The 57671-nt window shown below is 61.7% G+C and carries 48 protein-coding genes; 8 read left to right on the top strand and 40 right to left on the bottom strand.

Features of this window, described 5'->3' with window-relative positions:
• From BMX94_RS08085 to secG, 5 genes are all read right to left on the bottom strand, one after another.
• A partial coding sequence (locus BMX94_RS08085) for a transposase (RefSeq protein ID WP_143052298.1) occupies positions 1 to 231 on the bottom strand: 231 nt, incomplete at its 3' end.
• Between the two features lie 210 nt (positions 232 to 441).
• Positions 442 to 1515 (bottom strand): M42 family metallopeptidase, encoded by a 1074-nt coding sequence (locus BMX94_RS08090; protein WP_072354991.1) that lies wholly within the window; start codon positions 1513 to 1515, stop codon positions 442 to 444.
• Between the two features lie 47 nt (positions 1516 to 1562).
• Positions 1563 to 2384 carry a creatininase family protein gene (locus tag BMX94_RS08095; protein WP_072354992.1) on the bottom strand — a complete coding sequence of 274 codons (822 nt, stop codon included), beginning with the start codon at positions 2382 to 2384 and terminating at the stop codon, positions 1563 to 1565.
• A gap of 73 nt (positions 2385 to 2457) precedes the next feature.
• The gene (locus tag BMX94_RS08100; protein ID WP_091005454.1) at positions 2458 to 3273 is read right to left on the bottom strand and encodes a creatininase family protein; all 816 of its coding nucleotides are present in this window, start codon (positions 3271 to 3273) and stop codon (positions 2458 to 2460) included.
• A 174-nt stretch (positions 3274 to 3447) separates the two neighbouring features.
• Positions 3448 to 3708 carry a preprotein translocase subunit SecG gene (gene secG / locus BMX94_RS08105; protein WP_072354995.1) on the bottom strand — a complete coding sequence of 87 codons (261 nt, stop codon included), beginning with the start codon at positions 3706 to 3708 and terminating at the stop codon, positions 3448 to 3450.
• A gap of 197 nt (positions 3709 to 3905) precedes the next feature.
• Here secG and BMX94_RS08110 point away from each other — a divergent pair, with 197 nt between their 5' ends.
• Positions 3906 to 5306 carry an aminopeptidase gene (locus BMX94_RS08110; RefSeq protein ID WP_072354996.1) on the top strand — a complete coding sequence of 467 codons (1401 nt, stop codon included), beginning with the start codon at positions 3906 to 3908 and terminating at the stop codon, positions 5304 to 5306.
• A 295-nt stretch (positions 5307 to 5601) separates the two neighbouring features.
• A complete protein-coding gene (locus BMX94_RS08115; protein ID WP_072354997.1) occupies positions 5602 to 7266 on the top strand; it encodes an ABC transporter substrate-binding protein in 1665 nt (554 codons plus the stop codon).
• A 313-nt stretch (positions 7267 to 7579) separates the two neighbouring features.
• On the opposite strand, the gene BMX94_RS08120 is transcribed toward BMX94_RS08115, so the two are convergent.
• The 8 genes from BMX94_RS08120 to BMX94_RS08155 all read right to left on the bottom strand — a co-directional run bounded on the left by BMX94_RS08120 (position 7580) and on the right by BMX94_RS08155 (position 16354).
• Positions 7580 to 8359 carry a creatininase family protein gene (locus BMX94_RS08120; protein ID WP_177171383.1) on the bottom strand — a complete coding sequence of 260 codons (780 nt, stop codon included), beginning with the start codon at positions 8357 to 8359 and terminating at the stop codon, positions 7580 to 7582.
• Positions 8360 to 8467: 108 nt separating this feature from the next.
• Entirely contained in the window at positions 8468 to 9235 is a 768-nt protein-coding gene (gene tpiA, locus BMX94_RS08125) for a triose-phosphate isomerase (RefSeq protein ID WP_072354999.1), read from the bottom strand.
• Positions 9228 to 10427 (bottom strand): phosphoglycerate kinase, encoded by a 1200-nt coding sequence (locus tag BMX94_RS08130; RefSeq protein WP_072355000.1) that lies wholly within the window; start codon positions 10425 to 10427, stop codon positions 9228 to 9230. The genes tpiA and BMX94_RS08130 overlap by 8 nt, the downstream gene beginning before the upstream one ends.
• A 100-nt stretch (positions 10428 to 10527) precedes the next feature.
• Entirely contained in the window at positions 10528 to 11553 is a 1026-nt protein-coding gene (gap, locus tag BMX94_RS08135; protein ID WP_072355001.1) for a type I glyceraldehyde-3-phosphate dehydrogenase, read from the bottom strand.
• A 197-nt stretch (positions 11554 to 11750) separates the two neighbouring features.
• Positions 11751 to 12719 carry a DNA-binding protein WhiA gene (gene whiA / locus BMX94_RS08140; protein WP_091005458.1) on the bottom strand — a complete coding sequence of 323 codons (969 nt, stop codon included), beginning with the start codon at positions 12717 to 12719 and terminating at the stop codon, positions 11751 to 11753.
• A complete protein-coding gene (rapZ, locus tag BMX94_RS08145) occupies positions 12720 to 13679 on the bottom strand; it encodes an RNase adapter RapZ (RefSeq protein ID WP_091005460.1) in 960 nt (319 codons plus the stop codon). It abuts the gene before it with no gap.
• Between the two features lie 824 nt (positions 13680 to 14503).
• Positions 14504 to 15598 (bottom strand): Gfo/Idh/MocA family protein, encoded by a 1095-nt coding sequence (locus BMX94_RS08150; RefSeq protein WP_091005462.1) that lies wholly within the window; start codon positions 15596 to 15598, stop codon positions 14504 to 14506.
• Positions 15599 to 15664: 66 nt separating this feature from the next.
• Entirely contained in the window at positions 15665 to 16354 is a 690-nt protein-coding gene (locus BMX94_RS08155) for an N-acetylmannosamine-6-phosphate 2-epimerase (protein WP_091005464.1), read from the bottom strand.
• A gap of 428 nt (positions 16355 to 16782) precedes the next feature.
• Here BMX94_RS08155 and BMX94_RS08160 point away from each other — a divergent pair, with 428 nt between their 5' ends.
• The 3 genes from BMX94_RS08160 (at position 16783) to BMX94_RS08170 (ending at position 20431) form a co-directional block, all read left to right on the top strand.
• Positions 16783 to 18447: a LuxR C-terminal-related transcriptional regulator gene (locus BMX94_RS08160; protein WP_177171384.1), complete on the top strand. Its 1665-nt coding sequence runs from the start codon at positions 16783 to 16785 to the stop codon at positions 18445 to 18447.
• Positions 18448 to 18650: 203 nt separating this feature from the next.
• A complete protein-coding gene (locus BMX94_RS08165) occupies positions 18651 to 19268 on the top strand; it encodes a YiiX/YebB-like N1pC/P60 family cysteine hydrolase (protein WP_091005468.1) in 618 nt (205 codons plus the stop codon).
• Positions 19269 to 19336: 68 nt separating this feature from the next.
• Complete coding sequence (locus BMX94_RS08170; protein WP_091005470.1) at positions 19337 to 20431, top strand: hypothetical protein; 1095 nt, start codon at positions 19337 to 19339, stop codon at positions 20429 to 20431.
• Here BMX94_RS08170 and uvrC read toward each other — a convergent pair.
• From uvrC to BMX94_RS08250, 16 genes are all read right to left on the bottom strand, one after another.
• Positions 20428 to 22407, bottom strand: coding sequence for an excinuclease ABC subunit UvrC (gene uvrC / locus BMX94_RS08175; protein WP_091005472.1), 1980 nt, complete (start codon positions 22405 to 22407; stop codon positions 20428 to 20430). The two genes, BMX94_RS08170 and uvrC, sit on opposite strands and share 4 nt — an antisense overlap.
• Positions 22408 to 22441: 34 nt before the next feature.
• A complete protein-coding gene (locus BMX94_RS08180; protein ID WP_091005475.1) occupies positions 22442 to 23704 on the bottom strand; it encodes a carboxylate--amine ligase in 1263 nt (420 codons plus the stop codon).
• Positions 23705 to 23727: 23 nt separating this feature from the next.
• Entirely contained in the window at positions 23728 to 24051 is a 324-nt protein-coding gene (gene hisE, locus BMX94_RS08185) for a phosphoribosyl-ATP diphosphatase (RefSeq protein ID WP_091005477.1), read from the bottom strand.
• 88 nt (positions 24052 to 24139) lie between these two features.
• Positions 24140 to 24523: a phosphoribosyl-AMP cyclohydrolase gene (gene hisI, locus BMX94_RS08190; protein ID WP_091005479.1), complete on the bottom strand. Its 384-nt coding sequence runs from the start codon at positions 24521 to 24523 to the stop codon at positions 24140 to 24142.
• A 40-nt stretch (positions 24524 to 24563) separates the two neighbouring features.
• Complete coding sequence (hisF, locus tag BMX94_RS08195; protein WP_091005481.1) at positions 24564 to 25331, bottom strand: imidazole glycerol phosphate synthase subunit HisF; 768 nt, start codon at positions 25329 to 25331, stop codon at positions 24564 to 24566.
• A gap of 329 nt (positions 25332 to 25660) precedes the next feature.
• On the bottom strand, positions 25661 to 26395 hold the full coding sequence (locus BMX94_RS08200; protein WP_091005484.1) for a 1-(5-phosphoribosyl)-5-[(5-phosphoribosylamino)methylideneamino]imidazole-4-carboxamide isomerase: 735 nt from the start codon (positions 26393 to 26395) through the stop codon (positions 25661 to 25663).
• Entirely contained in the window at positions 26392 to 27105 is a 714-nt protein-coding gene (locus tag BMX94_RS08205; protein WP_091005486.1) for an imidazole glycerol phosphate synthase subunit HisH, read from the bottom strand. Before BMX94_RS08205 ends, BMX94_RS08200 begins: the two co-directional genes overlap by 4 nt.
• Positions 27105 to 27692, bottom strand: coding sequence for an imidazoleglycerol-phosphate dehydratase HisB (gene hisB, locus BMX94_RS08210; RefSeq protein ID WP_091005570.1), 588 nt, complete (start codon positions 27690 to 27692; stop codon positions 27105 to 27107). The genes BMX94_RS08205 and hisB overlap by 1 nt, the downstream gene beginning before the upstream one ends.
• Positions 27693 to 27694: 2 nt before the next feature.
• Positions 27695 to 28786, bottom strand: coding sequence for a histidinol-phosphate transaminase (gene hisC, locus BMX94_RS08215; protein WP_286160060.1), 1092 nt, complete (start codon positions 28784 to 28786; stop codon positions 27695 to 27697).
• Between the two features lie 5 nt (positions 28787 to 28791).
• On the bottom strand, positions 28792 to 30192 hold the full coding sequence (gene hisD / locus BMX94_RS08220; protein ID WP_177171385.1) for a histidinol dehydrogenase: 1401 nt from the start codon (positions 30190 to 30192) through the stop codon (positions 28792 to 28794).
• Between the two features lie 2 nt (positions 30193 to 30194).
• Complete coding sequence (hisG, locus tag BMX94_RS08225) at positions 30195 to 31865, bottom strand: ATP phosphoribosyltransferase (protein WP_177171386.1); 1671 nt, start codon at positions 31863 to 31865, stop codon at positions 30195 to 30197.
• 264 nt (positions 31866 to 32129) lie between these two features.
• Positions 32130 to 33878 carry a murein biosynthesis integral membrane protein MurJ gene (gene murJ / locus BMX94_RS08230; RefSeq protein WP_286160061.1) on the bottom strand — a complete coding sequence of 583 codons (1749 nt, stop codon included), beginning with the start codon at positions 33876 to 33878 and terminating at the stop codon, positions 32130 to 32132.
• On the bottom strand, positions 33875 to 34378 hold the full coding sequence (ybaK, locus tag BMX94_RS08235; protein ID WP_091005488.1) for a Cys-tRNA(Pro) deacylase: 504 nt from the start codon (positions 34376 to 34378) through the stop codon (positions 33875 to 33877). Before ybaK ends, murJ begins: the two co-directional genes overlap by 4 nt.
• Before the next feature lie 3 nt (positions 34379 to 34381).
• The gene (uvrA, locus tag BMX94_RS08240; protein WP_091005490.1) at positions 34382 to 37258 is read right to left on the bottom strand and encodes an excinuclease ABC subunit UvrA; all 2877 of its coding nucleotides are present in this window, start codon (positions 37256 to 37258) and stop codon (positions 34382 to 34384) included.
• A gap of 875 nt (positions 37259 to 38133) precedes the next feature.
• On the bottom strand, positions 38134 to 38664 hold the full coding sequence (locus BMX94_RS08245) for a PTS cellobiose transporter subunit IIC (protein ID WP_091005492.1): 531 nt from the start codon (positions 38662 to 38664) through the stop codon (positions 38134 to 38136).
• 95 nt (positions 38665 to 38759) lie between these two features.
• A complete protein-coding gene (locus BMX94_RS08250) occupies positions 38760 to 41252 on the bottom strand; it encodes a glycoside hydrolase family 3 C-terminal domain-containing protein (protein WP_091005579.1) in 2493 nt (830 codons plus the stop codon).
• 361 nt (positions 41253 to 41613) lie between these two features.
• On the opposite strand from BMX94_RS08250, the gene BMX94_RS08255 reads away from it, so the two are divergent.
• From BMX94_RS08255 to BMX94_RS08265, 3 genes are read left to right on the top strand one after another with little or no spacing between them, the layout of a single operon-like run.
• The gene (locus BMX94_RS08255; RefSeq protein WP_091005494.1) at positions 41614 to 42324 is read left to right on the top strand and encodes a LytR/AlgR family response regulator transcription factor; all 711 of its coding nucleotides are present in this window, start codon (positions 41614 to 41616) and stop codon (positions 42322 to 42324) included.
• Positions 42324 to 43649, top strand: coding sequence for an ATP-binding protein (locus tag BMX94_RS08260; protein WP_091005495.1), 1326 nt, complete (start codon positions 42324 to 42326; stop codon positions 43647 to 43649). The genes BMX94_RS08255 and BMX94_RS08260 overlap by 1 nt, the downstream gene beginning before the upstream one ends.
• The gene (locus BMX94_RS08265) at positions 43646 to 44995 is read left to right on the top strand and encodes an ATP-binding protein (RefSeq protein ID WP_091005497.1); all 1350 of its coding nucleotides are present in this window, start codon (positions 43646 to 43648) and stop codon (positions 44993 to 44995) included. Before BMX94_RS08260 ends, BMX94_RS08265 begins: the two co-directional genes overlap by 4 nt.
• A gap of 320 nt (positions 44996 to 45315) precedes the next feature.
• On the opposite strand, the gene BMX94_RS08270 is transcribed toward BMX94_RS08265, so the two are convergent.
• From BMX94_RS08270 to BMX94_RS08320, 11 genes are all read right to left on the bottom strand, one after another.
• Positions 45316 to 46413 (bottom strand): extracellular solute-binding protein, encoded by a 1098-nt coding sequence (locus tag BMX94_RS08270; protein ID WP_177171387.1) that lies wholly within the window; start codon positions 46411 to 46413, stop codon positions 45316 to 45318.
• Between the two features lie 129 nt (positions 46414 to 46542).
• The gene (locus BMX94_RS08275; RefSeq protein WP_091005500.1) at positions 46543 to 47640 is read right to left on the bottom strand and encodes an ABC transporter ATP-binding protein; all 1098 of its coding nucleotides are present in this window, start codon (positions 47638 to 47640) and stop codon (positions 46543 to 46545) included.
• A 12-nt stretch (positions 47641 to 47652) separates the two neighbouring features.
• The gene (locus tag BMX94_RS08280; protein WP_091005502.1) at positions 47653 to 48447 is read right to left on the bottom strand and encodes an ABC transporter permease; all 795 of its coding nucleotides are present in this window, start codon (positions 48445 to 48447) and stop codon (positions 47653 to 47655) included.
• A complete protein-coding gene (locus BMX94_RS08285) occupies positions 48440 to 49276 on the bottom strand; it encodes an ABC transporter permease (protein ID WP_091005504.1) in 837 nt (278 codons plus the stop codon). Before BMX94_RS08285 ends, BMX94_RS08280 begins: the two co-directional genes overlap by 8 nt.
• Positions 49273 to 51027, bottom strand: coding sequence for an adenine deaminase (locus BMX94_RS08290; RefSeq protein WP_091005506.1), 1755 nt, complete (start codon positions 51025 to 51027; stop codon positions 49273 to 49275). Before BMX94_RS08290 ends, BMX94_RS08285 begins: the two co-directional genes overlap by 4 nt.
• Positions 51028 to 51040: 13 nt before the next feature.
• On the bottom strand, positions 51041 to 52204 hold the full coding sequence (locus BMX94_RS08295) for a M20 metallopeptidase family protein (protein ID WP_218138477.1): 1164 nt from the start codon (positions 52202 to 52204) through the stop codon (positions 51041 to 51043).
• A 272-nt stretch (positions 52205 to 52476) separates the two neighbouring features.
• Positions 52477 to 53850 carry an amidohydrolase family protein gene (locus BMX94_RS08300; protein ID WP_091005581.1) on the bottom strand — a complete coding sequence of 458 codons (1374 nt, stop codon included), beginning with the start codon at positions 53848 to 53850 and terminating at the stop codon, positions 52477 to 52479.
• A gap of 9 nt (positions 53851 to 53859) precedes the next feature.
• Entirely contained in the window at positions 53860 to 55632 is a 1773-nt protein-coding gene (locus tag BMX94_RS08305) for an adenine deaminase (RefSeq protein ID WP_091005510.1), read from the bottom strand.
• 431 nt (positions 55633 to 56063) lie between these two features.
• The gene (locus BMX94_RS08310) at positions 56064 to 56474 is read right to left on the bottom strand and encodes an HI0074 family nucleotidyltransferase substrate-binding subunit (RefSeq protein WP_091005512.1); all 411 of its coding nucleotides are present in this window, start codon (positions 56472 to 56474) and stop codon (positions 56064 to 56066) included.
• Positions 56452 to 56739, bottom strand: a complete 288-nt coding sequence (locus tag BMX94_RS08315) for a nucleotidyltransferase family protein (RefSeq protein ID WP_177171388.1) — start codon at positions 56737 to 56739, stop codon at positions 56452 to 56454. The genes BMX94_RS08310 and BMX94_RS08315 overlap by 23 nt, the downstream gene beginning before the upstream one ends.
• A gap of 184 nt (positions 56740 to 56923) precedes the next feature.
• Entirely contained in the window at positions 56924 to 57574 is a 651-nt protein-coding gene (locus tag BMX94_RS08320) for a cupin domain-containing protein (protein ID WP_091005516.1), read from the bottom strand.
• Between the last annotated feature and the right edge of the window lie 97 nt (positions 57575 to 57671).

Raw genomic sequence — 57671 nt, forward strand, 5'->3', positions numbered from 1 at the left:
GGGGCGCGCCCTCCGGTAGGCGGGGCTCCCCTCGCCGTGGGCGCAGTGCATGCGGGAGGCCCGGTCGGGCATCTCGCGGGCGGCGAGCTCGCCCGCCTCCTCCATGCGCAGCCACCGTCTCAGGTTCCACTCGTTGGGGAACAGCGCGAGCCTGCGGCAGGCCTCCGCCACGCTCATCCCGCTCTGGTGGAACTCCCAGAGTATCCCCTCGCGCTCCTCTTTGGTATACATCCCGGGCTCCCTCCCGGACCGAGAAGGTCCGATCGTTCGTCCGGGGTCCCTGATGTTGTGAAACAGGGTAGCGGGCTATTGTTTCTAAACAGTGTTCATTAAGGTCGAATAGTCCACATGTAACGTTAAGAACGTAAATAGAAAAGTTTATGAAATGACAATGTAATTACCCGTTAACGCAACTCCAAATTGCCAGGGGTCCCGCTCTGCTTAAAAGGAGCGAACGGCATCCGGAGTAATCCGCTCGGCCACGGCAACCGCAACCTCCGCCGTCATCTTTACGTCATAGAGCGTGCACAGCGCGGTTCCCGAGTGGACGTAGCGACTGGGAACGCCAGCGACCACGCAGGGGATGTCAAGCATGTGGGTGGGGCCGCCGTCGGTGCCGCCGCCCTCCCGCACGCTCGTTTGGCAGACGAGTCCCGCCTCCGCCGCACATTTGAGTACAAAGCGCTGGTAGCGAGGGTTCGTAATCATGCAGCAGTCAAAGTAGCGAAACATGGGGCCATGGCGAAAGGCAGTCTGGACGTCATCGGGGATGGTAAACGTGTCATCTGCCGGGCAGCCCTCAAACATGAAGGCGACCATGGGATCGAAGTGCAGCGCCGCTGCCAGCACGCCGCGCTCCCCCACCTCCTCCATCGAGCTCACCGAGGCAACAACGTCAAAGGGTAGATCCGTGCGGCTAGAAAGCTCGCGCAGGGCGAGGAGCTCTGCGGTGACTCCTGCGCGGCAGTCGAATGCCTTCCCCAACGCAACGCCAGTCTTCTCGTTGTACTCGAACTTGGTGGCCGGGACAAAAGGCTCGCCCATACCCATATGGAAGACGTTTATCGCCTCCTCCTTGGAGGTGGCGCCAACGTCCAGGATGAGCTGCAGCTCTCCGGAGGCGCGCTCGGCAGCGCTCATGAAGTGGGGCGGCTTCACGCCAATCACGCCATGGACCCACTCGCCAAGCGTGTTTCTCACCAGCACGTCCTGGCCGGTGAGCACGTTGGGAGAGAAGCGTCCTAGTTCAACGAAGGTCATCGTGCCGTTGGAGCGGATGGACTTGACCATGCCTCCAACCTCGTCGCCGTGGGCATCGAGCATGAGCACGGGCTTCTCGCCTGTAAAGTTCTTGGGGGTGACGAGTGCGTCGTGGACGCTGTTGGTCTCGACCTTTGCCCACCCTTGGCAGAAGTCGCGCACGACCTCTATGGTCTCGTCCTCGAAGCCCGAGGGGGACTTTGCGTTAGAGAGCCTGCCGAGAAGGTCCACGACCTCGCTATCGTTGAAATCCATTGCCACTTGCCTCTCTCCTGGGAGCCAATATCGCGTACGTGCTGACGTTACTTGCCGCCATTGCCGCCGTATGCCTTGGTAGTGCGGACGGGCATGGGCGCGGGAAGCGGCGCGCGCTTGAGGGCGCCGATGAAGTCGACGAGGTAGCTGGCCACGCCGTCCATCATCTGGCCTCCCCACTCCGGGTTGGCGTCCGCTGGGTCGTCGGGGCCAATCCAGCCGTTGCCGGCGTAGCGGCAGGCGTCACGCGGAATGGCAACGTGAGCGCCCTTGAACTCAACGTTGTCCCAGCCAGACGTGGGAAGCTCGTCGGAGATGTCGTTAGCAAGCGCCATGGGGCCAAGCTCGGAGGAATCCACAAGCGAGGGGTCGACGGCCATCACCGCAGCCGTCTCCTCTGCCCCGCCATGGCCACCGCCCCACGCAGGGTTGAGCTCGCCTGCCATGAGCCACCAATCCGCCCTTGCCGCGAGGCACCCTCGCCTATTGAGCTCCTCGCACACGCTTGAGATGGGCTTGATGTTGGGGCCGTGGCCGTTGATGAAGAGGAACCTTCTTGCTCCATAGTCGTAGAGCTGCATGCTGAGCGTCCGGACAAGCGAACGGAGAAGGTCATAGCCTATCGAGAGCGTTCCCGGAAACCCCAGGAGGTCATCCGCGTTGCCAAAGGGAATCGTGGGCGCAATGAGCACGTCCTCGCCAAGGGCAGCATCAATCTTTTCCAGCAGCAGATTGGGTGCAAGGGTGTCTGTTCCCAGCGGGTTGTGCCTCCCGTGCTCCTCCGTGCTTCCTATGGCCATGACGACGAGGTCGTTTCCCTGCTCAAAGTAGTCTTTCACGGCAGGCCAGGTACTCAGCTCGATGCGCATTTCTCCTCCTTGTTGTCCGCCCGTCCCTCGGCAGGCGGGAACGCCTGGTACAGATGCAGCTATGCAGTGTGCGCTACTGGTCGAGGTGCTCCGTTGCCCGAGAGAAGTCGATTGGCTCGGGCAGCTTCTCTGCCTCGAGGGCGTGCGTGAACTCCTGAAGCCACGCAGCCGTACCCTCGAGCATCTCCTTGCCAAGCTCCGCGCTTGCCCCGCGTGGATGGTCGTCGTGGCCTTCGGCAACCCAACCGGAGCTTGCAAAGCGGGCAAGCCTGCGCGGGAACTCCACCTCCGCACCGCCAAAGCTCACGCTGTTCCATCCCGTCGAGGGCATGTCGGCCCCAATGTCGGGGAGCAGGTTCTCGTCTGTCACCTGCGACATGTCAACGGAGGCCGGGTCTATGGCGAGATTGGCGCTGGTCTCCATGGCGCCACCATGCCCGCCGCCCCATGCGGGATCAAGCTGCGGGGCAACCCTCCACCAGTTGACCACCGCCGCAAGGCAGCCGGCATCGTTCAGGTCCATCGATGCCATCGAGAGCGACTTAACATTGCCGCCATGACCATTGAGAAAGACGAAGCGGCGTGCGCCATAGGCTCTGAGCTGCCGCGTGATACTCGAAAGGACGTCGTAGAGCCCCTGGACGCCAAGGCTCACCGTGCCAGGGTACCCAACAAGGTCATCCGTTGCGCCATAGGGAAGGGTTGGAGCCACAAGAAATGTTCCGTCGCGCTGTTCCAGCAGCTCAAGGATCTTGTCTGGCGCCATGGTATCGGTGCCCAGCGGATTGTGCCTGCCGTGGCACTCCGTCGAGCCAACTCCAATAATCACCAGGTCGTGCTCCTTGAAGTAGTCACGAACCTGCGTCCAGGTGCTTCTCTCCATGTACATGTGGCATCCTCCTTGTGACAAGCCTTTATGTCACCAGCATAGGCTTGCAAGCGTTTAAGGATGCCAACTCGATGGTTTAATGTCCCACCTGTTAACCAAAGAATGTGGTGCGGATAAAAAAGGACGGGGGGCACACGCCACTCCGTCCCGCATGAAACCGTTTTCCGAGAAGGTCTAGCCAGCCAGGCCGATGGTCCCCGTGGGGAAGGTCACCGCCATCACGATGACGCACACAACGAAGATGACGGAGGTGATGACTGTGAGCCTGTCGAGGTTCTTCTCCCAGATGCCCGAACCGGCGGAGGCGTTGTAGAGCGAGGAGGCAATCATGTCAGAGACGCCCGTGCCCTTGCCCGAGTGCATAAGGACGAGAGCCACGGTGAGCAGGCCGGAGATGAACAGCAGGACAAGGAGGATGACGTTGAGGACGTTCACGGATTCTGGCTCCTTCGAGAGCGGATGGGCTGTACGCAATGCTATTCAGCATAGCATATGGTGATACGAGCGTTTTATCGTTTTTCTCATTTCACAACTCAGATGACATCCGGCGAGCGGCGCGATGAACGGCGCGAGTTCCATGGGTGATACAGTCTTCTCCGGAGCTTACCCGAGGACTTTGGAAGGGAGCAGGAATGGAGAGACCAAACGCCTGGAAGGGCTATGGCGAGAAGGACCTGGCGCAGCTCACTGAATTCTGCGAGGGGTACAGGAAGTTCATCTCTGAGAATAAGACGGAGCGAGAGTGCTGCTCAACCGCCATCGAGCTTGCGGAGGCACATGGGTATCGCCCGCTTGAGGAGGCTGTCAAGGCAGGCGAGAAGCTATCGGCCGGCGACAAGGTCTACGCGTCGGTTCGCGGCAAGAGCCTCATGCTCATCGAGCTGGGCACGGAGCCCCTCGAGCAGGGCGTCAACATCCTTGGTGCCCACATCGACTCGCCCCGCCTGGACGTCAAGCAGAACCCGCTCGAGGAGAGAAACGACATCGCCACGCTTGACACGCACTACTACGGCGGCGTGAAGACCTACCAGTGGGCAACCCTGCCTCTGGCAATCCATGGCGTTGTTGCCAAGAAGGATGGGAGTGTCATCAAGGTCGTGATTGGCGAGGACCCATCGGACCCCGTCTTCTGCGTCTCCGACCTTCTCCCCCACCTTGCCCGTGAGCAGATGCAGAAGAAGGCGTCCGAGCTCATTGAGGGCGAGCTTCTCGACGTGATTGTGGGCAACCGCCCCAGGGCAGCTAGCGACGGCGCCGAGAAGGACCAAGACAAAGAAGCGGTTAAGGCAACCGTCCTTGATATTCTCGCCGAGAAGTACGACATCACCGAGGAGGACCTACTCTCCGCCGAGCTTGAGATTGTGCCCGCTGGCCAGGCGCGCGACATGGGCCTGGACCGTTCGATGATCCTGGGCTACGGCCAGGACGACCGCTCCTGCGCCTATCCCTCGCTTCTTGCCCAGCTTGCGTGCGAGGCGCCCAAGCGCACCGCCGTCACCATCCTTGTTGACAAGGAGGAGATTGGCAGCCGCGGTGCTACCTCGATGAGCAGCCGCTTCTTTGAGGATGTCATGGCCGAGCTTATCGAGGCAGCCGGACAGGGTACTCCCCTGGCGCTGCGCCGTTGCCTCGAGCGCTCTCGCATGCTCTCGAGTGACGTCTCCGCGGCCTTCGACCCCAACTACTCCTCGGTCTTCGAGGCAAAGAACTCGTGCTTCCTTGGGCGCGGTCTCACCTTCAACAAGTACACGGGAGGCAGCGGCAAGTCTGGCTCCAACGATGCCGACGCCGAGTACGTTGCCCTCATCCGTCGCGTGATGGATGACGCAAACGTCCGCTTCCAGACCGCCGAGCTCGGCCGCGTTGACGCCGGTGGCGGTGGCACCATCGCCTACATCCTTGCCACCTATGGCATGAACGTCATTGACTCCGGCATTGGCGTGCTCTCGATGCACTCCCCCTGGGAGGTCACCAGCAAGGCGGACATCTGGGAGGCCTACAAGGGCTATTGCGCCTTCCTCGCGCTGGAATAGCGGACAGAACGGGCGGAGCTTCTCGCCATTGGAGACGGTGCCTCTTGATGGGTGCGGGCAGTCATGCTCGCACCCATTCTTGTGGGGTCCACGAGCGAGGTGCGGCCATGCGGCTTTCGAGTTGCAGTCGGCGAGCGGTAGGAAAATCAGGCCAAAAGTATCAATACTGCAAACATTTGCTTCAGGCGTGTTTCAGCCCTCAGCCACTTTCCTCCAACAGGACGAACATCTTTCTCGAAAAGCAGACGCTGCGGTCATGCGGCGTCTGCATGGGGACAGACGGCGGGAGGAAAAGATGGGTCATTCGATGGATCGTCGCACCTTCATCAAGGGTGGAGCTGCCGCGATGGCTGCCGCAGGACTCGGCGCCTGCGGACAACGCTCGTCCAGCAGCGGAGAGTCATCCAGTGGGGAGGCACCATCCGGAGGAACCATCAACTACGCAATCACGAACCCCACGTCGATCGACCCCTTCGACATTGAGGAGTTCAACGGCACGGCTGTTGCCTCGCAGCTCTTTGACCAGCTCACGGTCTACGACTATGACACAGAGGAGTTGAAGCCCAGCGTCGCCGAGTCCTGGGAGTCGTCTGACGACGCCGCGACGTGGACCTTCCACATCAAGCAGGGCCTCAAGTTCCACGATGGCACCGACGTCACGGCCAAGTCGTTCCAGTACGCCTGGAACCGCATCTGCAACCCCAAGACCACCACTGCGCCGTCTGTGGTCTCGTACCACCTTGCCATGGTGAAGGGCTATGACGACGTGGTCAACGGTAACGCCGAAGAGCTTGAGGGGCTTTCCTGCCCCGACGACTACACCCTCAAGGTCGAGCTCACCGGCCCTTACGCAGACTTCCCTTTTGTGGTGTGCTGCACGCCCCTCTCGCCCATCCCGGACTGCGCGAAGGACAACTACGACACCTACTCCAAGGCGCCGGTTGGCAACGGCCCCTTCCAGATGGATGGCACCTGGAACGATGGCCAGTACATCAACATGAAGCGCTACGAGGACTATGCCGGTGACAACCCCGCCAAGGTCGACGCCGTACACTTCAACATCTACAAAGACACCGACACGGCGTTCCGCGAGTTTGAGGCAGGCAACCTCGACCTCTGCGACATTCCAGCGGGGCGCGTCAAGGAGACGGTCGAGAAGTACGGGCAGTCGGACGACGGCTACACCGGCACCCCCAACAAGCAGACGATGGTTGGCGAGGTTCTGTACACGGAATACCTTGCGTACAACGTGAACGACCCCATCCTCTCTGACAAGAGGGTGCGCCAGGCAATGTCTCTTGCCATCAACCGCCAGAACCTCTGCGACACCCTCTACGAGGGATTTGCGCAGCCCGCAGGCGACATTGTCCCGCCGGGAATCAAGGGCAACGACGAGACCACGTGGCAGTACTGCGCCTATGACGTGGACAAGGCGGGCAAGCTCCTCGACGAGGCAGGCTATCCCGCCGGCTCAGATGGTATGCGCGGCATCGACCTCACCATCATGGTTTCCTCGTCCAACAAGACAAACGAGTTCGAGGTCCTGCAGGGCGACTGGAAGGCCGTGGGCATCAACGTGACCATCGACCAGAAGGAATACGCGTCGATGCTCGACGACTACGTTGCCGGCACCTTCCAGCTTGGATCTCGTGGCTGGACCGCAGACTATCCCATCATGGACAACTTCCTGCAGCCGCTCATGTACACCGGCGTGGGCGACAACGTCTCCCACTACTCCAGCGCCGAGTTCGACGCCAAGCTGGACGAGGCGCGAAAGACCGTGGACGAGGACAAGCGCGTCGAGCTCATGCACGAGGCGGACGCCATTGCGGCCGAGGACATGCCCATCATCCCCATGCTCCACAAGACCCTGAACAAGGTGACCTCGAACAAGTTCACCGGCATCAAGGTCGATGCCGCACGCCTGCCCGAGCTAAGGGACGCAACGCCCGCGCAGTAGTTGCATTTGTCATCATGTAGTAGTCCTGGGCCCACCGGTTGATGCCGATGGGCCCAGATCATTTTCTACGAGAAGACCGCGGACACATGCGCTGCCATATCTCACGTTCCGGCGCCAAAACGGCGCCGGAAGAACTCTTTTGTACGCGATAGTTGCGGCAACGACCCTTCCGGCGCTAAAAGGGCGCCGGAGGGCGTATCTCGTACTGGATTCCGTACGAAACAACCGCTCGGGCGTCATTTTCTCTCCGGAAGGCGCATTTCTGCAGAGAAGGTCTCCGTGCAATCGTGGAGAGAAGCCTCGACGTTCTCGCCTAGCGCTCTATCTGGCCCGGCAGCGGAGACTGAGCGAAGGCGTCGAGGAACTTCACGGCCCAATCCGCAAAGGAGGTGAGCATCTGCTCTCCCCACTCCGCAGACGCCTGCTTGGGATCGTCTTTCCCTATCCATCCGTTCGAGGCATACCTGCGAGCGCGACGGATGAGCGAAGGGTGAACCCCTTCAAACTCGACGACATCGAATCCCTTTGTCTTGATATCGCTACCGCCGTCATCCACAAGGTCCATGGAACCAAGCGCAGAGACATCAACCGATCCTTGGTCTATCCAGAGGTTTGCAGAGGTCTCCTGCGCTCCGCCGTGGCCACCGCCCCACGCGGAATCAAGCTCACCCGCAAGCTTCCACCAGTTGAGGAGGGCAACCTGGCAGCCACGATCGTTGAGGCCGTAGCCGGTCAACGTGAGTGCGCGGGTATTGCCCCCATGTCCGTTCACAAAGCAGTAGTGCCGCGCGCCGTAATGGTAGAGCTGGTCGCAGATTCGGGCACTCACCTGGTGGAGGAGGTCATCGCCAAGCGAGAGCGTGCCAGGATAGTCGATGAAGTGATCGGCCGAGCCAAAGCGAAGTGTTGGGCCAAAGAGAATGCCAGGCCGACGCTCCTCCATGAGCTCAAGTATCCTCTGGGGGGCCATCCAGTCGGTTCCAAGTGGGTTGTGTCGTCCGTGGCTCTCCGTACTGCCAAACCCAAGGACTACCAGGTCATTGCCAGCAAAGTAGGCCTCGACCGCAGGCCATGTCGACTTCTCGAGAAGCAACTTCCGCCACCTTTCTGAGGCAGTGCTTATTCTGCCCCAAATTGCACAAAGGCCCCGGCGCGAATACCGCACCGGGGCCGAATGAGACAAAGGGACTGTCCCTTTGTCTTATGCCATGGCGCTCCTCACCATGGCAGCAAAGCTGTCGGCCTTGAGCGAGGCACCGCCGACGAGCGCGCCGTCGACGTCCTCCTTCTCGAGGAAGCCGCCCACGTTCTCGGGCTTGGCGGAGCCGCCATAGAGGATGCGTATGCCGTCGGCCGTCTCCTGGCCAAAGATCTCGGCGAGGGTCTTGCGGATGGCGCCGCAGACCTCCTCGGCGTCATCGGCCGTGGCGGTCTTGCCGGTGCCGATGGCCCAGATGGGCTCGTAGGCAACGACGTACTTGGAGGGGTCGTCGATCGTGAGGCCCTCAGTGTCCTTCTTGATCTGCTCGACCACGAACTCCACGTGCTTGCCGGCCTCGCGGACCTCGAGGGACTCGCCGCAGCAGGAGATGGGCACGATGCCATGGGCCATCAGGGCCTTGGCCTTCTTGTTGATGTCCTCGTCGGTCTCGCCAAAGTAGCCACGACGCTCGGAGTGGCCAATGATGCAGTAGGTGGCACCAACGGCGGTGATCATGTCGGGAGCGGTCTCGCCGGTGTAGGCGCCCTTCTCCTCCCAGTAGACGTTCTGGACGCCCACGGCGATGGGGGCGTTTGCCTGCTGGATGACCTCGGCGACGCCCTTGACGTCAATGGCGGGCGGGCAGACGACGACGTCCACCGAGCCGGTGCCGTCCTTGAGCTCGTCGACCAAACCCTGTGCGAGGACAACGCCCTCGTCGTAGGTCTTGTTCATCTTCCAGTTACCAGCGATCATCCTGTTACGCATCGAGAAGCGCCTCCACTCCAGGAAGGGCCTTGCCCTCGACGAGCTCCATCGAGGCGCCGCCGCCCGTGGAGATCCAGCTCATCTTGGGAGCCAGGCCAAACTTGTTGATTGCGGCCACGGAGTCGCCACCACCGATGATGGAGGTGCCGCCGTTGGCCTTGACCTCAGCCACGGCCTCGGCAACGGCCTTGGTGCCGTCAGCGAACTCGTCCTTCTCGAAGACGCCCATGGGGCCGTTCCAGAAGACGGTCTTGGCGCCCTTGATGGCATCTGCGTAGAGCTCGCGGGTCTTGGTGCCAATGTCCATGCCCATGCGGTCGTCGGGGATCTTGTCGGAGTCGACGACCTCCTTGACGGTGGGGTTGTCGAAGTCGTCGGTGACAACGTTGTCGACCGGAAGAAGCAGCTTGACGCCCTTGTCCTCGGCCTTCTTGAGGAGCTTCTTGGCCTCGTCGACGTAGTCGGGCTCCTGGAGGGAAGTGCCCACCGTATAGCCCTTAGCAAGGAAGAAGGTGTAGGCCATGCCGCCGCCCACGATGAGGGTGTCGGCGGAGTCGATCAGACGATCGAGCACGGTAATCTTGGAGGAAACCTTGGAGCCACCCACGATGGCGACGAACGGACGCTCGGGCTCGGCGAAGATCGACGTGAGGGTGTCGACCTCCTTCTCGAGCAGGAAGCCGGCGACAGCGGGGATGTAGGCAGCGGGGCCAACAACGGAGCCCTGCGCACGGTGCGCGGTGCCGAAGGCGTCGAGCACGAAGATGTCGCCGTAGGAAGCGAGCTTCTTGGCGATCTCGGGGTCGTTCTTCTTCTCGCGCTTGTCGAAGCGGACGTTCTCGAGCACCAGGATGTCACCAGGCTTGACCTCGGCAACGGCAGCAGCGGCCTTCTCGCCGTAGGTGTCGTCAACGAACTTCACGTCATAGCCGGTAAGCTCGGCGAGCTTCTCGGCGGCAGGCTTGAGCGAGAGCTCGGGCTCGGGACCGTCGCCCTTGGGGCGGCCGAGGTGGCTCATGAGCACGATGCCGGCGCCGTGCTCCTTGAGGTACTTGATGGTGGGGATGGCGGCCTTGATGCGCGTGTCGTCGGTGACGACACCGTCCTTCAGGGGCACGTTGAAGTCAACGCGCATGATGATGCGCTTGCCCTCGACGTCGATGTCGCGAACGGTCTTCTTGGTGAAAGCCATGTTCACTCCTCTGGTTGTCGATACGTGCAAAGAACAGGGGCGCGGCCGCGGCCCGAAAGCTGCAAACCGCGCCCCATAGTTACCTCAGCGAAGCGTCGAACTAGGCGACGAACTTCTCGAAGTACTTGATGGTGCGGACCATCTGAGAGGTGAAGGAGTTCTCGTTGTCGTACCAAGAGGTGACCTGGACGAGGCTCTGGCCGTTGCCGAGCGGGTTGACCATGGTCTGGGTGGCGTCGAAGAGCGAGCCGTAGGTCATGCCAACGATGTCGCGAGAAACAATCTGGTCCTCGTTGTAGCCGAAGGTCTCGGGGATCTTCTCGGAGAAGGCCTTCATCGCGGCGTTGACCTCCTCGACGGTGACCTCCTTGTCAACGACGGCGTAGAGGTTGGTGAGGGAGCCGGTGGGCGTGGGAACGCGCTGAGCTGCGCCGATGAGCTTGCCGTTGAGCTCGGGGAGCACGAGGCCGATGGCCTTGGCGGCACCGGTGCTGTTGGGGACGATGTTCTCCGCGCCAGCGCGGCTACGACGGAAGTTGCCCTTGCGCTGCGGGCCGTCGAGGATCATCTGGTCGCCGGTGTAGGCGTGGATGGTCGTCATGATGCCAGAGACGATGGGGGCGAAGTCGTTCAGGCCCTTGGCCATGGGAGCGAGGCAGTTGGTGGTGCAGGAGGCGGCGGAGATGATGTCATCCTCGGCGGTCAGGGTCTCGTGGTTGACGTTGTAGACGATGGTCTTGAGGTCGGAGCCCGCGGGAGCGGAGATGACGACCTTCTTGGCGCCAGCGTTGAGGTGGGCCTGGGACTTGGCCTTGGAGGTGTAGAAGCCGGTGCACTCGAGGACGACGTCAACGCCAAGCTCGCCCCAAGGCAGGTTGTTGGCGTCTGCCTCCTTGTAGATCTTGATGGTCTTGCCGTCGACGGTGATGGAGTCCTCACCAGCGGAGATCTCGTGATCGCGGGAGTAGTTGCCCTGCGTGGAGTCGTACTTCAGCAGGTAGGCGAGCATCTCGGGAGACGTAAGATCGTTGATGGCGACGATCTCGGAGCCCTCGTGACCGAACATCTGGCGGAATGCCAGGCGACCGATGCGACCGAAGCCGTTGATTGCAACCTTAACTGCCATGCTTTCTCCTTTCGAGTGGCCGACGGGGCCTCCCCCCGACTGACCATGTAACAACGCCGAAACGTCATTGCTAGGGACATTCTACCGCACGTTTGCCAATCTAAAACGACTAATCCGCAACGCTGGCAAAATTGTGGGGGCAAATTTGCGCGAAGTATAGTATGCGATACAATCTACCTGCATCTTTATTAGTAAAATCAACGATTTCCTGATGTGGAAACGTTCTCAGGTTTCCCATCGTCCTCGCCGTTCACGATCTGCTCCAGCCTGAGCAGGCGGTGATACATTGCTGATTTCGAGGCCGGTGGGTCGAACGTTTCGCCCAGCGCCGCAAGCGAGAGCTCCGGGTGCTCCCGACGGGCGACGCAGAACTCGCGAACGGCCGGCGGGAGGTGCGAGAGACCCGCGAGATCGTCTGCGCGGTCGATGAGGTCGAGCTGCGCTGCCGCCGCCGAAGAGGAGCGCGCCTGGTTGGCGACCTCGGCGTTGACGCGGCGGTTGACGTCGTTCTTGACCGACTTTCTCGCACGCGCCACCTCGACCACACGCGCCATGCGGCTTGCCCCCATCACCCTGAGGAGGCTCAGGACGTCGTCGAAGCTCTTGAGGTAGAGGGCGTAGGCACCGCGACGCCGGTTGATGCGCGCGGAGATGCCGAGGGTGGAGATGACCTCGGCGAGGCCGTGGGCGAACTCCTCCCCCGTCACCGCGATCTCGAGGTGGAAGTCCCCGCGCGGGTCGGCGATGAAGCCGCCCGCCATGAACGCGCCACGGACAAAGGCGGCACGTGCTTCTCTCGTCTTAAGGAGCCCCTCGGGCACGCCGAGCGCTATCCCGTGGCCGGGAACGAGTATGCCAAGGCTCGTAAGGTCTCCTGCCAGGCGCTCCTGCTCGGGCATCTCGATGAGGTAGTTTCTCGTCTTATGGAGAACAGAGCGCCGCACGGTAAGTGAGGTCTCGAGGTCGAACACGCGGTGCGTGAGCTTGATGACGGTGCGGGCAACGGCACCGGTCTCGGTGGCGATGCGGATCGAGTAGCGCCCCGAGCCGTGGAAGCTCATGGTCCCGCAGACGCGCACGAGGGCGGAGAGCTGCGCGAGCTCTGCCATGCGCGTGGTTGGCTCGATGCGCGAGAGCTCGTCTTTTACCTGGGCAGTAAAGGACATTTACTGCCCCTCGCCCGTCGGGGCACCCTGGTCTGGCGCTGTTGGCGCCTCGGGCAGGTCGCGGTGGAAGAGGTTCACGCGGTAGCCCTGGGCCTTGAGGTGGGCAGCAGTGGCGTTGGCGATGGCGACGCTTCTGTGCTGCCCGCCCGTGCACCCCACGGCGATGGACAGCCGCGCCTTGCCCTCGGCGACGTAGCCGGGCATGGCCACGTCGAGAAGGCGCAGCCAGGCGTCCATGAAGTCGCGCGTGATCTTGTTGTCCATGACGTAGCGGGCGACCTTCTCGTCATTGCCCGTGAGATGGCGCATCTCTGGATCGTAGAAGGGGTTGGGCAGGAAGCGCACGTCGATCATGAGGTCCGCCTCGGAGGGCATGCCGTGCTTGAAGCCGAACGAGAAGACGTTCACGTCCAGGAGCTGCTGCTCGGTGAGCTCCGAGAACGCCGTGTTGAGGCGCGTCCTTAAGGCAGATGTGCGCAGACGACTGGTGTCGATGACGAGGTCGGCCATCGAGCGGGCGTCCTTGAGCTGGCGGCGCTCGCGCTTGATGGCGTGCTCGACGGTCTCGCCGGGAACCGCGAGCGGATGGCGGCGGCGGTTCTCGTTGTAACGGCGCATGAGGACCTCGTCGGAGGCGTCCAGGAAGAGGAGCTTGCACGAGAGCTCGTGCTCCCCGAGTTGGCGGATGGTGTCCGTGAGTTCGTCAAAGAGGCCCTGGCTGCGCAGGTCGCAGGTGACGGCCAGGTGTCGGCCCACGCCAGAGTTGATGCCCACGAGGTCCGCGAGCTGCGGGACCAGGCGCGGCGGGAGGTTGTCGATGCAGAAGTAGCCCATGTCCTCGAAGCAGTGGAGGGCTTGCGTGCGGCCCGAGCCGGACATGCCCGTGATAATCACGATGTCAGGGACGCGGTCGCGGTTCTCCGCGTCACGCAGGGTTTGTCCGGTCTTCTCGTCTGCCATTGGTCCCTCCTCCGCACTGGTCGGCACACATCGGCTTCAAGTATAGGGGTTGGCGCCCGGCCGGTGCGTTGGCCTCAGCGCGCATACTTCTGGATCCGGGATTCTCGCCTACGCGGGCGCCACCGCTATGCTCCCCACTCTGCCTCCGCCTTGCGCACCTCTGCTCCCGCCTTGCGCACTGACTCGTTGTTACCGGCCCGTCTTGACCCCCTATTGTTTCCGCAGGTGAGGCCTGGCGGGCAGCCACGGGCCGGTAACCACACGCACCGCATCATTGTCGTTGTTACCGGCGCATTGAGGGGCCGCCGTTGCTATCTGGGAAAACGCTCGGGCGTCGCGACGGCTCGGTAACAAGGCCCATGGGACCACAGGTGTTGTTGCCGAGCCGTTGGGGTGTGGCGACCATCAACTTGGCAAACGTGCTTGTGACGAGAAGAATGCGCAATGAACTCTGAGGAACGAGACTCTGGAAGGTGCGTTTTCTCGGGGGCCCTCGGGGAGGGGGCACCGGAAGGCCCGTTTGCGCAGGGGTCGGGGACGAAAAGCCCCCTCCGGCGAAGAATTGACGCCGGAGGGGGCGTTATCGCAGCTACTTCGTACGAACGAGCCCCTCCGGCGAGAAATTCTCGCCGGAGGGTGAGGTTCAGACGGAATTCTGTACGAGACCCTCGCTCTGGCGTCATTTTCTCGCCGGAGGGTGCATTCCGCAGGTGCGGGTGATGGGAACCTTCGCTCTGGCGTCATTTTCTCGCCGGAGGGCTCATTTCCGCAGACACGTGCGAGAAGGGGCAAGGAGGCGAGAAGGACCGGCGCTTCTCACTCCCCTACGCGCGCTCCTCGGGATAGACGACGCCCCACTCGCGGCGTAGGCGCGTCATGACCTGCATGACATCGGCGGCATAGTCGATAAGACCCGCCGCACAGGCGTCGCCCGCAACCGCACGCTCGAGGTCGGCAATCTCGTAACAGAGCGCATAGCCGGAGCGTCCCGCCCGCACCTCCTCGCGGCGGCCGTCCTCCGTCCACACAATGGTCGCCGCATCGGCTCGGGGGTAGTCCATGACCTCCACGTAGCAGCGGTCAAAGCTCAAAACCGCACGCTTGGGCTGCTTGGAGTGGAGCGTGAGCGAGAGGACGCCCATCTGCCCCTCCTTGTTGCGGCACACGATGCCCGAGGTCTGGTCCACGCCCGTCGAAGCCAGGTTGGCGAGAGAGACGACCTCCGTGGGCTGGCTTGCCATGAAGAACCTCATGAGCGAGAGCGCATAAACGCCGATGTCGAGCATCGCGCCGCCCGCGAGCTTGGGGTTGTAGAAGCGGTTGGTGAGGTCGCCGTACTCCTTGTAGCTGCCAAAGTTGAGCTGCGCCAGGTTCATGGTGCCAAACTCGCCCGCGTTGGCGCGGCGGAGAAGCTCCTGGTAGAGCGGCATGTGGAGGATGGTCGTGGCATCCATGAGCACCACGTTGTTCTCGCGTGCAAGCGCACGGGCCTCGTCGAGTTCCTCGGAGTTGAGCGTGATGGACTTCTCGCAGAGGACATGCTTGCCCGCCGCGAGCGCGCCGCGCAGGTAGCGGATGTGCGTGTTGTGCGGCGTAGTAATGTAGATGGCATCCACACTGGGGTCCTGGTAGAGCTCCTCGACGGAGTCGTACACGCGCTCCACGCCGTAGCGCTCTGCAAAGGCCTCGGCCTTCTCGCGCGTGCGGTTGGCGACGCCGCGCAGGTGGCGGCCAGAGAGGGCAAGCGATGTGGCCATCTGGTTGGCAATCACGCCGCAGCCGATGACAGCCCAGGTGAGCTGGGGTGCCGCGTAGATGTCCTTGGGGAAGGGCTCGCCGGCGACCTCGCCAAACGCCGCCTTTGCAGCAGCGGCCGCGTCGAGCGGGGCAGTCTGCTCGGAGCAGTTGTTCTCAGCCATACGATTCCTCTCTCTGGGGGCAGTTGGTACTTCCTAGGGACGGTCAGGACTTCGAAGGCCCTTGGACTACGCCTCGATTGCGGCCTTGAACCAGCTGGTAATGCTCGTAGGATGCGTGATGGCGGTGCCCGAGACCACGGCCCACGCGCCCGCGTCGATGGCCGCGCGCGCGTCCGCCGGCGTATGGACATGGCCCTCGCAGATCACGGGGAAGCCGGGGAACTCCTTGGCGGCCTCGGCGAGAAGGGCGATGTCGGGGCCGTCGTCCAGCGTGGTGTCGATGGCGGCCTTGTTGTGCGAGAGCGTGGTGGACACGATGTCGCAGCCGCAGGCGACGCCGCGGCGGATGTCCTCGATGGTCATGCAGTCGGCCATGACGATGGTCTCGCACTGGGCGCGCAGGTCGCGGACGGTCTCCTCGAAGGTGCGGCCGTCGGGGCGCGGACGGTCGGTGGCGTCGATGGCCACCACGTCGGCACCGGCGTTCACGCAGGCAACGGCATGGCGCAGCGTGGGCGTGATGTAGACGCCGTCGTGGCCCTCCTTCCAGAGGCCGATGACGGGAACCTCGACGCGGCCCTTGATGACGGCGATGTCCGAGAGGCCCTGGCAGCGGATGGCTGCGGCACCACCCAGCTCGCAGGCGCGGGCGATCTGGGCCATGGTCTCGGGGTGGCGCATGGGTTCTCCGGGATACGCCTGGACGCTAACGATGAGCTTGCCCTTGAGGGACTGGACGAGCGGATTGACAGCCATTGATGCTCCTCTCCGCGGCCACCATGGTCGCGCCATTTTGGACTAGAGACAAGGCTAGCCGATGCTGAGAGCAACTGGCTCGCGAGATTCGGAGCTGGACGCTTTTGCATACTCACATCAGGCACAGCGAGCCCGAGTGATATCCCGCGCTGTCTCATCGGGCTCTCGCCCACCACCTACCGGAGCGCAGCCTCAGTAGAGCAGGCTTTGTCCTATTCTCAGCATCAAGCCATGAGGGAGACATGATGAGAGCGTATGCCATCCTTGCGCGAAGAGGTAAGCCCATCTGGTGCATCTGGTCGGGATTGATTGCAGCGCTACCTCCCCGCCAACCACTACTCACGCTCAGCCTCACCTGCGCCGCCTTGCTCGTCGGACGCACGCTCGGAGCTGCCGACAAGGTCTCTTCCGAGAAGTGTCGGCAGTTCATGGCTATTGCAGGAGCCATAGTCGCAATTCCCATCTTCGCGCTAGAGGTATTGCTTGTTGAAGCCAACGCTCTCGTAGAGTTTGCTGCAGCCGAGGTCGTAGCTACCGCATTCGCTCTTGTTGGGTGGATTTGTCTCGCCCTTGAGTTTGCGCATCCGGAACCCAATGGTAACGCAGTTCTCCAGTCTGCAGTAATTCTCGGAATTACTTTTGCTGTGCCGCTTGTTCTGGGTCTCTCGTTTCCGGCAATCGGCCCATGGTTTCCCGCCTTCTCGGCATGCCTCGGTGCCACGGCATCTCTCGTAGCGCAACTCCTCACTCGTCTATCTTCCGGAACAGACGAACGGATGCTCTTCTCACTTGTCTCCGGACTCGTATTCTCGGCCTCACTCTATGACACCCTATCGGATTACCCACATCTCGCTCTTGTTCTAACGGGGACGCACCTCTTTGCTGTTACCGTCGTAATTGTATGTCTTATCCGTCATGCGTCCCCCAGGCATACAACCACCACCGGAGAGTCGACAAATCCCAGGCAAATAGCCCGTGAGAGCACCCGAATCGAGCAGCTTCTCTCCTCCCATGCACTCCGTCCGCTCAGTAGTCGAGAGACCGAGGTTCTTATCAGTACCGCACTTGGAAAGCCGCGCCGCATCATCGCACAAGAACTCGGCGTCTCAGAGTCAACTGTCAATACCAATCGCTCTCGGGGATATGAGAAATTGGGAATACGCTCCAAGCAAGAACTCTGCCTTCTCATCTCTTCTGCACAGCAGAGCAATGACGTCAAATCTGATAACGCAAGTGAAAACTCAACATCAGCCAACCGTAGATTTGCATTCTTGCATAAGCATTGGAGCACCCTTACCTGTATGGGGTTCTGCCTTGCATATACCTTGTGTCCTTTCGATGCTGACAGTCAACTTGTGACTGCACACGCCTTTGGACTCGCTCTCATCTGTGGTGCGCTCGTCGGTTTTCTCTGCCATCCAGATTCGGGAGGAGAGGAAGCCCTTCGACAACGGCTTGGCGTTTCCCCCTCATGGGAAAAAAGCCTCTTCGCGGCTACCGGAACGACACTCTCCGCAGCGCTTCTTGTGGCGTCTTGGCCACTTCTGTGGCTCTTTCGCATCCTTTCACTGTTGGTTCTTTTCGCAACCGTTTTGCTCGTTGGCACGAACGTAGCTCTACCCGGAGCTGAAATCTCGTGGACGCATCGCACCAGGCATCTCCTGCAAACAGGCATACAGGGACTATTTTGTCGCTCCCGCGAACTCGCGGCTCTCGTGGGATTCTGTTTCCTTCTTCAGAGACCCATTGACTCCCTACTCACATCTCATCCCGACGTGTCATACATGCTGTGTGCACTTCTTCTTGTTGCCGGGGCCATGGTATTTGGAAAAATCTCCCCAACAACATCCCCCGCCGGAAACTCTCCGAAGGACGCGGACGTGGTGCTCAAGCACCTCCGCAGTTGCGGGCTCAACGAGCTCCAAGCACAAATTGCCCTCCTCATCGCCCGGGGTGACAGCGAGAGTGAAATCTGTGATCAGCTTCATATAGCACGAGGAACTGTTAAGTCATACCGGAGTCGCATTTATGTCGCCCTTGGCATTCACAGCGCAGCTGAATTGCACAAGATAATAACCTCGCTCTTGAGTTGACACGAATTTACGAATCCCATCCTCTTGGACGACAGACGCGAACCCCTAATCCTGAAATCATCTTCCTAGTCAGTCCCATATCAAACACGGAGGCGAGAGGAAGAGATAGATGGAACGGTACAAGCACCTCTGTCGACTAAAGCGTCTCAGAAGTATCTCGGATCGATACGGTGAGAACATTCCTTATCCAAGAGGAGTTTTAGATGTACAAGAAGATGATTGCCGTTTTACCAATCCTCGTTGTTCTTCTAGCTATCAGTAGTTTTCACACCCCTGCAGTTGCATCAGAGCCACCCGCGAGAGATGTCCCCTCTGAAGAGGAGTTCGCGCCCTATTGGGAAGAGGCTGCACGTATGCCGATAATGTCCGATAAGGGACCAATGAGGCGCTTGGGAACCTACCCCACTCGCAAGGGAGTGATCCTTGTCACCGGGGACAAGTTTAAGTGGATTCCTTCTGGACATGCAGCTATCGTCTACTCTTCCTCAAGAGTTGTAGAGTCCACAGACCAAGGAGTCGTTCTTGGGTCAAATAACTGGGCATCCTCGAAGGGGGTCGTATACGGTCTAAACGTGAACGAGACGACCACGACACAAGATGCAGCAGCGGCCAACTGGTGTTATTCGCAGATTGGAAAGCCATACAACTACAATTTCTTCGATAGGGATACGCGTAGCTCTTTTTATTGTTCTCAGCTTGTGTGGGCTGCCTACAAAGACCTCTATGGAATTGACCTCGACACACCTGCCTGGGGTAATGCGGTCTACCCGACAGAACTTGTTATGTCTTCGCATACGTCGACAATTTACTCTCAAGTATAGTCTGGCTTCACGGTGCACCCCGTTTATTCCATGGGGTGCGCCTCCTTCACCCCTGACTGGAGACGCAGATGAAAAAGCGTGCCGCACTGCTGGTTGCATTTCTCGCATGCACTGCCACGGCGTTCTTCATCGTTTGGCTTGCCAGAAGAAACGTCTCCCCTGCCCCCACGGGACAGGCGTCCTTTGGCGTGATTGAGACACGGCAGTTCCAGGCGCGTAGCCGAATCATTCTCTATGACAGCGAGCTCAACGAACTCGGCGACCTGCCGCTTGACTATGCCACGCTCGGATGTGACTGGAACCTCTCCCCCGTCTATGACGGCACGCTTTATGTTATCCCTCAAGGCTACACAACCAAGCGCGACGAGAAGACGGTGCTCGGCGTGGACCTGGATGACCTTTCCGTGACCCGCTACGGCGTCGATCAGATAAACCTCTATGGAGTCTGCGCAGACGATGACTATATCTTTACCTGCAGCAACCTCAACAACGTCTCGCACATATGCCGCATTGACCGGCAAACGGGCGATGTCACTGACATTGAGGAGACAGACACCTACATCGAATCCCTCTGCCTTTACGGCGGGAAGCTGTATGCCTTCTCAACGGGAAGTCCCCTCTCGCCTGATGCGCCAGACGAGTCCACATCGTGGATCAGCATCTACGGCCGAGACCTCAATCTGATGGACACCGTAACCACGACTAAGCTTGGATCCGGTCGTTATCGGCCCGTTGCCGCAGGCGACCTGCTCTTCTTTGCGAATTGGGAAGATACCTCGGGGCAAGTCCCATCGACGCAGCTCGGCATCTACCACACCGACACGGGCGTGCTCGAATCGAAGGAATTCGATACGGCCGTGCTTGATGCCCTCACCTGGAATGGCTACGTGCTCCTCCTCTTTGGAGACATTCATAGCGAGAGCCCGACCACAGCCGCGCTCTACGACCCCGCAACGTGGGAACCGCTCTCGGAAGAGCACAACCTTACCTGCACCGCCATGCAGAGCTGCATCTCTGGCGACACGCTCTACGTTGTGGGCGCCGATCGCGAGCTCCTCTCGTTTGACCTGACAGACAATCTGTCTCCGCTCGGTCGCTCTGAGGTGAGCCACATCGACGGAAACTTTAGCTACATCTCCGGAATGTTTGCGATCCCTGACTAACGCGCCTTCTCCGCAACCGTCTGGGCCTCCTCGTCCCAGGCACGCAGCGCGTCGTAGACCGCCTGCGCCACCTCGGACGGCACGCCCGGTACCTGGGCAATGTCCTCCACGCTCGCGGCGCGCAGGCGCTTGAGCGAACCAAAGCGGCGCATGATTGCCCGCTTGCGCTTGGGGCCCACGCCGGGAACGTCGTCGAGCACCGAGACGGTCATGGCCTTGTCGCGCAGCTCGCGGTGGAAGGTGATGGCAAAGCGGTGCGACTCGTCGCGCACCTGTTTGATGAGGTAGAGCGATGCCGAGCCAGAGGGCAGCACCACGGGCGTCTCGTCCCAGGGGACAAAGACCTCCTCGTCCGACTTGGCAAGGCCGCACACCGGGATGTCCAGACCCAGCGAGGAGAGCTGCTCCATGGCAGCCGTGAGCTGGGGCTTTCCGCCATCGACCACAAGGAGGTCCGGACGCGAGCCAAAGCGCTCGTCCGCCATGCGCGCGGGCGCGTAGCGGCGGGCGAGAACCTCGGACATGCTCACGAAGTCGTTTGCCTCGGTGAGCGGCGTCTGGATCTTGAAGCGCCGGTACTGGGACTTGTCCGGGCGGCCATTGGTGAAGACGACCATCGACGCCACCGTGAAGTGGCCATGGAGCGTCGAGATGTCGAAGCACTCTATGCGCATGGGGGGCGCGTCGAGCGCAAGTGCGCTCTCAAGCTGCAGGAGCGCCTGGTTTGTGCGGTCATCTGCATAGCCCGTGCGCACCATGTAGCGCATGAGCGCGTGGCGGGCGTTGGCGGCCGCCATGTCCAGGAGATGGCGCTTCTCGCCCCGCTGGGGGTGATGGATGCGGCAGACGCGCCCGCGCTTCTCGGCAAGCCAGTCGGAGAGAAGCGCGGCATCCGGCAGGTCAACATCAACGTCGACCTCGGAGGGAATGTCGGCCGTCTCGTCGTAGTAGCGCTTGAGGAAGCCTCCCTGGAGCTCGACCTCCCCCACGTCGGCACCCTTGTCGAGGATGAACTCGACCGTGCGCACCGTGCGGCCCTCGCGCACCACGAAGACGCAGGCGGCGCTGATGGTCTCCTCGCGGTAGAAGCCGATGAGATCGAGCGAGACGTCAGAGGAGAACATGACCTGCTGGCGGTCGTCGAGGGCGTTCAGCCCCTCGAGGCGCGCCTTCAGGCGGCCGGCGCGCTCGAAGTCGAGGTCCGCCGCCGCCTCGCGCATCTGCTCTTCCACGGCCGAGACCACGTGCGAGCGTCGCCCGGCGAGAAAGTCCTCTACCTGGCGCACGTGCTTGGCGTACTCGACCGTGTCGATGGCGCCCACGCAGACGCCCGGACCCTTGCCCATGTGGTAGTCGAAACAAGGGCGCCCCGCGCGGGCGAGCGCAAGGTTGGCGACGGCCGCCTCATCCGGGCGGCGCTCCAGCTCGCGACGGCAGCGCTTCCACTCAACGCACGTGGCAATGCAGATGGGCACCACCTTGCGCAGCGTGTCGATGGTGTCGCGCGCGGCGTGGGCGTCGGTGTAGGGGCCAAAGTAGCGCGTGCCCTTGCGGTGGTGCTCACGGGTGTACTTGATGGCCGGGAAGACGTCCGACTCGGTGATGGCGATGTAGGGGTAGCTTTTGTCGTCCTTGAAGTCGACGTTGAAGTACGGGTGGTACTGGGCAATGAGGTTGCGCTCGAGCACAAGGGCCTCGTGCTCGGAGCCAACCACGACGTAGTCGAACGACCTCACGACCTGCATCATGAGGGGAATCTTGTCGCGGTCGTCCTGCAGCGTCACGTACTGGCGCAGGCGGGCCCGCAGGTTCTTTGCCTTGCCCACGTACACAACCTGCCCACGCGCGTCCTTCCAGAGGTAGCAGCCAGGGTCGGTGGGCGCGTCGTCCACCTGTCGGCGCAGCTCGGGCAGGCTCTCCTCCAGGGAGCGGGCATCATCGAAGTCGGGGCGTGCCCCTGGGTCTCGGATTGTCATCGTGTGCGACGCCTTCCCGCAAGGTGCCCAGCCGTCACGGCTGGTCCGGCTCGGGGAGATAGCGCTTGAACTTGGAGACCTGGTGCTCGAAGTTGACCTTCGCCCAGAAGCGCTGTGCGAGAGAATCGCCCGGCCAGTCAAGCGCAAAGCTCGCGGTGTGGTTGTCGTAGGCCTCGAGCACGCGCTGCTTGACCGGGACATCCGGCATGCAGCGCTCGATCACGGCCTTGGGGACGCCCACGTAGGCCCAGCCGCCCTTGGGCTCAACCGGCGCGGGATCGATTCCGAGAATGGCATCCTCCGCCTGGATGCGGGCGTAGTTGATGCCGGAGAGCAGCACGAGCCACGAGCTGCGGCCGGGGCGCGCGTTTACCTCGAGGAAGCGGTAGCTCCTGTCGCGCGCGTCGTACTTGGCGTCGAAGCAACACATGCCGTGGTAGCCAACCCTCTTGAGGAAGCGCGCGGCAGAGGCGGTCATCTCCTCGTTTGGCTCGGGCACGATGGCCACCGCGTTGCCAATGGCGCTGGGGTGGTGGTCCTCCAGGCCAACGTGGCAGCAAACGGTAAAGACCGGGTTGGAGTCCTTGTCGACGTAGCAGTAGAGGGCATACATGTGGGAGTCTCCGCCGGGGACAAACTCCTGCACGATCAGGCTGTCGTTATAGCAGGAGTCCTGAAGCGCCGAGTAGACCCGGCGCAGCTCCTCCGGCGTCTGGATGACAAAGACCTTCTTCTTGCCCTCGAACTCGGCATAGTGGTAGTGGGCAGAGTTCGACGGCTTGGCTACCAGCGGATAGGTAAAGCCCTCGTCATTGGGAACAGCACCCTTAAGCGAGCAGTCGAGGAAGCGCGTCTTGGGATAGGCCATGCCCACCTGCTCGCACACCTCATAGAAGTTCTGCTTCTGGGTGACAAAGTCGAGGACGTCAAAGTCCACGACCGGCGTGTAGAACCAGCGCTCGAGCTCCGGCTTGTGCTTTGAGACGATGCGCGCGTAGAAATCGCCGCAGGTGACGAGAAACGGCACGCGGCCCTCGACGCAGAGCTGGTCGCCCACGCGCTTGAGCAGCGGCACCAGGACGTCCTCGGAGTCCACGCCCTCCTCGACGCGATAGTCGGCGAACTTAGTGCGCGAGATGGACTTGATGTCCGAGCCTGCGTAGATGATTGAGCGAACGTGGTAGGCCTCCCAAAAGGCGCGGACGTACGCATAGCAGGAGTAGTCTGCCCCCAGGATGACCGGCTGGATCTTCTCTGCAAGCTCGTCTGTGCTTGCGACGTTGGGCCTCTGAGCCATGCTTGGATTACCTCCGGTTCTGCCTACTTGCGGCGGGCGTCGAGCTCGCCAGCCAGCTCGTCGAGGGTAATGCCGTACTTCTCGGCAACAACCAGCATGTGGTAGAGAAGGTCGCCCATCTCGTAGCGGATGTGATCGTGGTCGTTGTCCTTGCAGGCCATGATAATCTCGGAGGACTCCTCCGCGAGCTTGGAGAGGAGCTTGTCGCCCTTCTCGGGCGTGAGGAGACGCGCGGTGTAGGATTCCTCCGGAGAAGCAGAGGTTGCCCGCTGGTGGATGACAGCAGCGAGCCCCTCCAGGGTCTCCCCTATGTTGCCGTCCTTCACGTTTGCGGTTCTGACGCCCATCTGTTCTCCTTTGGTCTGTACGGACAACTTGTTTAGTGTACGGCATGGGTGTCCGCAGAATGTGCAGGCAACGTAGCGCTGACGGCGCTCACGCGAGGGGAACCTCGCGGAAGAAGCAACTCCTGTGCCCCGTGTGGCAGGCAGGACCAGGCGAGTCCACCACGTAGACAAGGGTGTCTGCGTCGCAGTCGACGAGCACGCGACGCACCTGCTGCACATTTCCGCTTGTGGCGCCCTTGTTCCAGAGCTCCTTGCGCGAACGCGACCAGAACCAGCTGGTGCGCGTCTTGAGGGTAAGGTCAAGGGCCTCGCGGTTTGCCCAGGCAACCATGAGGACCTCGCCCGTCCCCTCCTGCTGCACGACCACGGGCACGAGGCCCCGTGCGTCAAAGCTCACGCATGCGGGAAAGTCATTGCAGCGCTGCGTAGGCTCGTCGGCATAGGCGGGCGAGACGGACGACGCATCAAGCATAGTTCTAGCTCCTTCTCTGATGATGGCTGTGGGCGCTGGCCTAGAAGTCGAGCCTCACCGGGATGCCCTGGCTTGCCATGTACTCCTTCACCTGACGCACCGAATAGGTGCCAAAGTGGAAGACGCTCGCGGCGAGAACGGCATCGGCCTCGCCCTCGATGATGCCCTCGGCAAAGTGCTCGAGCGTTCCCACGCCACCCGAGGCGATCACGGGGATGCTCACCGCACGTGCGACGGCGCGGGTGAGCGGAATGTCGAAGCCGTCTTTGGTGCCATCGCGATCCATGCTGGTGAGGAGGATCTCGCCGGCGCCACGCCGCGCCGCCTCCTCGGCCCACTGAACGGCGTCGATTCCCGTGGGAATGCGACCGCCCGCGAGGTAGACCTCCCACTTGTCGCCCGGCCCCACCTGCTTGGCATCGATGGCAACGACCACGGCCTGGCTTCCAAAGGCGCTGGCCGCGCGTGTGATGAGAGAGGGGTCTCGCACGGCAGCGGAGTTGATAGAGACCTTGTCGGCGCCCGCCGAGACCATCACGCGGCACCCCTCGACATCGCGGAAGCCACCGCCCACGGTGTAGGGGATGTGCAGCTGGCTTGCGGCGCGCGAAGCAAGGTCAATCGTGGTCGAGCGATCGTCCGAGGTTGCGGTGATGTCGAGAAAGACCACCTCGTCGGCACCCTCGCGGTCGTACTTGGCCGCAAGCTCCACGGGGTCTCCGGCGTCGCGGAGGTCAACGAAGTTGACGCCCTTAACGACGCGTCCGTCCTTGACATCCAGGCAGGGGATGACCCTCTTTGTCAGCATGGTTACTCCCTTCGGAGGCCGTCGTGCTTGTCGCTGCGCTCGGCGCTCGCCGCCCTTGGGGCGGCTCGCTCGCTTCGCGACTCGCGCCGCGACAAGCACGACGGCCCGCAGTCGAACCCAACACGTACAAGCGGTCATCCCCTGACTGGAGCCTGGGACCAGGGCCTGACCTTCAAATAAACCAGAAGCCTAGCGACGTTGTGCGAGGGCGCGCCGCAGTCAGCTAGCCATTCCGAGGCGTGCCTTGCTTCTTGCGGGGCGAGTCGCGAAGCGAGCAAGCGCAAAGCGCGAGCGCCGAGCCCCGCAAGAAGCAAGGCACGCCCCACCACCTACCCGCACGCAGCGAGAGCGTCCTCGAGCGAAAGCGCGCCCTCGTACAACGCGCGCCCCGTTATGCAGCCCTCGACCACCTGTGGCCCAAGCGCCGCAAGCGCGCGGACGTCTTCCACGCTGGCGATGCCGCCCGAGGCCACCACCGGAAAACCCGCGACCTCGGCAATGTGGCGGTAGGCCCCGGGATCGACGCCCGTCTGCATGCCGTCACGCGCGATGTCAGTGAAGACAAGGTGTCGAAAGCCCATCTCTGCGAGGCTGGAAACAAGGTCGTCCGCCGCAAGCGAGCCGCCCTCGCGCCAGCCGTTCACCTTGACCACGCCGTCTTTCGCCGCAACGTCTGCGACTGCGGTGTCGCCAAACTCAGCAGCAGCCTGACGGGCGAACGAGGGATCACGCACGAGCGCAGTGCCCATGGCGATGCGCTTCACCCCAAGGTCTGCCAGACGCCGCATGGCCCCGATCGAGCGCACGCCGCCGCCAGCGTCGACCGAGAGCCCCTCGACCTGGCAGATCGCCCGTATCGCCTGGGCGTTTGCATCGCGCGCGACTTCGTCCTCACCGAGGGCACTGGAGAGGTCCACCACATGGACCCACTTCGCGCCACGGGCGAGAAAGTCACGCGCGACGGAGGCGGGGTCATCCGAGTAGACATCCATGCGCGAGCGGTCGCCGTTCGCGAGGCGCACCACACGGCCGCCCACGAGGTCGATCGCGGGGAAGAGAATCATCGGACGCCTCCAGCCCTCACGATGTCGACGAAGTTGGAGAGAATGACAAGGCCCGTTGCCGAGGACTTCTCGGGATGGAACTGCACGCCAAAGACGGGACCCTTGGCAACGGCGGAGCCAAAGCTGCGCGCGTAGTGCGTGCGGGCCGCCACAATCGCAGGGTCAACGTCATCCGCCAGCGCATAGGAGTGCGTGAAGAAGAAGTTCGCCCCCGAGGGCACACCGCGAAGGAGCTGGGTTCTCTCGCCCACCTCGGTTGGATAGACCTGGTCCCATCCCACGTGAGGCACCTTGAGCCGTCCGGAACGCAGGCGCGTGACCGAGCCGGAGAAGAAGCCAAGGCCGGCGACCCAGCGGTCGTCTCCGGGCGTGCCAGCGGCAACGGGCTCCTCGTTCTCGCGCGGGAGGCCCCGCTCGCCCGAGCGCTCCTCGCCACGGGAAAAGAGGAGCTGAAGCCCCAGGCAAATGCCCAGGAAGGGTACGCCGCGGCCAAGCGCGTCGAGAATGGCGTCTCCCTGGCCGGACGCATTCACGTACTCCATGGCGTTCTCGAAGCTTCCCACGCCAGGAAGCACCAGGCCGGAGGCCGAAGAGATGTCTGCCGGCGCGTCGGAAATGACCGCCTCACCTCCCACGGCGGCAAGGCCGTGCTGTACCGAGAGGAGGTTGCCCTTGTGGTAGTCGATAACGACGATCTTCGAGGATGCCATCAGAGCGCTCCCTTCGTGGACGGAATGCCCTCCACGCGCGGATCCGGCTCAACGGCGGCCCGGAGCGCACGGGCAAACGACTTGAACGTGGCCTCGAGGATGTGGTGGGCATTCTCGCCAGCAACCTCGCGCAGGTGGACGGTCATGCCGGCATCGCGCGCCAGGCCGCAGAAGAACTCGTGACCAAGCTCGGTGTCGAAGGTCCCCACCTTCTGGGGGCCAATGGGTACGTCCCAGTAGAGCTCGCCGCGGCCGGAGATGTCGACGGCCGCCATGATAAGGGCCTCGTCGAGCGGGACCAGGGCATCCCCAAAGCGACGGATGCCGCGCTTGTCGCCCAGCGCCTGGCACAGTGCCTGCCCCAGCACGATGCCCGTGTCCTCGACGGTGTGGTGGTCGTCCACCCAGATGTCACCCTTCACGTGAACCGTGAGGTCCACGAGCGAGTGGCGCGAAAGGGCCGTGAGCATATGGTCGAAGAACCCCACGCCCGTCGAGATGTCCGAGGTGCCGGTGCCGTCGAGATTCACCGTGACCTCGATGGAGGTCTCGGCCGTCTGCCGAGAGACGCTTGCCACGCGTGCCATGGTCATTCCCCCTTAAGGATGGACTTGAGGGCCGCCACCAGAAGGTCGTTCTCCTCGGGCTTGCCCACGGTGATGCGCAGACAGTCCGCAAGGCCCGGCGTGGACGAGAAGTCCCTCACCAGTATCGAGTGCTCGTCGCGCAGGCGACGCCACACCTCGTGGGCGTGCGGCACGCGGACGCAGAGGAAGTTGGCCTGGCTGGGCCACACGCGCACGCCAAGCGGCGCAAGCTCCTCAAGCATGCCAACGAGCCGTGCGCGGTCCAGGCGTATGGCCTGGATGGCCGGCTGGAACGCGTCGCGATGCGTGACGGCGGCGAGGGCCGCCGCCTGGTCGAGCACGCTCACCGAGTAGGGCTGGCGCACCGCGGCGAGTGCCGCCACCACGGGCGCGCTCGCAAGCACATAGCCCACGCGGGCTCCCGCCAGTGCAAATGCCTTGGAGAACGTGTGCAGGACGGCCAGGTTCTGGTACTCGCCCAGCAGGTCCTCGACGGTCGAGCCCGGGTCTGCGAACTCGATGTAGGCCTCGTCCACCAGCACGATGCCCGGGCATGCCTCGCAGAGTCGGCGCACCCCCTCACGCGGGAAGAGGTCGCCCGTGGGGTTGTTGGGCGAGGTCACGACCACGAGCGTTGCCGTGCGCGCGGCATCGACCAGTGCGTCTACGTTGGGGGCAAAGTCCTTCTCGCGGGGCACCTCGACCACGGGCGTCTCGACCATGGAGGCGTAGAGGCCGTAGACCGAGAAGGTGGGAGGGCAGCTCACCAGGGCATGCCCCGCACCGCCAAACGCCAGGAAGAAGTTGAAGAGAAGCTCGTCGCCGCCGTTGCCAACAATGACCTGCTCAGGCGCCACGCCATGCCATGCGGCAAGCTGTTCGCGGAGCTCGCCGGCAAGGGGCACGGGGTAGCGGTTCCACGCGGCGCTGGTCACTGCTTCTGCCAGCGCTGGCGCCACCTCGGGAGGGACGCCGTAGTTGTTCTCGTTTGCCGAGAGAACCACGTCCACGGGCGAGAAGGCCGGGTCATAGGGCTCGAGCGCAGCCGCGGACGGCCGCATGAGTGCACGGACCTTGGGTGTGATTCCTTCCATCGCCCCTACCCCTCGTAGCCAGGAAGCTTGGGCACGCCCGGCGTGTCGAGCGTGCGCGGCCACGCGGTGCGGGTGGCGTCCTCGCAAGCGGCAGCGGCGTCTGAGAAGTCCTTCTCGCCTTGCTCGGCAAGCTTCACTCGCAGGCCGGCAGAGAGAGCGTGCGCCCAGAGCCCCTCGGCCTGGGCCATTGCCTGGACGGCAGGCGCATCGGCGAGAAGCCCCTGTGGCGTGTAGGAGATGACGCTCGAGTGCTTCTGGAAGTCGTAGACACCAAGCGGGTTGGAGAAGCGCGCCGTGCCACCGGTGGGAAGCGTGTGGTCGGGGCCGGCAACGTAGTCTCCCAGGGGCTCAGAGCTCCACGCGCCCACAAAGATCGCGCCCGCGTTGCGCACGGAGCCAAGGAGCGACATGGCGTCCTCGCAGTGCAGCTCGAGGTGCTCCGGCGCCACCACGTTCACGGCCTCGACGGCGTCTGCCAGCGTCGCTGCGACAACCACGACGCCGCGGTCGTCGAGCGAGGCGCGGGTGATCTTCTCGCGCGGACTCTGCGAGACCAGGCGCTCGACGGCAGCAAGGACGCGATCCGGGAGCGACGCGTCGCAGGTCACAAGGTAGCAAGAGGCCATGGGATCGTGCTCTGCCTGGGCCATGAGGTCCGCCGCGACAACGACCGGGTCTGCGGAGGCGTCTGCAAGCACGCAGACCTCGGAGGGTCCGGCGATCATGTCGATGCCCACGTCGCCCGAGACGTGCCGCTTGGCAGCAGCCACGTAGGCGTTGCCGGGGCCCACGACCTTGTCGACGCGGGGAATGGACTCGGTGCCATATGCCACGGCGCCGATGGCCTGGGCTCCGCCCACGGCGAAGACCTCGTCGACGCCCGCAACGGAGGCAGCCGCCAGCGTGTAGGCCGAGAGTGTGCCGTCGCGCTGGGGCGGCGTCACCATGACCACGCGGCGCACGCCCGCGACCTTTGCGGGAATGGCGTCCATGAGCACCGTCGAGGGGTACTGGGCACGGCCACCAGGCACGTAGATAGCCACGGAGTCGAGCGGCGTCACCTTGACGCCCAGGATGGTACCGTCGGGGCGCGTCTCGAACCAGGAGTTCTCGCGCTGGCGCTCGTGGAACTCGCGAATCTGGCGGTACGCGCGGCGCAGAGACGAGAGGAACTCCTCGTCCACCATGCCGGGGGCGGCATCTACCAGCTCCTGCGGGACGCGGAACTCGCTCGGGCAGGCATCGTCGAAGCGCTGACAGTACTCGCGGACGGCAGCGTCTCCCCGCTCGCGCACGTCGTCCACAATGGCGGCAGCGCTCTCCATCACCTCGCGGGGCAGCGCCCCCGAACGGTTGAGGTCTGCCTGCGTGAGCGCCTGTCCGGCGGCAAGCGTGATCCTTCTCAAAGCTACTCCCCTCTCGTGACCTCGGCGAGACGTGTCGCCAGGTCGCGAATCCTCTTGTCGCAGCGGTATGCGGCCGGGCCCGCAAAGAAGCGGGCGGTGCACTCCATGACCTCGTCGACAACGACGAGGTCGTTCTCGCGGAGCGTGGTGCCCGTGGCCGTAATGTCCACGATGCGGTCGGTCATGCCCACAATGGGCCCAAGCTCGATGTTGCCATGCAGGGTCACGATGTCCACCTGCTGGCCGATGGAGTCGTAGTAGGACTGGGTTATGCGCGGGTACTTGGTTGCCACGCGCACGGTACCGCGCCAGGCATAGTTGCTCTCGGCAAGTCCCGCCTTGGCGCGTGGCTCGGCAACCACAAAGCGGCAGCCCCCAAAGCCGAGGTCGACCAGCTGCAGGACGTCCATGTTTGCCTCGACGAGCGAGTCGCGACCGCAGATGCCGCAGTCGCAGCCGCCGTGGCCCACGAAGGCGGGCGCGTCTTGGGCGCGCACGATCACGTACTCCACGTCTCCCTCGCGTACCGTGAGCTGGCGACCCGGATCGCGCAGGCCCTCAACGGGAAGGCCCGCCGCCTCGAGCACGCGGATGGCGTCTTTGAGGAGCGACCCCTTGGGGACCGCAATGCGCAGGGGCCTCTCGGCAAGTCTTACGCCGGGGGTGACCACGCCGGACTCGCCCGGCTCGCCGAGGATCTCCTGCAGGCGCTCGAGCGAGAGAGCAAAGCCGCAGGCAGCAGTGCCCTCCCGGCCGAGGTTGGCGAGAACCGCGTCGTAGCGGCCGCCCGAGGCCAAAGACGCCGCGATGCCCTCGGCGTAGCCTTTGAAGATGATGCCCGTGTAGTAGTCGAACGAGTTGATGATCGAGAAGTCGAAGGACGCACGGCCGTCGGCAAAGAGCTCGGAGAGCGAGCCCACCAGGCGTGAGAGCTCCGCGGTGCCGCGGGCGTCCTTCTCAACGCCGGCGGCTTCCAGGAGCTCGTCCAGCTCTGCGACCACCTCGGCGCCACCCACCAGGCGCGGGATGCGTTGGATTGCGCGTGCGGCGGTGGCATCCAGCTCGCCTGCCGCAACGGCCTTCTCGACCAGCTCGTCCAGCGAGACGAAATCGGAGTCGTGCACCAGGGCGAGCGCCTCTTCGCGGAAGCGCGCGCTGGGTGCGCAGGCGTCGAGCAGGGCCTTGAGCGGCGTGACCGAACCCAGCACGATGCGCCACGCAGGCACGTCAAGCGCGCCAAGGGTCTCGGCGAGCAGGCCAACGACCTCGTGCTCGGCGGCAGCGCCGTCACCGCCCACGAGTTCCACGCCCAGCTGGGTGAACTGGCGTGGCTGGCCCTTGAGCGAGGACTCCTCACGCACGACCGGCGCCTCGTAGCGAAGACGCACAGGCAGGTGGTCCGGGCTCACGCGCGTGGCGATCATGCGCGCGATGGGAAGCGTGAGATCCGGACGCAGGGTGAGGAGGCTGCCGTCCACGTCGAAGAGCTGGAACGGCAAACCCTTGATGCGACCCGCTCGCTCGAGCGCGTCACGCGACTCCAAGAGCGGCGTCTCGACCGGGAGGTACCCGTGCGCCGAGAAGACCTCGCGCACGGTGCCGGAGATGCGCTCGCGCGCGAGCGCCTCCTGAGGAAGGATGTCACGGAACCCGCTTGGTGTGCCTGCTATCACGCCTGCCCCTCTCCCCTACTGGTACGTAGAGCATACCGCTCTGACGCGACGGAAATTGCTACGTGCGCGACGGGCGTCACGCGCTTCTCATGCGCGGGGTGCTCCCCTCGCGTGGCGTCTCGTCTCGTGCGGTTTCTCGTCTCGTGCGCTGTCACTTTAGCATACTAAAGTGCCGTGCGCCGCGTAGACGCCAGGCACACAGAGCGTTAACGCGCCATTCATATGAGGAGAGCTGTGATGAGACAAAGGGACTGTCCCTTTGTCTCATCCGCGGCGGCGAGTGAAGCGGGCGAGAACGGACTTGATGAATCGCGCCTCGGGCACCTTGAGCAGCACCGCAAGCCCGTACGTCACCAGCACCGAGGGAATACCGGCCACCGCGCAGTACAGCAGCGCGAGAAACGTGTGGCCCTCGCAGCTGCCAAGCACAGCCGTGAGCACCCAGAGAATCGCGAGACCCGCAGCGGCGCCCGCAAGCCCGAGAAGTACCGACTTCACGAACGACCGCAGCACCGAGCCAAAGCCCACGCGCCCCAGAGACCCGCGCAGGTTCGCGATGGTCACGATGTCAACCAGCATGAAGAAGACAAAGGACGTCAGCGCAATCACGAACATGGAGCCCGTCTCGCCAAACCACGCCGGGTCAAGAAGCAGCAGCACGGCAACCTGACCGGCGCCGCCCACCACGTTTGCCAGCGCATAGACGCGCATCTGGCGCATGGACGAGGTCACCTTCTGGAAGTACATACCAATGCCGTAGAACGGCAGCGCGCAGGCAAGGCCGCAGATGTAGGCGGCTGTCATGCTCAGCTGGTCGGCAGTGAACTTGCCCGCCGCAACAAGCGACGCCAGCGGCATCGAGAAGGCAACAAGGTACATGCCAAACGGCACCATAAAGAAGAGGATCTGGCTCATGCCCGAGGTGACGCCACGCTTGAATCCGTCGATGTCGTCATGTGCAAACAAGTCGGAGAGCTCGGTGAACATAGCCGTGGTGATGGGAACGGCGAGAATGGCGTAGGGCAGCGTGTACCACAGCCGCGCATAGTAGATGACCGACGCGCCGGAGACCGAGACGGAAAGCGACGTGCTCTGCTGCACCGACGTGGTCACGAACGACGTGATCATGACCACCAGCGACGGAATGCCAATGGAGAGCGTGTCCTTGAGCGCGGGGTCATGCCAGTCGATGTGCCACGTAAGGCGGATGCCGTGCTTGCGCAGCGACGGCATCTGGACCAAGACCTGCACGGCCACGCCGGCGGGATTGCCAATGGCCAGGATCAGGGTTGCCAGCGTGGGGCTCACGTTCGCCAACGCCGCGTAGAGCAGGAACGAAGCCGTGATGACAAAGTTGTTGAAGATCGAGCTGGCGCTGCTCCAGAAGTAGTCCCTCTCGGCGTTGAGCACGCCCGAGAAGATCGACGAGAGCGAGTAGAGCACAACCTCCACCACGAAGAACCTAAAGAGGTAGGTCGCGAAGTCCGCGTCGAAGTCACTTGTCGCCGAGAAGGACTGCGTCCACACGAGCTGCGCGGCAAAGATGAAGCCGAGAATTGCCACCGCGCCCATGAGCAGGGTGACGATGGAGACGAGGTTCGAGGTGTAGCGGCTGGCGCCCTTCTCGCCCTCGCGCTGTTTGACCGACATGTAGACCGGTAGGAACGCCGTAACCAGCATGCCGCCCACGACGATCTCGTAGAGCTGGTTGGGGAGGTTGTTCGCCACGGAGTAGCAGCTTGCCACCATGCCGGCGCCAAGCGCAAAGCTCTGACCCCAGGTGCGGAAGAAGCCCGTGATGCGACTGACGACCACAAGGAAGCTCATGAGGGCGGCATTGCGACCAACCTGGTTCTCGGTGGACTCTGTCGCCTTCGGCTCGACGCCACCGGCGACTGCGACCGCCTTCGGCTCCGCGCCACCGGCGACTGCGACCGCCTTTGGCTCGGCTGTCTCTGTCTCCTTGCGCGCCGACGCCATGTGCCTCGGGTGCCTGCTGGGGTTGTCGCTCACCTGGTCTCCTCTCGGCAGATGTCAGCGTAGGTGGCGTCGCAGAACGAAACGAGGTCATTGGGGGCAAGGCGCAGAGAGAGCCCACGCCTGCCGCCCGAGATGCCAATCGTGTCGAAGAGCTGGGCCGTCTCGTCAATGAGCGTGGGAAAACGCTTCTTCATGCCCACGGGCGAGCAGCCCCCGCGCACGTAGCCCGTGAGACCCTCGAGCTCCTTGGTGGGAAGCATCGAGAGGCTCTTCTCGCCAGCCGCAGCTGCTGCCTTCTTGAAGTCGAGTTCCTCGCCCACGGGAATGCAGCACACCACGTACGAGCCAGAGGGAGCCACCGTTACCAGCGTCTTGAACGACGAGTCGGGGTCCACGCCCGCCTCAAGCGCCATGCGGAGCCCCAGCCCGCGCGTGAAGTCGTCCTCCTCCACCTCGCGGTAGGTGAACGAGATGCCCGCGCGCTCGAGTTCGCGCATGGCGTTGGTCTTCTGGAACTTCTCACGCTTCGCCATGTCTTAGGCCTCCTCGGCAGCAAGTCGCGCCCGGTCGCGCTCAAGAATGCGGGCAAGGTAGCGGCCGGTATAGCTCTCGGGGACCTTGGCAACCTCCTCGGGCGTGCCGTACGCCACCACCGTGCCGCCGCCGTCTCCGCCCTCGGGACCAAGATCGAGCACGCGGTCGGCCATCTTGATCACGTCGAGGTTGTGCTCGATGACAAGGACGGTGTTGCCGGCGTCCACCAGGCGCTCGAGCACGTCGATGAGCTGGCGGACGTCCTCGAAGTGTAGGCCCGTCGTAGGCTCGTCGAGGATGTAGAAGGTCTTGCCCGTCTGCTGACGGTGGAGCTCCTTGGCCAGCTTCACCCGCTGAGCCTCCCCGCCGGAGAGCGTGGTGGCACTCTGACCCAGGTGGATGTAACCCAGGCCAACATCGTGCAGGGTCTGCAGCTTGTTCTTAATGCGCGGGATGTTGGTGAAGAAGGCCAGGGCCTCGTTCACCGTCATGTCCAGCACGTCCGAGATTGACTTGCCGTGGTAGGTGACCTCGAGCGTCTCTCTGTTGTAGCGCTTGCCGTGACAGACCTCGCAGGGCACATAGACGTCGGGCAGGAAGTTCATTTCGATCTTGATCTGTCCGTCGCCCTTGCACGCCTCGCAACGGCCGCCGGGCACGTTGAACGAGAAGCGACCGGGGCTGTAGCCGCGCGCACGGCTCTCGGGCGTGGAGGCGAAAAGCGCGCGCAGGTCGTCCCAGAGACCGATGTAGGTTGCGGGGTTGGAGCGCGGGGTGCGGCCGATGGGGCTCTGGTCGATGTCGATGACCTTGTCGACGAGCTCTACGCCCTCGAGCTTCTTGTACGGGCCAACCGGCCGCTTGGAGCGATGAACCGCATTGGTGAGCGCCGGTGCCAGCGTGTCGGTGACGAGTGAGCTCTTGCCCGAGCCCGAGACGCCTGTGACCACGGTGAGCGTGCCCAGCTCGACCTTGGCGGTTACGTTCTTGAGATTGTTCGCGCTGGCACCTGTGATCTTGATCGCACCGCGTCCGGGCTTGCGACGCTCCTCCGGAAGGCGAATCTGGCGTCGCCCGGTGAGGTATGCGCCGGTAAGGGAATCGGGACTCGCCTCAATCTGCTGCGGCGTTCCGGCAGCCACCACGTGTCCGCCCAGCTCGCCCGCGCCGGGACCCATATCGATTACGTAATCCGCCGCGAGGATGGTGTCCTCGTCGTGCTCGACCACGATCACGGTGTTGCCCATGTCACGGAGGCTCTTGAGCGTTGCGATGAGGCGGTCGTTGTCGCGCTGGTGAAGGCCAATCGACGGCTCGTCCAGGATGTAGAGGACACCCATGAGACCGGCGCCGATTTGGGTGGCAAGGCGGATGCGTTGCGCTTCTCCGCCTGAGAGTGTCGCCGCGGCACGGCTGAGCGTAAGGTAGTCGAGGCCCACGTTCACCATGAAGCGCAGGCGCGCCTTGACCTCCTTCACGATGGGGCCGGCGATTGCCTGCTGGCGCTCGGGAATCTCGAGTGCCTCGAAGAACGCCAGGCAGTCACGGCACGAGAGGTCGCAGACCTCGTTGATGTTCTTGTCGCCCACCGTAACGGCCAGGATTTCGGGCTTCAGGCGCGCTCCGTGGCACGTGGGGCAGGGCACCTCGTGGATAAAGCGCTCGAGGTGCGTCTTCATGGTCTCCGAGGTGGTCTCCTGGTACTTGTCAAAGAGAATCTTGCGCACGCCGGAGTACGTGGTGAACCAGTGCGTGTTGCGGCCGTCGCGGGTGCGGTAGTCCACGCGGATCTTGGTGGTGCCCAGACCGTCAAGAAGCGCCTTCTGCACCTTCTTTGGCAAGTCCTTCCAGGGCGTTTGGTCCGAGGCGCCAAGGTGCGCGCAGACGGCGGAGAGAATCTGCGGGTAGTAGTTGGAGTGCCCGAAGATCGACCCAAAGACGCCCTCGGCAACGGAGAGCGAGGGGTCGTCGATCAGAGCCTCGGCGTCCACGACCTTGCGGAACCCTAGGCCGTCGCAGTCGGGGCAGGCGCCGTAGGGAGCGTTGAACGAGAAGTCGCGCGGCTGCAGGTCATCAATCGAGTGCCCGTGGATGGGGCAGGCCAGGGCCAGCGAGTACTGCAGCAGCTCACCGGGCATGGCCTCGGGGTCGTCACGGTCGGGCAGGAGGTAGACGCCAACCTTGCCGGCAGCCAGCTTGGTCGCCTGCTCGATGGCCTCAACAATGCGGTTGAGCGAGTTCTCGCGAATCACGATGCGATCCACCACGACCTCGACCGTGTGCTTGAGCTTCTTCTCAAGACGGACCTCGCCGTCGAGCTCGCGCACCTCGCCGTCGATGCGCACGCGGCTAAAGCCCTCGCGGCGCAGGTCCTCGAAGAGCTTGGTGTACTCGCCCTTGCGACCGAGGACCACAGGCGCAAGCACCAGCGCGCGGCGACCCTGTCCCTGTGCCAGAACCTTGTCGGCAACCTGGTCGGTTGTCTGGCGCTCGATCACGCGACCGCACTCCGGGCAGTGGGGCACGCCCACGCGCGCAAAGAGAAGGCGCAGGTAGTCATAGATCTCGGTGACGGTGCCCACCGTGGAGCGCGGGTTTCTCGACGTTGTCTTCTGGTCGATGGAGACCGCCGGCGAGAGGCCGTCGATAGAGTCAAGGTCGGGCTTGTCCATCTGGCCCAGGAACTGGCGAGCGTAGCTCGAGAGGCTCTCGACGTAGCGACGTTGGCCCTCGGCGTAGATGGTGTCGAAGGCGAGGCTCGACTTGCCCGAGCCGGAAAGGCCCGTGATAACCGTGAGCTTGTCGCGCGGGATGCGCACGTCGACGTTCTGCAGGTTGTGCTCGCGGGCCCCGCGTATGACTATGGAGTTGGATGCCATGTGAGGTGGCTCCCCTCGTCGTTGCTTGCGTGTCTGGTAGCTGGCTCTGCGGGCAAGCGGTAGATGCCGTTTCTCGCAGACGTTTTTTGTCAGCCTTTGAGTTTAGCTAAGCGGTGCCCCAGAGCGCAGCCGAGACCTTCTCGCACACGTTGCGGCAACAATTCGTACGATTGAGGAGGACGGACGAGAAGAGGCCCCGCCCTGCTGAATTAGTGATACCTACGCCGCAAGGAGTCCAGCATCAAACGCTAACCGAGAGAGTGTCGAGCACAGGAACGGCAGACATTACTATCGTTGCAGGAGGTGATGAACCCCAAATACAAGCACCCGGCCAATGGGGCCAGGCGCTACGCAAGACAAACTAGCCGGGAAGCCCCCTCTGTTGCTTGCATCATTTGTCATGACGCAGGCAATCTCTTATGTCAGGAGGCACAGATGAATCAATACAGACGTAGGTATTAATGCTCATAGCCCTCCTATACCACTTTCCTCTGCACAGTTTCGGGAGAGAGCTTCAATTGGGAGAGTACCCACGCAACTTATCGGTTGAATGTTGACACTGTGGGCGGAATGGGATCGACAGTAGCAGTTCTCCAGGCACTGATGGAAGGCACAACCCTGCACACGTTGCCAACTAGGAGGTGAGGCTATGAAATACGCAGGCCTGGGTGCGCCTGAGCCACTGATTATTGCGTGCGTTGCCATAGTGGTTGTGGCTCTCCTGCTTGTCGTACGTTCAATCACCAAGAAGCGATAGGTTAGTACCCAAGAAGGACGTAACTTGCCATTTTCCCCAAAGAAGGTGGCCCGCCCCGTAATAATCAGGGCGGGCCACCTTGATAAGCCGTCGTAACGCCGCGACACTACGGAATCCGCTACGCCTCCTTGGCCTCGGCCTTCTTGTCCTTGGAGTCCGGCATGATCCAGAACTTGAGCAACGGGAAACTCACGACGACGGCTGCCAGCGTGTTCACAAAGGAGGCCACGGTGCCGGAGAGGCCCGCATCCCAGCCAAAGGTGCCCTGGCAGAAAGCCGTCACATAGCTCGGGAGGATGAGGTTGACCACCACGATGAGCACGGCAAGAAGCGCGTACTTCCAGGCCGCATCCTTGAAGGAGGTGTCGGAGTCGAACACCAGGAACATCTGCACGAAGAAGTTCACAACCTGCGCCAGCACCTCGGCGATGAGGAACGTGACAAAACCGCCCAGGTAGTTGGAACCGGGGGTGGTGTAGTCAAACAGCAGGAACTTGAACGGGCTGTTTAGCTGCATCGCATTGATGAAAATCGCGGTACCCACCCACGTGCACACAAAGCGCGTGATGGTGGAGATGTTCGACAGAACGCTGAACTTGATGAACTGCCAGAGCGTCTTGTGCTCCTCGGTCCAGGTCTTGAAGCTCATCTACTTGCCCCTTCCTTCCCGGCCACCCGGCCGATCAACCTACTTCCACACACGGCCGCACCAACCCACCCGGCAGCGCAGCCACTTCGCGAGAACTACTTGCCCGCAGTGTTAAGCGCACTCGTGGTACGCACATTGCCAACGAGGTTTGCAACAAAGGCAAGAAGAATCGGCACGAGGAACCAGAGGAACCACACCAGGATGAAGCCCTCACCAGTCGCGAGCTTGACGAGCAGTGCCGGCACGATGCCCGCAAGGCCCCACCACCTGATCTCGCGCACGATGGCGTCGACCATGCCCACCGAGACCATGCCATTGGTCATCTTGGCAAGCGCGCGCAGCGGCATGTTCCAGATGAACAGCACGTTGAGGTTGGGCTTGCCCGAGGCGTCCGCGGCGCGCTTCATGGCAGCCAGCACCAGCCACACAATCCAGAAGATGGGTGAACGGCCGTGATTGAGGTCGCAGAAGCACATGTTGCGGTCGATGCGGACCTTGGGGCTGGGGATGGGGTGCCCGAGAAGTGCCGCAAAGTGAGCATCGTCCACAGTCTGGACCCTACCCGTCTCGTAGGGCGAAACGTCCACGTTGGCATAGGGGTTGGCCGCATTGGTGCCCGCGACCTCGACAGTCCCCACAAGCCGAATGTCCTCGCTGGAGGCACCGACGCGCAGTTCGTAGGTGCCAGCCTCGACCTCCCAAGCGCCGGTAGCCACGTTAAAGTAGCGGAACGCCTTGTCGTCCAGGGCAATGCTCACCTGCTTGCCCTCGTGCGGCGCAAGGTCTACGCGCGCAAAGCCCTTGAGCTCCTGGGCGGCGCGGAACACGTCGTGGTTGGGCTTCGCCACGTAGAGCTGGCAGACCTCGGTGCCCGCACGGTCACCGTCGTTGGTAAGCGTGAAGGTCACGCCTTCGGACGTCGCCGCAAGATCGCTGTACGAGAAGCTCGTGTACGAGAGGCCATAGCCAAACGGGTATGCCACCTCGACGCCCGCCGTCTGGTAGTAGCGGTAGCCCACGTAGATGCCCTCGCGGTACTCGGCGCTCATGCCCTGCGCCGGGAAGCGGTCGGCCGTGGGCGTGTCGGCAAGACGCTTGGGCCAGGTCTCCGTGAGCTTGCCGGAGGGGTTCGCCCGCCCGCACACCAAATCGAGCGCCGCACCAGCACCTGCCTGACCGCCAAGCGCGAGGTAGAGCACCGCGCGCGCGTCTGTCACCCAGTCCGTCTCGACGGAAGAGCCAGCCGAGAGGAGCACAACCACGTTGGGGTTCACCTGCGCGATGGCGTGCAGGAGCTCAACCTGGTTGTCGTTCAGGCGCATGTCGCGACGATCCGCGCCCTCGGATTCCGCGATCTCGTCCAGCGCCAGGCACGCAATCACGACATCGGCGTGCTTTGCCAGGTCGATGGCCGCGTCACGCTTGGCGGCATCCTCGCCGCCGTGACGGAGGAAGCCCTGCTCGTACCCAACAAGGGTGAGGCCGCTCTCCCCCACTAGGTCGAGCACGTTGTCTACCTGCGTGGAGTTGACCGCGGAGGAGCCGGCGCCCTGGTAGCGCGGCTCGCGGGCAAAGTCGCCCACGAGGGCAACCTTGGTTCCCGCGGCAAGCGGAAGCAGCGCGCCCTCGTTCTTGAGAAGCACGGCGCCCTCGGCGGCCGCCTGGCGCGCAAGCGCGTGGTGGCCGACCTTGTCAAACTCGCCCGTGGCGCTCTCCACAGCAGGATGCGTGGAGAGGACCAGCTCAAGCGCATCGTCCACGCAGCCGTCCAGCACGTCTTCGGAGAGGCGACCGGAGTGCACGGCGGCCACGAGCTGACGCACGGAGTCCATGCCAGGCGCGGGCATCTCGAAGGTGGAGCCTGCCGCCACGCCCTCAACGTGATCGTTCGAGCCGCCCCAGTCCGTCACCACAGCACCGTCGAAGCCCCACTCATCGCGCAGGATATCGCGAAGCAGGTGGCGGTTCTCGTTGGCATAGGTGCCGTTGATCAGGTTGTAGGAGCTCATGATCGACTTGGGGTGGACCTCGCGAACCACGATCTCGAAGGCGGTGAGGTAGTTCTCGCGCAGGGTGCGCTCGTCAAGCACCGAGTTCGACGCCTGCCGGCGGGTCTCCTGGCTGTTGGCCGCAAAGTGCTTGGGACACGCGGCGACGCCCTTGGACTGGATGCCACGCACGTAGGAGGCAGCCATCTTGCCAGCAAGGTAGGGATCCTCGGAGAAGTACTCGAAGTTGCGTCCACAGAGCGGCGAGCGCTTCATGCACAGGCCCGGACCCAGGAGCGTGCCCACGCCCTGGGCCGCGGCCTCCTCGCCAAGCGCCTCGCCGATCTTCTCGCCCAGCGCCTCGTCCCAGGTGTTTGCCACCGTGACCGCCGTGGGGAAGCAGGTGGCGGGCTCGGAGCCCGCGATTCCCAGGTGATCGGCAGCACCAAGCTGGTGACGCAGCCCGTTGGGGCCATCGGAGAACTCCATCTCGGGAATGCCGAGGCGCTCCGAGCCCCAGCTCCCAAAGGTCGTGGCCCCCTGGAGAAGCGCGCACTTCTCCTCCAGCGTCATCTTCCCGATAATGTCCGCGTGCTTCATCGAACCCGCTCCCTTGCTTGCCTGGCGCATGCGTGCGCCCCTTGTCTTCCACAACTCTATTTCCTCGCCCGACTCGCGAGGGAAACGTGGCACATTCGGTCAACCAGCTGCCACGAATGGCCCGTCTGGACGCTCGGCGTTCCCGGGCCAGACCCCGCGCGCGGCGAGGAGAACCTCCTCCATGCGTAACAGTAGGTCGTGCGGTCGCAGCGGCACGACCGGGGGCGTAACCCGTCAAAACTGGGTCGCGGACTGCAACGACACCGCGCAGGCGTACGACCGCTCGAAGGAAACGATTGGGAGGTGCCGCCCACGCATGCCTTCCTTCACGTACCATATTCACCGGGGATAGGGGGGACACATGTATCGCATACTCATGGTCGAGGACGACGAGCGCGAGGCCGAGACGCTCCGTCACAGTCTTGAGCGCTACGCACGCGAGAACAACTTGGAGTTCCAGGTAAGCTGGGAGAAGTCCGCCTTGGGCGCCACGTCGGGCGACGCCAAGTTCGACCTCATCTTCATGGACATTGGGCTTCCCGGCATCAACGGCATGGAGGCGGCCACGCTCATCCGCACCTACGACTCCGAGACGCCCATCATCTTTGTGACCAACCTCGCGCAGTATGCAGTGCGCGGCTACGAGGTGGACGCCCTCGACTTTGTGGTGAAGCCCGTCTCGTACTTCAACTTCCGGATGCGCATGGACAAGGCGATGCGCATCCTCAAGAGGAACTCCGGCATGAACGTGGTCGTGACGTCCCACGACGGACTGCGCGTAATCCCGGCGGCAGAGCTGGTGGCCGTCGAGGTCTCCAACCACAGCCTTGTCTACCACCTCGCCGACGGGCAAACGTACGTGGTGCGCGGAAGCCTCTCGAAGACCGAGGAGGAGCTCTCGCAGGCACCCTTCGTGCGGATCTCGAACAGTTGCCTGCTCAACATGGCGTTCGTGCGCACCGTTACCGGCTCGGAGGTGCGCACCACCACGGGCGAGACGTACTTCTTCAGCCGCTCCAAGCGCCGGGCTGCCGTCGACGAGATAGCCAAGTACCTGGGCGGATCCATCTGATGGACGTCATCCTTGCGGCAAGCTCGCTCGAGACGGTCGCACAGATTGCGGTGGCCATGCTCCTGTTTGCCTGGTCGCTCCACAGAAGGCCGCGCTTCTGGGCGCGCCTCGCTGGCCTTGCCGTAGCGGCAGCCGCCCTCACACTTGTGGGCGTCGGGGTTGCGGGCGCAACAGGCATCTCCACGAGCGCAGGCCCCTCGCGCGTGCTGGCAGAGTTCGCGCTCTTCTCGCTTCTGCTCGTGGTGTCCGTGCCGGTGCTTCTCGCCCTCTTCGACACGTCGGTGTGGGTGGCACTCTTCTTTGCCACCACGGGATACACCCTGCAGAACCTGGCAAGCGGAGCCGAAGGGTTTCTCGTCTTTCTTCTGGGGCCGCGGCCCCTCCCCCTCCAACTGGCAGAGACCGCCGCCGTCACCGCCATCGTCTACCTTCTGGGGTACGTTGCCTTCGCTCTGCCGGTGAGACGCCACCGCCTGACCGATGTCGAGGACCGCACCATGCTGGTGGTCGTGGCGGCGGTGATTCTCGTGGTCATTGCCTTCGACCTGGTGAACAAGACGCTTCCCGGGCTGAGCGCGAGCGCAAATGACGTGGTGCTCCTGCGCGTGATCCACGGCATCTCCTGCGTGTTCATGCTCACCGTTGAGTTCGAGCTTCTCTACACGAGGAGCCTGCGCACGAACGTCGCCGCCATGGAGCGCGCCCGCGCCGATGACGCCAAGGGGCTGGCGGCCTCGCGCATGAACGCACAGGCCATCAACGTGCGCATGCACGACATCCGCCACCAGCTGCGCGACCTCGAGGCCTTGGGCTTTGTGGGAACCGAGGCGCTCGTCGAGCTGGAGCGTCAGCTCGACGTCTACGATGCCGCCGTGAAGACCGGAAACGTCGCCCTGGATACCGTGCTTACCGAGAAGGGCCTGGCATGCGAGCGAGAGGGCATCTCGCTGGGCTGCGTGGCCGATGGTGACGTGCTCTCGTTCATGGCGCCCGCCGATATCTACTCGCTTTTTGGAGACGCCGTCGACAACGCGATCGAGGCCGTCGAGAAGCTCGACGAGCCCGAGAAGCGCGTAATCGACCTGACGGTGAGAAGCACCGGAGGCATGGTAAGCGCGCACGTCGAGAACTACTTCCGCGGGGACGTGAGGCTCTCGAACGGCCTGCCGCTGCGTCAGGCGTCCCAAGACGCCCGCGGCTATGGAGCTCGTCACATGCGCGCCGTGGCGGAGCGCTACGGCGGCTCGATCACCACCAGCACCGATGGCGACCTTTTCCGTCTCGACGTGCTCATACCGCTTCCCGAAAAGGAGGTGCAACAGTGAGCACAACCGTCGCTGCCATCATGACGAGAGCGGCCGTCATCCTCGGCGTGACCATCTCCTCTCAGCTGGTGGTCGCCATAGCCATGTTTGCCACCCTGCTTCCCCGGCGCAGGCTTCTCGCGGCGCGCGCGGTCACGTCCTGCGTCGCGTTGACGCTCATCTCGATTGCGCTCTACAGGAACTCGCTCATCGTCTCGGTCTTTTCGACGCGGACGGTCTCGTTTGCGGCGGAGGCGCTGGACTTTGTCGCCATGCTTGCGCTTATTGTGGCCGGGCTGGTCTTCTGCTACCAGGTATCCATCTGGACGGCGCTGTTCTGCGCGACGGCGGGCTACCTCATCCAGAACCTCGCGAGCTGCGTGACGTACTCGGCGTTCCTGCTGGTGGAGGGCACCGGGACAAACATGTCGAGCGAACTTTTCCTCCCGCTCAACCTTGTGGGCATGGCCGCGGTCTACCCCGTGTGCTACTGGTTCTTTGTGAGGCCCATACGCAAGAATGGCCTGGTAGAGATTGAGAACAAGAAAATCCTCCTGGTACTTGCGCTGGTGGTTCTCATCGCCATCGTCTTTGACATGGAGAACAAGCACCTGCTTGCGGCCGGCATTCCCGTGCCGTACGTGATGGTGCTGCGCGCCGTTCACGACGTGATCTGCGTCTTCTCGCTGGTGCTGGAGTTCGAGATGCTCTACTCGCGCCGGCTGGAGTCCGACGTGGCGTCCCTTGAGCGCATGGACGCCGACCAGGAGGCTCACTACAACCTCATGCGCGAGAGCGTCGAGGCCGTAAACGCGCGCATGACGGCACTGCGCAGCCGTGTGCGCGCCGCGGCGCGCGAGGGTGGCGCCGACGCGGAAAAGCTCAAGGAGCTGGCAAGCGAGACGCGCATGGTCGAGCTCAAGCTCAAGACCGGAAACGATGCCCTGGATGCGCTGCTCTTCGTCAAAGGCCTAGTATGCGAGCGCGAGGGCGTGACCCTCTCGTGCATCGCCGACGGATCAGCGCTGGACTTCATGGACCCCGTGGACATCTACTCGCTGGTGGGCAACGCCCTCGATAACTCCCTGGATGCCGTGCGCAAGGTGGCCGACCCCGAGAAGCGCGCGATTGGCCTGGTGGCGCGACGCAGCGGTGACATGCTTACGCTGAATGTGACCAACTACTATGTTGGCAACGTCACGATGGTCGACGGACTGCCCCAGACCACGGCCGCCGACCCCACCGGACACGGCTTAGGGTCGCACTCCATGCGGGACGTTGCCGAGAAGTACGGAGGCACCGTGACCTTCAGCAGCGACCGCGACCTTTTCCACGTGAACGTGCTGATACCGATTCCAGAGGAGTAGGGGTACGGCGGCGCTCCAGCGGCGGCGCAGGTGCCCCGGTGGCCGCGCAGGTGCCCCGGTGGCTGCGCAGGTGCCGCGGAGACTCCCACGGCTACCGTCCCAGGATCTGTTGAGAAGGAAATCGACGTTTTCGTTGTGCGAGACGCTGTTATGTGTCGAATTCCTTCTCAACAGCGCTCTCCGGACCGGGCTCGGAGGAGTAGAGCCATCGACATGACACGTGGATGCTTCGCCACGTTCGCAGCCCGCAAAGAAAGCGGGCATCGGATGCTCGACGTATGTCAGAACATCCGACACCCGCAAACCGTCTTTGCTACTCCTTACACGTTAACTGTACGCTGGAACTCGTCAATCCACTCGCTCTTATGCTCGTTAATGTAGGAGTCGTCGAACTCTTTGAGGTTTGCCATGGCATCGTCACCGTATGCGAGATAGGTCTTAAGGCTATCGTCCATGGTGGCGTTTTTGTTAACCGGAGCCTCATTCATGACCGAAGCGATTTGGTCCTGGGTGTCTTTCGAGATCATGTACTCGACGAAGAGCTGCGCGAGGTCGGGGTTCGCACAACCCTTCACCACGTTCACGGACGCCGGTGCCGCAAAGGAGCCCTCGCTTGCGTTCACCCACACCATGTCCAAACCAGACTCGGAAAGACTCGGCATGTTAATGTCCATGAAAACGGCAATGGAGTCCTCACCCGTAGAGAAGGCGGTCACAACATCCGAGGAAGTCGTATACCAAAGGTTGATATTGTCCTTCTTCTCTTGAAGTAGGCTCATGGCAGGGCTCACGTCCTCCTGACTGCCACCAAGCTCCTCGGCAAGCGTCACCAGTAGGTAGGGACCGGCAGTTGAGGTCATATCAGGCAGCGCGACCATACCAGCGTACCTATCGTCAAAGAGATCCTTGTACGAGGTGGGGTAATCCACGCCCTTCTCGTCGAGCGCCGTCTTGTTGTACATGATGCCATAGCGACACACCGAGTAAACCGGTCCATAGCCATTTTCATCCTTTGCAAAATCGTAAAGCTCGTCGAGACTCGTGACTTTGGAGGCATCAATCTTCTCGAACAAATCCTCCCCCTCCCCGGTGATAGCAAAGCTCTTAGTGAGAAATGCGACGTCGGCGGTAGGATCTTGCTTCTCAGCAACCAGCTTGTTCAGACGATCAGAGTTACCACTCGTCGGATCAACCACAATGGTGCAGTTATACGTGGACTCAAAGTCCGCAGCGAGGGTCTTGAGGCCGTTCTCAGCCCACCCCCACGTGGCAACAACAAGCTCAGCGCCACCAAAGTCAGCCCCGGAAGAGGAAGCATCTCCGCTCGTCTGAGGTGTGCTCTCTTCGTCATCGCAGGCGGCCAGCCCAAGCGCCGCCAAGCTTGCCGCCGAGAACCCCAAGAAGTTCCTACGAGTCATGCCTTTCATACCGTCCCCATTTCCCTCGTGTATACAAAACGCGAACACCGCCCATGCGGTGGTAGTGCCTCAAACCTGACCGGGAGGCGTCTGCAAAACACGGCAGAGTGACCATTCCGGCCAGATGAATCAATTTGCGTCTTGGCCCTTTTCGACGTAGACGCAGATGCTATCCGCCGGCAGCTCAACCTCTACCTCATCGCCCTCAGATAGATCGCACCGACCGACAATCGAGGGGAAAAGACTCTCCGCAAAGGCGCCAGTAACCTCCAGTCGGGTCGCATGGCCGCGGTAGGTCTTATGTGCAATAACGCCGGAGACAATACCCTGCTCACCTTCCGAAGCACCCTTCGACGGTCTCACGGAGATGTTCTCGGAGCGAATGGCGAGAATCGCAGGCATGCCGGCTTCCATGCCCACAGCCATATCCTTCTCCACGAGCACGCGTTTGCCCGAGCAGTTAAATGCAACGCAGTCTCCCACCTGACCCTGACAATTCCCACGCAGGAAGGTCTGGAACCCCATGAAGTCGGCGACAAAGGGCGAGCTGGGGTGGTCGAAAACCTCCTCGGGAGTCCCCAGCTGCATAATTTCGCCATGCCTCATCACGGCAACCCGGTGAGCCAGCGAAACCGCCTCCTCCTGATCGTGCGTGACGATGATGGTCGTAATGCCGAGCTCACGCTGGATGCGCTTAATCTCGACCTGCATCTCGACGCGCAGCTTTGCATCAAGGTTGGACAGCGGCTCGTCAAGCAAGAGGATTTGCGGCCGCGTCACCAGCGCTCGTGCAAGCGCCACTCGCTGCTGCTGGCCACCGGAGAGTCTTCTGGGATACTCGTCGCCAAGATCCGGAAGGCGCACCATAGCGAGCGCCTCGTCGACACGTTTACGTGTCTCCTCCGGCGGCACCCTCCTCATACGCAGGCCAAACGCAACGTTGTCATAGACGGACATATGGGGAAACAGCGCGTAGTTCTGGAAAAAGATGCCTATGTTTCGCTTATACGCAGGAACGTTGGGACCAAGCTCCTTGCCATCAACGACCACTTTGCCACTAGTTGGCGTTTCGAAGCCCGCAATCATTCTGAGCGTTGTAGTCTTTCCACATCCCGATTCGCCGAGAAGGGCAAGCATCTCGCCATCTGCAACGGAAAGGCTCAAATCCTTAACTGCGGTCACGCGCTTGTACTCCTTGCGCAAGTGGACCAGCTCGAGTGTTGCCATGAATACCCCCTACTACTTGAGGAACATGTCAAGGCCGATGGTCTTGTCCATGAGGATGATGATTGCAAGGGATGCCACGATGAGCAGCGTTGAGACGGCGGCGAGCGTCGGGTCAAACGTAAGCTCGATGTAGTTCATGAGCCTGATTGGTAACGTCACAAAGCGAGGAGTCGAAAGCAGACTCGTTAGCGCCACCTCGTCAAAGGAGTAGAGGAACGCGAGAACAGCGCCGGCCACAATACCCGGACGTATGAGGGGCAGCGTTACCTTGGTTGCAACTTTGATAGGACTCGCACCAAGCGAAGCCGCCGCGTCCTCAAGGGTCCAGTCAAACGTGTGCAGGATCGAGACGGTATTTCTCACGATGTACGGCATGATGATGACCAGGTGACCAATGAGCACCCTGAAGAAACCCGAGATACCACCAATCTGGCTGTAAATCTGCAGGAGGACGAAGGCGAAGGTCACGCTTGGTACATACATCGGCGAGGTAAAGAAACCAAGAAGCGCGCGTTTGGCCGGAAAGTCGAAGCGCGTGACGCAGATAGCACCCGTCACGCCCAAAACAATGTCTACGAGCGTAGCAGTGATGCCGACCTTAAGCGAATCGATAAGACCGCTTACAAAGTGGTTGGAAGGCTTGAACGCGTTTACGTACCAGTCGAGAGAGAATCCCTTCGGCGGGAAAGTCACGACTTGGGTTGGCGTGAACGATGCAAGTATGATTACTACAAGGGGCGCAAGCAGAAATGCCATGACCAAGACAGCCATAGTTTTGCAGAACAGGTTGACCTGACCATTACGCATCACGACCACCCCCAAGGCGCGCCATCCCACGCTGGGTCGAGATTCCCAGCAATACCTGGACTACCAGGATGGCCGCCAGAAGGATGTAGCTAATCGCCGTCGCAGCGTTGTAGTCGAAGTTCACGTTAACCTCCTGGACCACCATAGTCGCCATCATGCGGAACTTGGAGCCCCCTAGTAATTTGGGCGTCACGTATGACGTCATCGACATCGTGAACACGAGCACGCATCCATTCACGATCCCGGGGAGACTCAGCGGAAGCGTCACATGAAGGAACCGTTGAAAGGGGTTGGCGCCAAGACTGTCCGCGGCACTCTCTACGTTAGGGTCAATCCCCTGCAGGATGGCAACAAGCGAGAGAATCATGTATGGAATGAGAAGGTGAATCATCCCCAGCACGACAGCACCCTCGGTATTGATGAACTTTGCCGGCTCAGAGAGCAGCCCCATTGCCATGAGAAGCTGATTGAGCAGGCCGTTCGTCCCAAGAATGACCATCCAACCGTAGGAGCGTACCACGGCACTCACGAGGAACGGAAAAAGGATGACTACAATCATCACCTTGCGGAAGCCGGAACTAGTTCGGGCCATGTAGTACGCAACGGGATACCCAATGAGCAGCGACAGGATTGTGCTCACAAGCGACACCCGAAGCGTTGTCGCAAGAACGTCGAGATAAAACGAATCCGTGAGGAACTCCGCAAAGTCCGAAAGGCCTTCCTGCACGATGGCCTGCGCAAGGATGAGCACCATTGGCACAAGAAAGAGCACCGTCAAAGCAATGGTTGCCGGCAGCGCCAGCAAAACAGCTTCTCGCCTTCGATTCACCTTTTCTCCTCCCCCGTCACCACAGGCAGCAACCTACGGTGGAGCACGTCAACCAGCCCACGGTCGGACAACTTAGCATCCGGAGACACGGACAGGGCCATTAGAGTAAAAAACGAAAGCAATCGTTTATGTGAGAAGCCCAACTGGCGGGCGTAGTTGAGAAGGTCATCAACCTCACCAAGTAGCTGCTCTGGCTCCTCCTCGGAAAGCAGGCCTGCGACAGGCAGTCTTACGAGTGAGAGAACTTTCCCCCTCGAGACCACGCACATACCGCCACCGACTTTGATGAGCGTGTTTGCGGCAAGAGCGGAATCGGCGTCATTCCCGCCGTAGACGACGAGATTGTGGCAGTCATGAGCGTAGGTTGTAGCAAACGCGCCCCTCGTACCGGGCATGCCCTCAATGACGCCAACCGCGTGAGTGCCAGCCCCATGTCGATTAAAGACCGCCATTTTAAGGTCTGGCGAGATCTCGGCGATGTTGCGGCCTTCTCGTCTTACAACGGAATAGCTCTTCTTCACTAGGGCGGTTCTGAACGAAATTCCATCTGTTCGGATAGCGTTAAGCATGCACTCGCCACCAGCGGGAGCCTCGATAGCAAAGTCCCTCTCGGATACGTTCTGGACGTTCATCGTCCGAAAGGCGGCTAGCGGAAAGGTGCGCTGGGGAAGTGCGCAGACAAATGAGCCATCGCGGACAACAACATTGCCATTGCTGAGGAGAAGCCAGGGGCGCGGATGGCGGATGTCCTCGACTAGCTGCAGATCCGCACGCATTCCCGGGGCAATTCCGCCAACGTCTTCCAAGCGAAGGCGCTGCGCGCCGTTGACTGTTGCGAAGCGGATGGCGCGAATTGGGTCGAGACCGAGCTCAATGGCATGGGCCACCACGTGGTTGAGGTGCCCCTCATGCATGAGGCCCTCAAGAGGAACATCGTCAGTCACAAGACAGATACGGTTGTCGGGAGCCGCTTCATTCATGGCCTTGACCATCTCGGCGCTCAACATGCAATCTTGTATCTGCACAGTAAAGCCAAGCGCCAACTCCTCACGAAGCTTCTCGGCGGAGGGGGTGGTGTGGTCACTGGTAATGCCGACCGCTCTGAACGCCTGCAGTTCTCGTCCTGCGAGAGCGCCTGCATGCCCGTCGACAACCCAACCGTTGCGAATTCCCGCCTCCACAACGCCGAGTATGCGAGCGTCGCCGGAGGCAACGCCGTTAAAGTCCATGACCTCGCCGAGCGCCATTATCTGCGGAAGCCCGCGGGCGAACTTGTCGATCTGAGAGGCGTCAACGCTATAGCCGGAACCCTCGAGCCCAGGTGCGGAGGGGATGGTTGACGGGGCACATACCAGCACGTGAAGGGGCAGGCCGCTGGTTGCTTCGACTAACGCGCGAACGCCTGCAATGCCCATCACGTTGGCAATCTCGTGCGGGTCGGCGAGGCAGGTCGTTGTGCCACACGACAAGGCAATGCGCGCAAAGTGTGCTGGCAGCAGCATGCTGCTCTCAAGGTGCATGTGCGAGTCAACAAAGCCGGGGAGAAGGTAGCGTCCTTCTCCGTACATATCTGTTGCGGCCGAAAGATCAGAGAGATCTCCTACGGCAACTATGCGGTCGCCAACCACCCCCACATCTCCCATGCGAATGGAACCATCAAACACGTTAACGATTCGCGCACCCCGAATGGCAATGTCGAGAGTATGGACGCCGTGAAGTGCATCGACTATGTTCTTTGCAGATGTCTTCATGAGGCCTCGCGCCCTAGGAAAGACGGTCTCTCACGAGGTCGCACCAGTACTCGACACCATACTGCAGGGCATCCTCGTCGAGCAGGTAATGAGGATTGTGGTGCGGATACACAATGCCCTTTTCTTCGTTCCTCGCTCCCAGCTCAACAAAAAATCCAGGGCAGAAACCCTGAAGCGCAGAGTAGTCCTCGCCTGGCATTAGGGGCTCGATATCAAAGGTTGCATCGTGGCCAAAGTTTTTCTCGATCAGATTTCGGCAATGCGACGTAAGAGCAGCGTCGTTGACGACCGATGCGTAACCCTTGACGAAGCGAAAGCGATAAGTGGAATCGTCCGTCTCGGTGATTCCCCTGACGATGTCTTCCATAATCTTAGGAAGCCTCTTGCGGGTCTTCTCGCTGAAAGTTCGAGTAGAACCAACTATGTGAACCTCGTCTGGGAGGATGTTGTAGGCTGTGCCGGCATTGATCTGACATACAGAGACAACGATTGGCTCCGTTGCTGCCACCCTCCGGGACACGATGGTTTGAATGGCAAGAACAACCTGAGCAGCCATGACTATCGCATCGTGAGCACCTTCGGGATAGGCGCTGTGGCCACCTTTGCCCACAACATCTATCTCGAAACGGTCGGTTGCGCTCGTCAGCGCACCCGCACGGACACCAAAGTGCCCCGTAGGATAGAGCGAGCTTAAATGCAGGCCGTAGAGCTCGTCCACGCCATCCATAACTCCCAGGCGTGCTAGCTCGGCAGCTCCTCCGGGAGGTTGCTCCTCCGCATGCTGGAAAAGGAAGCGAACCTCACCGGACAGGCAATCTCGCTCCTTAGAGAGAATCGTCGCGGCGGCAAGCATCATTGCGGTATGGCCATCGTGGCCGCAAGCGTGCATCACCCCAGGCCTCTTAGAGGCAAACGGTAGGCCTGTGTCCTCCTGAATGGGGAGCGCATCGATGTCGGCGCGTAGCAGAATAGTCCGTCCCGGCTTTGCCCCGCGAAGAATGGCCACAACACCGGTCTTTGCATAGCGGCGCAGGACAATCCCCTCAAGCTCAGAAAGCTTATTTTCTAGGTAGTTAGTTGTGTCGTACTCTTCGAAGGAAAGCTCCGGATTCTCGTGGAGGTGGCGCCTCCACTCGATGCACTCTCCCATAACCTGCTTTACTTCATCACTTATCACAAGTTTCACCAGTCGCCGTCGAGTATCAATATCGCATAGCGATTTTAAATAAAGAAATTTTTCGTCAGACAACGCCCACGCATCGTTAACCAACTGGACTGCGTTCAGGTAAATGGATGGAAACGAGAAACGGTGCCGCTCGTCATTCCGAGCAGCACCGCAGCAGACGAGCATGTACAGCTGTGCAACTATCCGATTCTTTGTGCGGAGCGTCGAATGCCATGTGTGCGTTTCGCCTCAGCAATCCCCACCACGCGAAAGCGAGGAAGTATCTAGGCATCCTTGTCGATGACGCATCTTCCTTGGACGTAGACTTTGCGCACGTTATCCGGCGTCGAGAGATAGAGGATACGCGCCAGTCGGTCTTCCGGACTGTCAAACACCCCAAAGCCGGTGAGGTCCGAATACGGTCTGGAAACGTCTACCATCTGCATGTCAAAGGCACGACCAGGCAGGAAGGCACCAGTCTGCAGGCCAAGGGCCTCCGCTCCTCCGGTGGTCGCTAGGTAGAAGGCCTCAAGAATTGAAAGCCGCGCTTCGCCATAGCCGCGCTCCGCCTCCGGCCTACGCGCATCAACACCTGTCTCAAGGAGGCGTGAGCACAGCACCGCTTGCCGGATATTCTCGTACATGCTGGGGCTGTAGCCACCAGAGATATCCGTTCCTATGCCCACATGTATTCCCTGCTCCCGAAAACGGCGAATGGGCGCCACGCTGCTGGAGAAATACGAGTTTGCCATGGGACAATGCACCACGGCAACGCCAAGCTCGGCGAACATTTCGCCTTCCTCGGGCGTCAGGAAGGTGCAGTGCGCCATGATGGAACGCGGTCCGAGAAGCCCGTAGTCTCGAAGCGCATACGGGTCTTCCTTGCCGCATCTAGCAAGCACGGTGTCGTGCTCCCATTGGCCTTCGTTGCAATGGGTCTGCACATACGATCCGTATTTCTGTGCCAGTTTACCGAGCCCAAACAGAACCTCGTCGGTACAGCTCGGAATGAAGCGCGGCGTAACTACCGGCCAGACGCCCTGAGGCACGCCCGGGCGCATCCCATCGACCTCACGAACGAGGGTCTCGGTGTCTGCAATCGCCTTGGTGGGAGACGCGTCGCGATAGTAATCGGGGTTCGCCACCGGGTCATCCATTACAGTTTTGCCGACAAGAGCACGCTGACCTGCGTCTGCACAGATTCTTGCAAGCTCAAGCGTCGCCTCAAGATGAGCGCTACCCAAGTAGACGGTGGTCGTCGTCCCTCGGGCAAGGAGCTGCTGAACTAGGTCCGAATACACACGGTGCGCAAACTCGATGTCTGCAAACCGCGACTCAAGTGGAAACGTGCGCTCCTGAAGCCAGCGATACAAGGGCTCGTCAAGCGCCAGCGCGGCCTGCGGCCACTGGCAGGAATGAACGTGCATGTCGACAAAACCGGGTAGTCCACAGCACCCCTCAGGGAGCTCGGTTATGGTGCCAGCTTCGCGATGCGTCTGAATGATCCCCTGCTGAGCGGAGTCATCGGCCGTAACCACGCGCGTGATGACACCGCTTCCGTCGACCTCGATGAGGACGTTCTCAAGGTATTCGAATTCCCCATATGTGGGGGCGTGGAAGAACGAGCCAAGATACGCCCGCGTTTTCTCTTGCGACATGGCGCTCACCTAGCTCTCAACTACAAGAATAGGATCTTCAATCTGCATGGTAAGGACGTTTATGAATCCGTGATCCGTTATTGCCAGAGTGGGAAGAGCCGCAAGGCAAATGAACGAGAGGAACATGAACGGGATCTTAATGATGCAGCCCCGCTCTGCCATTGCCTCGTTGAGCTTCTCCTTCTTCTCTGCAAGCTCCTCGCAAGACAGGTCTGAGAGCAGGCCGCATATTGGGTACGCCACCTCGGCAACAACCTCTCCTCCGTCCACGAGGCACTGACCGCCCTGGATGTCGACGAGGTGGTTCACCGCTACGGCCATGTCCTCGAAATTGGTGCCCATCACGATGATGTTGTGATTGTCATGGCCAACCGAGCTTGCCACGGCACCACTCTTCAAGTGGAACCCGCCCATGAAGGCCTTTCCAACGTTACCGTTCTTGCCATAGCGTTCCACCTGGGCAATGTAGAGTACGTCCTGCTCGACGTCGCATGCCACATGACCGTCCACAACAGGCAGCACAACCTCGCGCGGCTGGGTGACGGGAATCCATGGGAGCGTATCCATGACCTTGACCCGTACCTTGTGAGCGCCCGCAGGAGCCTGAATCATGAAGCTCTCAGCCGTAATAGGGCTCTTGAGCGTCAGCGTGTTCAGCAGACAAGGCCTGTGCTCCGCCGGAGGGTAGTGGACGAGAAGCCGGTTGTGGTCGAGCACCTGCTTACCCGACGACCACGTGGACACTACGGCAAAGCTGTCTGCCGTGTCTCCGCTAACGAGGTTGATGTCCGCCCGCTTGCCAGGGGCAAGCCCACCGATCTTATCGTCAAGAGAGAACGCCCTGGCGGCGTTAATCGTCACCATCTGGATTGTCTTCACAAAGGGAAGCCCGGCCTCAAGCGCAACTTTGATGTGGTGGTCGAGATGGCCGGTGTGGGCAAGATCGCAGCAGTGTAGGTCATCGGTGACGATGGAGAGTCGAGACGTGTCAATGTCACTCCCCACAATCGACTTCAATTGGTCGGACAGGGTACGTGCCGCAGAGGACTCTCTGAGCATTGCATGGCAACCGTTGCGAAGACGCTCGAGAATCTGTGGCCCATCGAGTGCCTCGTGATCAGTGGTTACGCCAGCAGCAAGGCAGGCGTTGAGGGTGGGTCCAGTCATGTCGGGCAGATGGCCCTGATTGGAGAGGCCGGGGGTCTTGTTGACATAGTCCATCGACTCGAGAAGGTCGGGGAACCCCGCCAATACGTAGTGCCCGACCACCTCGGAGATGCCAACCGCATCAGGTCGTTGGAGCGCCTCGCGAATGATCTTGGCATCAAAGCGACCGCCGCTCGTCTCCAGAGCAGGGCTGAAGGGCACATGCGAGGGGACGACAAAATACAGGTGAAGGTCGGTGGCCTCGTTTTCCTCGATTACCGCCTCAATGCCTTCGAGGCCGCTCACGACGCCAATCTCGTGGAGGTCCGTCATGATGGACGTCGTGCCATGGGAGAGAACCGCCTCGGCAAACGAACGAATCGCCAGGTCAGAGCTCTCTGGGTGAATGTGCCCATCAATGAAGCCGGGCGTGATGTAGGCGCCCTCGGCATCGACAACTTTGGTGCCCTCCCCAATGGCGTAGTCGACGTCGCCAATGGCGGCGATCGTCTCGCCGCTCACAGCGACGCCACCGGGATAGACCTCGCCAGAGTAGACGTTGACGATTTGGCCGTTCTTGATTACCAAATCCGCAGGTACCTTGCCAGCGGCAACTCCCAATAGCTTCTCGTCCATCCAAACTCCCTTCTCCGCGACCGTTACCAGCAACGCAATGGCAGAAGTGCCAAGCAACGCTATTCGAGGGAGCCGGCCGAGGGGCTTTGAATACGGCTCCGGAAGAGTCAAAGGGCCGAGCAAACCGAGCAGGTCGTACAAGTGGAGCTGAGAAACACAGAGGATGAAGGAGCAAGAGCTTGTGTCAACGAGAACTCTATCACTAGACGGGTGGTGTTGCGGAACGCGTCATTGACGGCAACCCAGCCGACACGAGATGGACTCGTCGAGCCATTTGCAACTACCCGCAACACCCTCGGACCGCCGCCCTAGGGACTGCAGAGAAGAAATACGACGTCTTCGTTGATCAGAACTTTGTTATGCGTCAAATTCCCTCTCAACAGTACTCACCGGATTAGATACGGAGGATGCAGCCCCGCCAAGAGCGGATGCTACCTCCCCACACGTGTCCGCATGTCCATCTCGAAGTTGGCGAGAACGCTGATATAGCAATTGATAACTGCATGGGCTGCCTGCTCGGCAGCATCGCCATCATAGATGTGAGAGAGCTCGTTTCGGAGTTTAAGCATCTCGAGCCAAGTCTCGTCATCAGCAATGAGCCCGTTATAGGCAGAGATGGCAATCACCTCGCGCGGGCTGCCTTTGGGGAAATCAACGATGCCGAGTTCGCCAATAAGAACGTCCTTCATCAGCTTCCAGCTGATGTCAAAGCAAATCTTGAACTTGGAGAGGAGTCCGCTCAGAACGTAGCCGTCAGAAAAGACCGGCTTGCTGGGTGCCTCTGCCAGCTCTACATTGAGTCGATGAAGCTGATCAAGCCTACGCGAATAGCTCAACGCCATGCTCGGCAACCTCCTTTGCGATGGTGCTCTCCTCGGAGCAGCGAGTCATGTCTACCAGGTCCCACTGCCTTAGGGTGTCGAGCGCATCAAGCTCGTCCACAAGCTCGAAGTAGTCATGGGCACTCGAGCCAGCAGCCGGCCAAATGGCTAGGTCTATGTCACTATGGGCTTCCGCGCGCCCGTTCACCTGGGAACCAAACAGCACCGCACGCGAGATACCGTGACTACGCAGCGCTTCGACCGCGCGCGGCAGAAGAGCTTGCACATCCGTAGGGACGCACGCAGCAAGACGAATGCTATTGGCCGAGAAGCCACCGGCTAACAACGCAACACCCCCCTGGGCATGGTAACGTTACCTCCATAGTAACGGAGCCGGACGGCAACTGCGCCCGGCTCCTTCTCGACAAGGTGCTACTTGAATCTCCGGCACTGCGCGCCGAACGTCCCTCCTACGCCAGCGTCACTAACAGCGCCATCTTGAAGCGCTTGTCGGCACGCACGGCATGGCGGCCACCGGCATCGAACTTGAAAGTCTGGCCGGCGCGGACGAGGTTCTCGACGCCCTCGTAGGTGATGGTCGCTTCACCGTCCAGCGCAAACACAAGGGCGTCGCCAGGGGCGGCGTGCTCGGAAAGGCCGGTGCCTGCATCGAAGCTCATGAGCACGAACTTCATGCTGTCGTTGTGCGCCAGATCCATGTTCACGATGCGCCCATCCTGGTAAGGGATGAGATCCTTCAGGGTGAACGCCTCGCCTGGCTTAATGACGCTGTTCATGGCAGTTCCCTTCTCAAGCGAAAGCTCAACGTAGACGGTGTCCTTCTCGGCGCGCACGCCCACGGGGACATTCGTGGGCGTAACCACGGCTTGGCCCGCGCCGGCAACGGCAGGGGCAGCACCCGTAACCTGCGCCTCGCCGGCAACAACAAACTCGAGCCTGTGGTAGCCGTAGAGCTCGGCACTGATGTCCGTTCCAGCGCCAAGGCTAAAGTACGACAGGCCATTTCCGCCGGCTTCCCAGACCGGATGCGAAACCGTGCAGCCCGGAACGGGTGGGTTATCTGCGGCTATATCAAATGCGTGTCCTGCGATTTCGTTCATGAGCACGCTCCTCTCGTCTGGCGGCTATCGAAAGGATGCAACGGAGAAGCCCTAAGCGATGTTGTGTTTACAACATTGCAGCGCGCCAATCGAAAAG

The organism is Olsenella sp. KH3B4, from assembly GCA_900111695.1.
Taxonomy (GTDB): Bacteria; Actinomycetota; Coriobacteriia; order Coriobacteriales; family Atopobiaceae; genus Tractidigestivibacter.

Coding starts and splice junctions, on each gene's coding strand:
- BMX94_RS08090 (WP_072354991.1), bottom strand. CDS start 1,515: ATGGATTTCAACGATAGCGAGGTCGTGGACCTTCTCGGCAGGCTCTCT.
- BMX94_RS08095 (WP_072354992.1), bottom strand. CDS start 2,384: ATGCGCATCGAGCTGAGTACCTGGCCTGCCGTGAAAGACTACTTTGAG.
- BMX94_RS08100 (WP_091005454.1), bottom strand. CDS start 3,273: ATGTACATGGAGAGAAGCACCTGGACGCAGGTTCGTGACTACTTCAAG.
- BMX94_RS08110 (WP_072354996.1), top strand. CDS start 3,906: ATGGAGAGACCAAACGCCTGGAAGGGCTATGGCGAGAAGGACCTGGCG.
- BMX94_RS08115 (WP_072354997.1), top strand. CDS start 5,602: ATGGGTCATTCGATGGATCGTCGCACCTTCATCAAGGGTGGAGCTGCC.
- tpiA (WP_072354999.1), bottom strand. CDS start 9,235: ATGCGTAACAGGATGATCGCTGGTAACTGGAAGATGAACAAGACCTAC.
- BMX94_RS08130 (WP_072355000.1), bottom strand. CDS start 10,427: ATGGCTTTCACCAAGAAGACCGTTCGCGACATCGACGTCGAGGGCAAG.
- gap (WP_072355001.1), bottom strand. CDS start 11,553: ATGGCAGTTAAGGTTGCAATCAACGGCTTCGGTCGCATCGGTCGCCTG.
- whiA (WP_091005458.1), bottom strand. CDS start 12,719: ATGTCCTTTACTGCCCAGGTAAAAGACGAGCTCTCGCGCATCGAGCCA.
- rapZ (WP_091005460.1), bottom strand. CDS start 13,679: ATGGCAGACGAGAAGACCGGACAAACCCTGCGTGACGCGGAGAACCGC.
- BMX94_RS08150 (WP_091005462.1), bottom strand. CDS start 15,598: ATGGCTGAGAACAACTGCTCCGAGCAGACTGCCCCGCTCGACGCGGCC.
- BMX94_RS08155 (WP_091005464.1), bottom strand. CDS start 16,354: ATGGCTGTCAATCCGCTCGTCCAGTCCCTCAAGGGCAAGCTCATCGTT.
- BMX94_RS08160 (WP_177171384.1), top strand. CDS start 16,783: ATGGCTATTGCAGGAGCCATAGTCGCAATTCCCATCTTCGCGCTAGAG.
- BMX94_RS08165 (WP_091005468.1), top strand. CDS start 18,651: ATGTACAAGAAGATGATTGCCGTTTTACCAATCCTCGTTGTTCTTCTA.
- BMX94_RS08170 (WP_091005470.1), top strand. CDS start 19,337: ATGAAAAAGCGTGCCGCACTGCTGGTTGCATTTCTCGCATGCACTGCC.
- uvrC (WP_091005472.1), bottom strand. CDS start 22,407: ATGACAATCCGAGACCCAGGGGCACGCCCCGACTTCGATGATGCCCGC.
- BMX94_RS08180 (WP_091005475.1), bottom strand. CDS start 23,704: ATGGCTCAGAGGCCCAACGTCGCAAGCACAGACGAGCTTGCAGAGAAG.
- hisE (WP_091005477.1), bottom strand. CDS start 24,051: ATGGGCGTCAGAACCGCAAACGTGAAGGACGGCAACATAGGGGAGACC.
- hisI (WP_091005479.1), bottom strand. CDS start 24,523: ATGCTTGATGCGTCGTCCGTCTCGCCCGCCTATGCCGACGAGCCTACG.
- hisF (WP_091005481.1), bottom strand. CDS start 25,331: ATGCTGACAAAGAGGGTCATCCCCTGCCTGGATGTCAAGGACGGACGC.
- BMX94_RS08200 (WP_091005484.1), bottom strand. CDS start 26,395: ATGATTCTCTTCCCCGCGATCGACCTCGTGGGCGGCCGTGTGGTGCGC.
- BMX94_RS08205 (WP_091005486.1), bottom strand. CDS start 27,105: ATGGCATCCTCGAAGATCGTCGTTATCGACTACCACAAGGGCAACCTC.
- hisB (WP_091005570.1), bottom strand. CDS start 27,692: ATGGCACGCGTGGCAAGCGTCTCTCGGCAGACGGCCGAGACCTCCATC.
- hisC (WP_286160060.1), bottom strand. CDS start 28,786: ATGGAAGGAATCACACCCAAGGTCCGTGCACTCATGCGGCCGTCCGCG.
- ybaK (WP_091005488.1), bottom strand. CDS start 34,378: ATGGCGAAGCGTGAGAAGTTCCAGAAGACCAACGCCATGCGCGAACTC.
- uvrA (WP_091005490.1), bottom strand. CDS start 37,258: ATGGCATCCAACTCCATAGTCATACGCGGGGCCCGCGAGCACAACCTG.
- BMX94_RS08245 (WP_091005492.1), bottom strand. CDS start 38,664: ATGAGCTTCAAGACCTGGACCGAGGAGCACAAGACGCTCTGGCAGTTC.
- BMX94_RS08250 (WP_091005579.1), bottom strand. CDS start 41,252: ATGAAGCACGCGGACATTATCGGGAAGATGACGCTGGAGGAGAAGTGC.
- BMX94_RS08255 (WP_091005494.1), top strand. CDS start 41,614: ATGTATCGCATACTCATGGTCGAGGACGACGAGCGCGAGGCCGAGACG.
- BMX94_RS08260 (WP_091005495.1), top strand. CDS start 42,324: ATGGACGTCATCCTTGCGGCAAGCTCGCTCGAGACGGTCGCACAGATT.
- BMX94_RS08270 (WP_177171387.1), bottom strand. CDS start 46,413: ATGACTCGTAGGAACTTCTTGGGGTTCTCGGCGGCAAGCTTGGCGGCG.
- BMX94_RS08275 (WP_091005500.1), bottom strand. CDS start 47,640: ATGGCAACACTCGAGCTGGTCCACTTGCGCAAGGAGTACAAGCGCGTG.
- BMX94_RS08280 (WP_091005502.1), bottom strand. CDS start 48,447: ATGCGTAATGGTCAGGTCAACCTGTTCTGCAAAACTATGGCTGTCTTG.
- BMX94_RS08290 (WP_091005506.1), bottom strand. CDS start 51,027: ATGAAGACATCTGCAAAGAACATAGTCGATGCACTTCACGGCGTCCAT.
- BMX94_RS08300 (WP_091005581.1), bottom strand. CDS start 53,850: ATGTCGCAAGAGAAAACGCGGGCGTATCTTGGCTCGTTCTTCCACGCC.
- BMX94_RS08305 (WP_091005510.1), bottom strand. CDS start 55,632: ATGGACGAGAAGCTATTGGGAGTTGCCGCTGGCAAGGTACCTGCGGAT.
- BMX94_RS08310 (WP_091005512.1), bottom strand. CDS start 56,474: ATGGCGTTGAGCTATTCGCGTAGGCTTGATCAGCTTCATCGACTCAAT.
- BMX94_RS08320 (WP_091005516.1), bottom strand. CDS start 57,574: ATGAACGAAATCGCAGGACACGCATTTGATATAGCCGCAGATAACCCA.